At 47.1% G+C, this 57671-nt stretch carries 52 protein-coding genes and 2 other annotated features (1 of these 54 running past the window's edge); of the genes, 43 read left to right on the forward strand and 9 right to left on the reverse strand.

Annotation, left to right across the window (positions count from 1 at the left end; all coding sequences use genetic code 11):
- Positions 1-36 precede the first annotated feature (36 nt).
- Entirely contained in the window at positions 37-2214 is a 2178-nt protein-coding gene (locus ACWP87_RS00005) for a Tex family protein (protein WP_014569563.1), read from the forward strand.
- A 148-nt stretch (positions 2215-2362) separates the two neighbouring features.
- Here the strand turns inward: ACWP87_RS00005 and ACWP87_RS00010 are convergent, their stop codons facing one another.
- A complete protein-coding gene (locus ACWP87_RS00010; protein ID WP_014569564.1) occupies positions 2363-2803 on the reverse strand; it encodes a hypothetical protein in 441 nt (146 codons plus the stop codon).
- A 287-nt stretch (positions 2804-3090) separates the two neighbouring features.
- On the opposite strand from ACWP87_RS00010, the gene ACWP87_RS00015 reads away from it, so the two are divergent.
- Positions 3091-3840: a gamma-glutamyl-gamma-aminobutyrate hydrolase family protein gene (locus tag ACWP87_RS00015; RefSeq protein ID WP_014569565.1), complete on the forward strand. Its 750-nt coding sequence runs from the start codon at positions 3091-3093 to the stop codon at positions 3838-3840.
- Positions 3833-5134: an APC family permease gene (locus ACWP87_RS00020; protein ID WP_014569566.1), complete on the forward strand. Its 1302-nt coding sequence runs from the start codon at positions 3833-3835 to the stop codon at positions 5132-5134. The genes ACWP87_RS00015 and ACWP87_RS00020 overlap by 8 nt, the downstream gene beginning before the upstream one ends.
- A 125-nt stretch (positions 5135-5259) precedes the next feature.
- Here ACWP87_RS00020 and ACWP87_RS00025 read toward each other — a convergent pair whose 3' ends face one another.
- From ACWP87_RS00025 to ACWP87_RS00040, 4 genes are all read right to left on the reverse strand, one after another.
- Positions 5260-5790 carry a helix-turn-helix domain-containing protein gene (locus tag ACWP87_RS00025; protein ID WP_014569567.1) on the reverse strand — a complete coding sequence of 177 codons (531 nt, stop codon included), beginning with the start codon at positions 5788-5790 and terminating at the stop codon, positions 5260-5262.
- 102 nt (positions 5791-5892) lie between these two features.
- Complete coding sequence (locus tag ACWP87_RS00030; RefSeq protein ID WP_014569568.1) at positions 5893-9357, reverse strand: AAA domain-containing protein; 3465 nt, start codon at positions 9355-9357, stop codon at positions 5893-5895.
- A 193-nt stretch (positions 9358-9550) separates the two neighbouring features.
- Positions 9551-10162: a 30S ribosomal protein S4 gene (gene rpsD, locus ACWP87_RS00035; protein ID WP_005713812.1), complete on the reverse strand. Its 612-nt coding sequence runs from the start codon at positions 10160-10162 to the stop codon at positions 9551-9553.
- 175 nt (positions 10163-10337) lie between these two features.
- Positions 10338-10820 carry a GAF domain-containing protein gene (locus tag ACWP87_RS00040; RefSeq protein WP_014569569.1) on the reverse strand — a complete coding sequence of 161 codons (483 nt, stop codon included), beginning with the start codon at positions 10818-10820 and terminating at the stop codon, positions 10338-10340.
- Positions 10821-10994: 174 nt separating this feature from the next.
- Between ACWP87_RS00040 and ezrA the strand changes: the two genes are divergently transcribed.
- The 17 genes from ezrA to cls all read left to right on the forward strand — a co-directional run bounded on the left by ezrA (position 10995) and on the right by cls (position 31503).
- Entirely contained in the window at positions 10995-12698 is a 1704-nt protein-coding gene (gene ezrA / locus ACWP87_RS00045) for a septation ring formation regulator EzrA (protein ID WP_014569570.1), read from the forward strand.
- Positions 12699-13018: 320 nt separating this feature from the next.
- Entirely contained in the window at positions 13019-14176 is a 1158-nt protein-coding gene (locus ACWP87_RS00050) for a cysteine desulfurase family protein (RefSeq protein WP_014569571.1), read from the forward strand.
- A gap of 129 nt (positions 14177-14305) precedes the next feature.
- Positions 14306-15523 (forward strand): tRNA uracil 4-sulfurtransferase ThiI, encoded by a 1218-nt coding sequence (gene thiI / locus ACWP87_RS00055; protein WP_014569572.1) that lies wholly within the window; start codon positions 14306-14308, stop codon positions 15521-15523.
- A gap of 323 nt (positions 15524-15846) precedes the next feature.
- On the forward strand, positions 15847-16509 hold the full coding sequence (locus tag ACWP87_RS00060; protein WP_015764935.1) for a redox-sensing transcriptional repressor Rex: 663 nt from the start codon (positions 15847-15849) through the stop codon (positions 16507-16509).
- 319 nt (positions 16510-16828) lie between these two features.
- Positions 16829-17030 (forward strand) — a binding site (T-box leader).
- A gap of 131 nt (positions 17031-17161) precedes the next feature.
- Positions 17162-19804, forward strand: coding sequence for a valine--tRNA ligase (locus ACWP87_RS00065; protein WP_015764936.1), 2643 nt, complete (start codon positions 17162-17164; stop codon positions 19802-19804).
- Positions 19805-20083: 279 nt separating this feature from the next.
- Positions 20084-21370: a bifunctional folylpolyglutamate synthase/dihydrofolate synthase gene (locus ACWP87_RS00070; RefSeq protein ID WP_014569576.1), complete on the forward strand. Its 1287-nt coding sequence runs from the start codon at positions 20084-20086 to the stop codon at positions 21368-21370.
- Complete coding sequence (locus ACWP87_RS00075; protein WP_014569577.1) at positions 21367-22011, forward strand: HAD family hydrolase; 645 nt, start codon at positions 21367-21369, stop codon at positions 22009-22011. Before ACWP87_RS00070 ends, ACWP87_RS00075 begins: the two co-directional genes overlap by 4 nt.
- Before the next feature lie 105 nt (positions 22012-22116).
- On the forward strand, positions 22117-22785 hold the full coding sequence (radC, locus tag ACWP87_RS00080; RefSeq protein ID WP_005713815.1) for a RadC family protein: 669 nt from the start codon (positions 22117-22119) through the stop codon (positions 22783-22785).
- A gap of 138 nt (positions 22786-22923) precedes the next feature.
- Positions 22924-23925, forward strand: coding sequence for a rod shape-determining protein (locus ACWP87_RS00085; RefSeq protein WP_005684795.1), 1002 nt, complete (start codon positions 22924-22926; stop codon positions 23923-23925).
- A gap of 87 nt (positions 23926-24012) precedes the next feature.
- Positions 24013-24873: a rod shape-determining protein MreC gene (gene mreC, locus ACWP87_RS00090; protein ID WP_005684794.1), complete on the forward strand. Its 861-nt coding sequence runs from the start codon at positions 24013-24015 to the stop codon at positions 24871-24873.
- A gap of 1 nt (position 24874) precedes the next feature.
- Positions 24875-25405, forward strand: coding sequence for a rod shape-determining protein MreD (mreD, locus tag ACWP87_RS00095; RefSeq protein ID WP_005684793.1), 531 nt, complete (start codon positions 24875-24877; stop codon positions 25403-25405).
- Between the two features lie 14 nt (positions 25406-25419).
- Positions 25420-26076, forward strand: coding sequence for a septum site-determining protein MinC (locus ACWP87_RS00100; RefSeq protein ID WP_014569578.1), 657 nt, complete (start codon positions 25420-25422; stop codon positions 26074-26076).
- Positions 26077-26874: a septum site-determining protein MinD gene (minD, locus tag ACWP87_RS00105; RefSeq protein WP_005684791.1), complete on the forward strand. Its 798-nt coding sequence runs from the start codon at positions 26077-26079 to the stop codon at positions 26872-26874.
- 92 nt (positions 26875-26966) lie between these two features.
- Positions 26967-27193 (forward strand) — a binding site (T-box leader).
- Positions 27194-27464: 271 nt separating this feature from the next.
- Positions 27465-28121, forward strand: a complete 657-nt coding sequence (locus ACWP87_RS00110) for an amino acid ABC transporter permease (RefSeq protein ID WP_005684790.1) — start codon at positions 27465-27467, stop codon at positions 28119-28121.
- Positions 28122-28132: 11 nt separating this feature from the next.
- Entirely contained in the window at positions 28133-28771 is a 639-nt protein-coding gene (locus tag ACWP87_RS00115) for an amino acid ABC transporter ATP-binding protein (RefSeq protein ID WP_014569579.1), read from the forward strand.
- Positions 28768-29580, forward strand: a complete 813-nt coding sequence (locus ACWP87_RS00120) for an amino acid ABC transporter substrate-binding protein (protein WP_014569580.1) — start codon at positions 28768-28770, stop codon at positions 29578-29580. The genes ACWP87_RS00115 and ACWP87_RS00120 overlap by 4 nt, the downstream gene beginning before the upstream one ends.
- Positions 29581-30069: 489 nt before the next feature.
- Positions 30070-31503: a cardiolipin synthase gene (cls, locus tag ACWP87_RS00125; RefSeq protein ID WP_005688309.1), complete on the forward strand. Its 1434-nt coding sequence runs from the start codon at positions 30070-30072 to the stop codon at positions 31501-31503.
- 81 nt (positions 31504-31584) lie between these two features.
- Here cls and ACWP87_RS00130 read toward each other — a convergent pair whose 3' ends face one another.
- Positions 31585-31704, reverse strand: a complete 120-nt coding sequence (locus tag ACWP87_RS00130) for a DUF4044 domain-containing protein (RefSeq protein ID WP_005713817.1) — start codon at positions 31702-31704, stop codon at positions 31585-31587.
- Positions 31705-32094: 390 nt separating this feature from the next.
- On the opposite strand from ACWP87_RS00130, the gene ACWP87_RS00135 reads away from it, so the two are divergent.
- The 17 genes from ACWP87_RS00135 to ACWP87_RS00215 all read left to right on the forward strand — a co-directional run bounded on the left by ACWP87_RS00135 (position 32095) and on the right by ACWP87_RS00215 (position 49367).
- The gene (locus ACWP87_RS00135; RefSeq protein ID WP_005689139.1) at positions 32095-32427 is read left to right on the forward strand and encodes a hypothetical protein; all 333 of its coding nucleotides are present in this window, start codon (positions 32095-32097) and stop codon (positions 32425-32427) included.
- A gap of 175 nt (positions 32428-32602) precedes the next feature.
- Positions 32603-33034: a division/cell wall cluster transcriptional repressor MraZ gene (gene mraZ / locus ACWP87_RS00140; protein ID WP_005685573.1), complete on the forward strand. Its 432-nt coding sequence runs from the start codon at positions 32603-32605 to the stop codon at positions 33032-33034.
- A 2-nt stretch (positions 33035-33036) separates the two neighbouring features.
- Positions 33037-33978 carry a 16S rRNA (cytosine(1402)-N(4))-methyltransferase RsmH gene (rsmH, locus tag ACWP87_RS00145; protein ID WP_014569582.1) on the forward strand — a complete coding sequence of 314 codons (942 nt, stop codon included), beginning with the start codon at positions 33037-33039 and terminating at the stop codon, positions 33976-33978.
- 13 nt (positions 33979-33991) lie between these two features.
- Entirely contained in the window at positions 33992-34357 is a 366-nt protein-coding gene (gene ftsL, locus ACWP87_RS00150; RefSeq protein WP_005685575.1) for a cell division protein FtsL, read from the forward strand.
- A complete protein-coding gene (locus ACWP87_RS00155; RefSeq protein ID WP_014569584.1) occupies positions 34354-36498 on the forward strand; it encodes a penicillin-binding protein in 2145 nt (714 codons plus the stop codon). The genes ftsL and ACWP87_RS00155 overlap by 4 nt, the downstream gene beginning before the upstream one ends.
- Positions 36499-36512: 14 nt before the next feature.
- A complete protein-coding gene (gene mraY, locus ACWP87_RS00160) occupies positions 36513-37478 on the forward strand; it encodes a phospho-N-acetylmuramoyl-pentapeptide-transferase (protein ID WP_014569585.1) in 966 nt (321 codons plus the stop codon).
- Between the two features lie 28 nt (positions 37479-37506).
- Entirely contained in the window at positions 37507-38886 is a 1380-nt protein-coding gene (murD, locus tag ACWP87_RS00165; RefSeq protein ID WP_014569586.1) for a UDP-N-acetylmuramoyl-L-alanine--D-glutamate ligase, read from the forward strand.
- Positions 38887-39978 carry an undecaprenyldiphospho-muramoylpentapeptide beta-N-acetylglucosaminyltransferase gene (murG, locus tag ACWP87_RS00170; protein ID WP_014569587.1) on the forward strand — a complete coding sequence of 364 codons (1092 nt, stop codon included), beginning with the start codon at positions 38887-38889 and terminating at the stop codon, positions 39976-39978.
- A gap of 5 nt (positions 39979-39983) precedes the next feature.
- On the forward strand, positions 39984-40838 hold the full coding sequence (locus ACWP87_RS00175; RefSeq protein ID WP_014571303.1) for a cell division protein FtsQ/DivIB: 855 nt from the start codon (positions 39984-39986) through the stop codon (positions 40836-40838).
- Between the two features lie 112 nt (positions 40839-40950).
- Complete coding sequence (gene ftsA / locus ACWP87_RS00180) at positions 40951-42288, forward strand: cell division protein FtsA (RefSeq protein ID WP_014569588.1); 1338 nt, start codon at positions 40951-40953, stop codon at positions 42286-42288.
- Between the two features lie 24 nt (positions 42289-42312).
- Entirely contained in the window at positions 42313-43578 is a 1266-nt protein-coding gene (ftsZ, locus tag ACWP87_RS00185; RefSeq protein WP_005685582.1) for a cell division protein FtsZ, read from the forward strand.
- A gap of 17 nt (positions 43579-43595) precedes the next feature.
- On the forward strand, positions 43596-44051 hold the full coding sequence (locus tag ACWP87_RS00190; RefSeq protein ID WP_005685583.1) for a cell division protein SepF: 456 nt from the start codon (positions 43596-43598) through the stop codon (positions 44049-44051).
- Positions 44052-44063: 12 nt separating this feature from the next.
- A complete protein-coding gene (locus ACWP87_RS00195) occupies positions 44064-44351 on the forward strand; it encodes a YggT family protein (protein WP_014569589.1) in 288 nt (95 codons plus the stop codon).
- Between the two features lie 5 nt (positions 44352-44356).
- The gene (locus ACWP87_RS00200) at positions 44357-45136 is read left to right on the forward strand and encodes a YlmH family RNA-binding protein (protein WP_014569590.1); all 780 of its coding nucleotides are present in this window, start codon (positions 44357-44359) and stop codon (positions 45134-45136) included.
- 176 nt (positions 45137-45312) lie between these two features.
- Entirely contained in the window at positions 45313-46101 is a 789-nt protein-coding gene (locus ACWP87_RS00205; protein WP_014569591.1) for a DivIVA domain-containing protein, read from the forward strand.
- A 242-nt stretch (positions 46102-46343) separates the two neighbouring features.
- Complete coding sequence (ileS, locus tag ACWP87_RS00210; protein WP_014569592.1) at positions 46344-49130, forward strand: isoleucine--tRNA ligase; 2787 nt, start codon at positions 46344-46346, stop codon at positions 49128-49130.
- Between the two features lie 12 nt (positions 49131-49142).
- The gene (locus tag ACWP87_RS00215) at positions 49143-49367 is read left to right on the forward strand and encodes a cold shock domain-containing protein (RefSeq protein WP_005685589.1); all 225 of its coding nucleotides are present in this window, start codon (positions 49143-49145) and stop codon (positions 49365-49367) included.
- A 221-nt stretch (positions 49368-49588) separates the two neighbouring features.
- Here the strand turns inward: ACWP87_RS00215 and ACWP87_RS00220 are convergent, their stop codons facing one another.
- On the reverse strand, positions 49589-50494 hold the full coding sequence (locus ACWP87_RS00220) for a phosphate ABC transporter substrate-binding protein PstS family protein (protein WP_005685590.1): 906 nt from the start codon (positions 50492-50494) through the stop codon (positions 49589-49591).
- A gap of 175 nt (positions 50495-50669) precedes the next feature.
- Between ACWP87_RS00220 and ACWP87_RS00225 the strand changes: the two genes are divergently transcribed.
- Positions 50670-52106: an MFS transporter gene (locus tag ACWP87_RS00225; protein ID WP_005713821.1), complete on the forward strand. Its 1437-nt coding sequence runs from the start codon at positions 50670-50672 to the stop codon at positions 52104-52106.
- 128 nt (positions 52107-52234) lie between these two features.
- Here the strand turns inward: ACWP87_RS00225 and ACWP87_RS00230 are convergent, their stop codons facing one another.
- Together ACWP87_RS00230 and ACWP87_RS00235 are read right to left on the reverse strand one after the other, a co-directional pair.
- Positions 52235-53431, reverse strand: a complete 1197-nt coding sequence (locus ACWP87_RS00230) for a toxic anion resistance protein (RefSeq protein ID WP_005710088.1) — start codon at positions 53429-53431, stop codon at positions 52235-52237.
- Positions 53428-54090, reverse strand: coding sequence for a 5-bromo-4-chloroindolyl phosphate hydrolysis family protein (locus ACWP87_RS00235; RefSeq protein WP_005685595.1), 663 nt, complete (start codon positions 54088-54090; stop codon positions 53428-53430). Before ACWP87_RS00235 ends, ACWP87_RS00230 begins: the two co-directional genes overlap by 4 nt.
- A 211-nt stretch (positions 54091-54301) precedes the next feature.
- Between ACWP87_RS00235 and ACWP87_RS00240 the strand changes: the two genes are divergently transcribed.
- The 5 genes from ACWP87_RS00240 to ACWP87_RS00260 form a co-directional block, all read left to right on the forward strand.
- Positions 54302-54847: an NUDIX hydrolase gene (locus ACWP87_RS00240; RefSeq protein ID WP_029607112.1), complete on the forward strand. Its 546-nt coding sequence runs from the start codon at positions 54302-54304 to the stop codon at positions 54845-54847.
- Positions 54834-55094 (forward strand): hypothetical protein, encoded by a 261-nt coding sequence (locus ACWP87_RS00245; protein ID WP_014569593.1) that lies wholly within the window; start codon positions 54834-54836, stop codon positions 55092-55094. Before ACWP87_RS00240 ends, ACWP87_RS00245 begins: the two co-directional genes overlap by 14 nt.
- Positions 55095-55170: 76 nt before the next feature.
- Positions 55171-55881 carry a 5'-methylthioadenosine/adenosylhomocysteine nucleosidase gene (locus ACWP87_RS00250; protein ID WP_014569594.1) on the forward strand — a complete coding sequence of 237 codons (711 nt, stop codon included), beginning with the start codon at positions 55171-55173 and terminating at the stop codon, positions 55879-55881.
- An 11-nt stretch (positions 55882-55892) separates the two neighbouring features.
- Entirely contained in the window at positions 55893-57056 is a 1164-nt protein-coding gene (locus tag ACWP87_RS00255) for a cysteine desulfurase family protein (RefSeq protein ID WP_014569595.1), read from the forward strand.
- A 415-nt stretch (positions 57057-57471) separates the two neighbouring features.
- Positions 57472-57671, forward strand: the 5' portion of a protein-coding gene (locus tag ACWP87_RS00260; RefSeq protein ID WP_005708322.1) for a DUF1831 domain-containing protein. Its footprint extends 142 nt past the window's final position; only the first 200 of its 342 coding nucleotides appear in the window; its start codon is at positions 57472-57474; its stop codon lies off the right edge, out of view.

Genomic DNA, 57671 nt, shown 5'->3' on the forward strand with positions numbered 1-57671 from the left:
CTAAGCAGACTGAACAGAAATTGTGGGGAAGATATTTTGATTGAAGACCAAACCATTCAAATCGTACAACAAGACTTGACGGGAATGACGAGCCGGCAAATCAGTACGGTTTTGAATTTGATGAATGAAGGCAATACGGTTCCGTTTATTGCGCGGTATCGTAAAGAAATGACCGGGAGTCTGGATGAAGTTCAGATTCAGGCGATTGAGGAAGCCTATAAACGGGTGACGGCGCTGCAGGATCGTAAAGCTGCGGTGATCAAGAGTATTGCCGAACAAGGGGCGCTGATGCCTGAGCTGGAGCAGCAAATCCGTGCTAGTACCAAGTTGCAGGATGTTGAGGATATTTATTTACCTTATAAGCAGAAGCGTCAGACCAAGGCAACCATTGCTAAAGCGCGCGGACTTGAACCTTTTGCGCAGTGGATTCTTTCTTTCCCAGTAGGCGATTTGACGTCTGAAGCGGCTAAATTTGTGAATCCGGACAAAGAGGTTGCGACTGAGCAGGACGTATTGGACGGTGCCCATGAAATTCTTGCGGAGAAGTTTAGCGAAATGGCGCCGATCCGCAATTGGGTGCGCAATTTCACCATGCGTACCGGTACGATTAAAACGACCGTCAAAACCAAAGGCAAGGAACTGGACGAAAAAGGCGTTTATCAGCAATTTTACGACTTTGAAGAGACCGTTAAGAAAATGTCATCGACTCGGACGCTGGCCATTAATCGCGGCGAAAAAGAGAAGATTTTGACAGTTAAGGTTCAAGTTGACCCCGCTTCGGTGATGCAGTATTGCCATTTTAAATTGATTGATAATCGCCCAAGTACCGAAGCAACAGCGTTTATTGAAGCGGCATATCAGGATGCCTACAGACGCTTCATTGGCCCGGCGATTGAACGGGAAGTGCGCAATACTTTAACCGAAAGTGCTGAGGAGCAGTCGATTAAAGTCTTTGGTCAGAATCTGTACAACTTGCTGATGCAGGCACCGATTAAAGGCAAGGTGGTTCTCGGATTTGATCCGGCTTACCGCACCGGCTGCAAGCTAGCCGTGGTGGACGAAAATGGTAAGTTTTTGGACAAAGCTGTCATTTATCCGCACAAACCGGCGCCAGAGAAGAAGCGTCAGGCCGCGGCTTCGGAACTGATTGCGCTACTCGAAAAATATCATGTGACGATGATTGCGATCGGCAACGGAACAGCAGGTCGGGAATCGGAACAATTTGTGGCGGAAACGCTCAAGCAGATTAAGCGGGATATTTATTATGTCATCGTCAACGAAGCTGGGGCATCGGTATATTCAGCCAGTCAAGAGGCGCGGGATGAGTTCCCGGACCTGCATGTCGAACAGCGCAGCGCAATCAGCATTGCTCGCCGCCTGCAGGATCCACTGGCGGAATTAGTGAAGATTGATCCGGAATCGATTGGTGTGGGGCAGTATCAGCACGATTTACCCGCCAAGGCGCTGGCAAGTGAAGTCGATGCAGTCGTGGAACGCGCGGTCAATCAGGTTGGCGTTAACCTGAACACAGCTAGTTACCAACTGTTAACCCACATTTCCGGATTGTCAAAAACGATTGCGACTAACATTGTGAAATACCGCGATGAAAATGGCCGCTATAACAGCCGTGCCGAATTGAAAAAAGTGCCGCGGCTGGGGCCAAAATCATTTGAACAGTCAGTTGGTTTTCTGCGAATCATTGGCGGTAAGCAGCCACTTGATAACACCGATATTCACCCGGAAAGTTACCCTGTTGCCAAAAAGATTCTGGCTGCGGCGGGGTTATCCACGGCTGATTTAGGTGATCATGAAGTAATTGCCAAGGTTGCTAGTGTTGATGTGGCCCCATTTGTCAACGATGGTGTTGGCGTTGAGACAGTGCATGACATCATTAGCAGCCTGCAAAATCCCGGTCGCGATCTTCGTGAGAACATGGCAGCACCGCTTCTTCGGCAAGATGTCCTCACCATGGAAGACCTGAAGCCGGGCATGAAGCTGGAAGGAACTGTCCGCAATGTTGTAGATTTCGGCGCGTTTGTCGACATTGGCGTTAAGCACGACGGTTTAGTTCATGTCTCTAAAATGACCCGCAAGTTTGTCCGCGATCCTAAAACGGTTGTGGCAGTCGGTGATATTGTGACGGTCTGGATTGAATCGGTGGATCTCAATCGCGAGCGGATACAGCTGACGATGATCGCGCCGACTGTTGGTTAAGCGTAAAGACAGTTACAGGTTTAATTATCGTAAAAAGGCGTTGCCGTTAGATGCTGGGTATTAACCAATATCTAACAGCAACGCCTTTTTCTAATGGAACTTGAATTGTCGCACCGGCAATGGAAGTACACTTAAAAAATTCTAAGACTTACTTTTGCAAAAAACTTTGCCGCCATTCGTTTAATTCCGCAGAATGCAAGGGCAACCGGCCATCATGATGACGGAGCGGCCAGTAACGAGGGTCATCATAGTTCGTTTTTTTGACTGGGATTTCGCGTTGCACCCATTCATAAATAGGCTTAGTGTTCACGCGTTTCTGCAGCCGATTGATTAAATCATCAAGTAAATGAACCCGCTCGTAGGCCCAAATTAATTTCAGCGGCTGGGCAGCCTCGTGTAAATCATATCTGGCGGCATAATCTGAAATGTTCCACGATTCATAAACTCGCCGATAGCGATTACTTTTACCGCTAAGTAGATCGTCAAGTTCACCGCGCTTTATTTTTGCTCGTAAGCTACGATTGGTGCGCTGCTTCATTCCTTGATGCCAGTCTTTGACAACGGGATATTTTTTGAAACTTCGACTCATGATATGAGCACTCCTTTCAGGGTACTCACAAATCGTGGATGCGTTTCATAATGTCATCTCCTCAAACGTTTTCTTGCAAATATTGTACTGAAATTTAGGCTTAATGTCATTTGTAAGGGTCGACTTTGATGTAAAATTGCGGTTTTGCGTTCATTTTATGAAATCGGTTTCCTTCATTGGTGGCAGTCTATCAAGGATTCTGAGACGTAACCGTATATTAAAATAATGGTTGAAATTAATTATAGAAAGATTAAAATATTAGAATATCTAAAAAAGGAGCTGACAGTATGCGACCAATCATCGCACTTACCGGAGATTCAATGGTCGCGCCTTCGCCTGTCATTAATCTGAACTATGCAGACATGGCGCCAAACATGATCAAAAATGCAATTGTAAAAGTTGGCGGGGCACCGTTAATTTTGCCGTATCCTGAAGATGACGCTGCAGCAGCGTCGTTGGCAGCACAATATGTTGATGTTTTTGACGGTTTGGTTTTGCCAGGCGGACCGGATGTTGATCCGACGTTTTATCAAGAAGAACCCATTCAAGCGATGGGGCGGGCTACTTATCAAAAGGATCGGTTCGAAATTGCCTTAATTAAAGCAACTTTGAAGGCGAATAAACCGATTTTTGCGATTTGTCGGGGCATTCAGATTCTTAACGTGGCATTAGGTGGCAACCTTTATCAGGATTTGCCAAGCCAAAACCCGCAAGCCACCATTCGCCATGCCCAAGCTGCACCGGGACAGTGGCCGACCCATCACGTTGCGATTACGCCGGGCTCCCATTTAGCAGCATTGTTAGGGACGAGTAGTTATGTTAACTCCCGGCACCATCAGGCAGTTAAGGATGTTGCAGCGAGTCTTAAAGTCACTGCCAAAGCGCCGGATGGAGTCGTTGAAGCCGTTGAAAGCAAGGAGTCGAATCTGATTCTCGGCGTTCAGTGGCATCCGGAAAATATGTGGCAACAATTTCCGGAACAACTACCATTATTTGCCGATATTGTTAAACGTGCAGGAGGTGATGGCAATGAATAATGTTGTGAAGAAAGAAAAAATGGGTTATTGGAGCATGATTTTGCTGGGGATCAACGGCATTATCGGTTCCGGAATTTTTCTGTTACCCAATCAGGCTGCTAAGTTAATTGGGTCAGCTAGTATTTTTGTCTTACTTTTTGATGCTTTGTTGGTCATCAGTATTGCACTTTGTTTTGCTCAAGCCGCGACCTATTTTGATCGTGATGGTGGTCCGTACTTATATGCCAAAGATGCATTTGGCGATTTTGTCGGCTTTGAGGTCGGCTTTGTCACTTGGGCGATTCGGATTATCGCGGAGGCCACGATGGCGGTTGCTTTTACAACTGCATTAGTCGGGACTTTTCCAGCGTTAAACCAGCCTATTATTCGCGATTCGATTATTTCAATCATGGTCATCGGCTTGGCGCTCATGAATATCGCCGGTGTCCGGGTTTCAACCGTGGTCAACAATGTGATTAGCGTTTCAAAATTGGTTCCGCTAGTTTTGTTTGTTGCAATTGGCATTTTCTTCATCAAAGGCAGCAATTTCACGCCATTATTCCCAGGCGGCAGCTATAAGTCCGGTAGTTTCGGGCAAGCCGCGGTGGTCATGTTTTATGCTTTCACCGGTTTTGAAGGCTTAGTCGTTGCGGCGGGCGACATGAAAAATGCCAAGCGTAATTTACCCAAAGCCGTTGCTACCGTCATGACGGTGGTTGCACTTTTTTACATCCTGATTCAGGTTGTCAGCACCGGTATTTTGGGAAACGCGTTGGCAAGTACAGATACACCAATTCAAACCGCTTTCGCTAAAATCACCGGTGGCTTTGGCAATGCTTTGGTGGCCGCCGGGACGCTGTTATCGACTGGGGGACTGCTTGTTGCCAGTTCCTTTATCACCCCGCGGTCTGGAGTTGCCCTCGCCGAAAATCACATGATGCCGCAATTGTTGGCCAAACGTAATCGGGTCAACTCACCATATGTTGCGATCATCGTGTCCGCAACCATTACCTTACTCATTGCGTATTCCGGCACATTCGGCTACCTCGCTCAAATCAGCGCGGTTTCAAGATTTGCCCAATACATTCCAACATGTTTGGCGGTGATCGTGTTTGCCAAAACCAAGACCAAGGATAAAAGCAGTACCTTCCATCTGCCGCTTGGCCCCGTCATTCCTGCAGTAGCAATTTTAGTCAGCATCTGGCTATTGGTTCAGGTTCAGGTAAGTCAGCTGGTCATTGGCCTTGGCGCGTTGCTCGTGGCGGTACCGTTTTATTTCTTGACATACACGTACCGGCAGCATGGGAAAGCATGAAGTTTGGAAAATAAAATATATTATAAAAACCAGTTCAACTGTTATCGGTAGTCGAACTGTTTTTTGCTTTGAATAGGTTACATTTGAAAATTGAACCAAGCGTTTAATTAGGTTGGACGTTCCGCTTAATCCAGGAGCCGAACACCTAACATTCCTTTTTTATTTACTTTAGCCGTATACGCAAGGTGATAAACCGCATCACCCCGCAGCATAGCTTCTTGTATCTGTTTAAGCTCTGCTTCAGCTGCATGTCTGGTTTGATACCAACCAAGCTCAATGAGGCGAGTGGTGCCAAGCAACCCGCGCTGACTGCTCTCACCGATTAGAAGAAAAGTGGGCGCGGTTTTGCTAGGAATACCTTCAGCAATTTGAAAACCGGTATAGTTGCCTAAACGGTCATTGATTAGGGAAGTTATTGTGATGGCGCTACTTGGCCTGTTAGCAGCTGGTTTCGGTTCTGGTGGTTCATTACCAAGCAGATCAGCGTAAGAGACTCCTAGAATCATCGTGAACTGCTGAATTTTTTGAAGGTCCGGTTCAGCCAAGTTGTTTTCGTACTTTGAGATTGCCTGCCGACTAATTCCCATGGCTTCAGCTAGTTCATTTTGCGAAAGTCCACTCCTTTTGCGCAATTGCATGAGTCGTTCACCGAACATCGTCATCGCCTCCTTCTATACCTCAATTATCCGATAGATGCTTGACCTATACAAGCAATCAAGGGTTGCGAAGTGTCAACTGGGGGTTGCAGAAGGGTGTAATCAGTCTGAATCTTTAAAGTTGTCTTCGTTTTTCGCTAAATTGAAAAGTGGTAGGGAAAATTTTCGAACTAGATTCTCGTCATCAATGACGGTTGAAGTATCTCGATTGTAATAGGGGCTATTCTCATCCCTGACGGCTGAAAACCAATTAAAAGAGCCGTTTGCCAGAATATGGCCATCTACTACAACCTGTTTTGAGTGAACTCGAGACGAGGCCTCAAAAATGCTTGCGCCAGATGCTTTCAGCAATGCGATACCGCCTTCAAAGTTTGCCATCTTTTGGTTATCTGTTTGATCATACATGGCGCGATTTGGATAGATGTTGACACGTACACCTCGGCGAGTAGCTTGTTTAATAGCGCTAAGAAGTGCGATTGTGCCAGCCTCAATTGACCTTTTTGATATATAAGGTGAGCTAATGTCAATTTGCTTTTTTGCGGTTAAAAGTTGATGGTACAGCCATTTGTCATGTGTCTTGGCGTCACTAAGAACGAACTGGCGATTTGATTTGATCTCTTCTTCAGTAAAAAGCGTTACATCTTTAATTTCGTTGCTCGATTCAGAAAATAGTCTTCGGGCTAATTGTGAAGATGGCTTATTGCCCTTAGTGGTAAGTAAATCGATATTGCCGAAATATAAGAAGCTATCTTTTGCTCGTGATACCGCGACGTTCAGCATATTGATGCCCTTATCAAAGAAAAATTCAGTCTTTGCGTTGTCATAAACAGGTGAAAATAGAACTACTCTCCGTTCTGCACCTTGCATCGCATGAACCGTTCCGACAATGATTTTTTGATCATCTAATTCATATCGGGTTAAGGCTTCATTGATTTCTTTGGCTTGTCGATTGAATGGTGATAATATTGCAACTGTATCTCCAAGTTTCCAATCCTTAACATTTTTTCCTTCCAAGTTACGAAGGCTTGCTTTCCGATTTTTAAGCCATTGAGCAATGGCATCGGCTTCTCGACGGTTGTAACGGCTGCCATTTTGGATAGCCGACAGTCCGAATACATGCGCATAGCCCAGTTGTGGCAGCTGGTCTGACGAGGTGATAGTAGGGTTAGAACGTTTAGGAATTAGTTTACCTTGATAAGCTAGTGTATTGAAGTAATCAGTAATTTTGGGTAAACAACGAAAATGTTCTTGTAGTAAAAGACCGCCACCGACTATTTCGCTCTGTGTAAACACACTTTGATGTTGTGCCACACTCATAAGGTTGCCCGAGGATGTTGCAAATCCCGTCTTTTTGATAGCAGCTATTTCATCTTCTGAAAATTTGGTCAGACTTCGCATGTTGGCTTCGTCAACGGATTTCTGGACGCTCCATATCGGTTCAATTTGCTTAACGTCGCCAACTGCCAGAAAACGTTTTGCAAGTGCGAGACTTGCAATTGCCAGTTCAGGACTAACTTGACCAGCCTCATCGGCAATCAACAAATCAATGCCATTAAGGAAGGGAACATGATCTTTTCGGAAAAAGGCGTCTACCTGATAAAAGGTGCCAACAAAACAAGGTGTCAGCATTGCGCGAACTTGCCAAACTTTCCGTACTTTTTCAAATGCGGCGGTTGCTGAGTTAGTTTGATGCTGCTTCATTTCTGTTAACCAGCGAGCCTCCCAATAATGGGTAGCTAGCAAGAACGCTAAGTAACGTAAATTTGTATCCACTTGCTTATTAAGATCTGAACGTGATTGCGTATTTGTTGATGTCAATTTGATGTTATTCTGAGCGCAGGCTATCTTAAAATTCTCTTGACGTTTCTGAACATCAATTAGAGCCAGTTTTGTAGTGTTTATAGTCTTACTTAAAGCAGTATTTTCAGCTCGAACATGATCAAGGTTTCGTTGAAGATCGGTATCATCTGAAAAACCCTTCAAGTGCAAATAATCAATTTTTCTTGCGGCTTTTCTTTTAGGACCAATCAACGGAAAATAATCAAGAATGCTTGCATGTTTAGCGTCAAAGTCATACCAACCACGAAGCTGCCTTTCAGCTTCGTCAACACTTGCCTGGCTTTTGGTTAATTGGATTGTTTGCTCGGAAAGTGTTGCGGAAAGTGTTGCTGCCTGTTTGTCGAAATTAACGTCCTGACCATTGATAATGGTTCGAATGTCTTCTACAACGTTGGTTAGATAACCATGAAGCGTTTCACGACATTTTTGAAGTGAGCCACCTGAATCCGGAAAAAGTGCATGATAATTTTGAAAAAATACTTTTGTAGCCTTGCTTAGCGCGTCATCAGTAATTAGCTGGTCAAAGTATTCGTTATGATTGATGGAAATCGCAGCATATGGAAGTGTCCCGTCCGTCAAGTTTCTATTTGCTGCAAGATATAAACCATAGGTGTTATGTCCAGGTAGCCAATGTGAAATAAGTGTTGACTTTTTCACTGACATTTTTTGATAAATAGCCTTTTTGGGAAGTGAAAATGCCGCAACCTCTTCATCATTTAGTTCACCAGCTTGAAAGCTTTGAATAATATTTGTAACGGCTTGGTTGTTAACAGATGAAGCGACACAAATGGGAGGCATGGTCTCTTTAAACGCCGCTTGAACCCATTGCGTGGCCACAACACTTTGAATCAAAGTCGTCTTACCCGTGCCTGGGGGACCGCTGACAGCCAATGTTTGTCCGTTAGTTGTAGCATCAAGGTTGGCCAATGCATTTCGTTGGGTATCCGTCATGCCATGCTTGGGACTCATTTGAGCGAGGTGATTAGAGTAATGAGATCTCATGCTAGCTTGGGATAGAATCTTTTCATCTTGAACGCTGGATTCAGGATTTAAAGAATCGAAAAGAGGAAGTTGCTCTTTAGAGGCCAGAATGTCTTGATAAAGGCCTTGGATTTGAGCTGAAAATCCTAAATTTTGCTCGCCAGGAATGATATGGCAGATACCTGTTGGTTCGGCAGGTAGGACATAATTGTTCACTTTTTCTATTGATTTAAATGTGGCAAATGACAAGTTGGTCAAGTGTTGAAAGAGAGCCTCTGCTTGATGAATGTAATCAGACCACTCTAAATGATCAAGAGCACCACCATTGATTGCATCAAAATAGTCGTTGACATTTGCAATTGGTTTATAGCGTAGTGGATGGGAGGAATCTTCGCCAGCTGGGGTCATTAATTCACGTTGAATCCACGGAACCGTATATTCCTGATGAGTTAGTTGACCATCTTCATTTAACATTGCTGGAATAATGAAAGGATAAATGAAGACCTTCGCAGTTTTGATCACAATCGGCATAATGAAAACACTTAAGCCGTTTGACGACTCGGTTTTTGCAAGGCCCTTCCGCGTACGTTTGAAAAAATCTGGAAATGTAGGGCTCAAAATTTTGCCCTCAACAATTTCGCTATAGTTGGTCGAAAAGGGTTTAGTATACTTGGCGTTAACCTCGACAAGACTGCTTTGACGCAAACTTTGTAGATAGTAGTTGGCAATTTCTTTGGTTGAAATCATATTAAGTCCTCCAAATTGGTATAGGCGTTATTAGGCTATCTACCTATACAAAAGCTTGGCTACCGTTAGTATACATTTTTGGGGGAAATAAGATAGAAAATTGTCTGCAAATTCTGTGCAAAGTCTGTAAACAGTTCAAGAGCTCAAACAAAAACAGCCAACTCCGCAAAGAGTTGACTGTAGCTGTGAAGTATTAAAGTTTCTGGTTATAGTATTCAACAACCAGTGATTCGTCAACTTCTGGTTCGAGTTCGCCACGTTCTGGCAAGCGAACAAGGGAACCTTCCTTCTTATTGTCGTCAAAGGTTACGTAAGCTGGACGGGAAACTGTGTTCTCGATAGCTTCATTGACAACAGCGAGGTTTTGTGAGCGTTCGCGAAGACCGATCACTTGGCCAGGCTGTACTTCATAGGAAGGAATATCAAGGCGCTTGCCATCAACTGTGATGTGGCCGTGGTTGACAAGTTGGCGCGCTTGCGGACGGCTGGAAGCCAAGCCCAAACGGAAAACCAAGTTATCTAAACGGGTTTCAAGCAGGATCATGAAGTTATCACCATGGGTACCTTCTTTGATCTTACCAGCGCGCAGGAACAAGTTCTGGAATTGGCGTTCGTTTAAACCGTACATCCAACGCAGCTTCTGCTTTTCACGCAGTTGCTGACCGTATTCGGAAATCTTACGGCGGTTGTTGGCACCGTGATCACCGGGTGCATAAGGACGACGAGCTAATTCTTTACCAGTGCCGGAAAGGGACAAGCCGAGACGACGGCTTTGCTTCCAGCGAGGACCTGTATAACGAGACATATGAGTATTCCTCCAAGTTTTTATTTGGAGTAAAATAACGAATTGCGGCTTTAGCACACGGGCAGTCCTGCAAAGGTTCACCTTCGCAGCCGCGGTTACTACTGTCATCGGCGTGATGCCGAGGCAGGACTGGAGCCGACCATGCCGGCCGCTGCTGCATTATTTTACACGCGAGCTAGTATACCGTGTTTAGCGCAGCGGTGTCAAGGTGATTGGCGAGCGTTTGACCGAACTGTGTCAGGATCTGTTCGTCGTTTTCGCTAAAACGGTTGAGTTTCGGGGAGTCAATGTCCATGATGGCAACGGTTTCGCCATTAACGTTGATCGGCACGACGATTTCGGCGTTGCTGGCTGAATCGCAGGCGATGTGACCGGCAAATTCATGGACGTTAGCAACGCGAATCACGCTATTTTGCCGATAGCTGGTTCCAACGACGCCTTTGCCCGGTTGAATGTGCATGCAGGCAACTTTTCCTTGGAAGGGGCCGAGGTCGAGCTGCCCGGTTTTGCCATTATAAAGGTAGAAACCAGCCCAGTTGAGCTCAGGCATGCTGTCATTTAGCAGTGCACTGGCATTGGCAAGTACGGTGATGGGGTTGGTTTCGCCTGTAAGTAGGCCATCAAGTTGATCGATAATAATAGGATCAAGGGTTGTCATTTGATCAGTCCTTTTAGGAATTTATGAAAAGCAGCATCTAGGCCTTTTAACTGCGGGCTTTTTTTGCGATACTGGTAGCTAGGATGTTATCGTTTTTAACACTTAACGGCATTTTAGCCGGTAAGTAGGCAAAATGCAATTAGAAAGATAATCGGTAAAGCAGAGGGTGTAGGGATGATCTGGTTCTTCATTATTGTTGCGATTATAATTGTGGCTGCTGGCAGTGTCTGGTGGCTGCAGCATTATTTTCAAACGCGTATCAAAGACTTAGACGAAAAAGTCGAAGCGATTGATATTGGTGCGCTCTCGAGTCAGATTCGCAGCATTGAGCAACTGAAGCTGACCGGTGACAGTCTGGCAACCTTTGGCAAGTGGGAGCGGGCGTTTGATCAGTTAAACGACCACGATCTAGCTGAGCTGCAAAAGATTCTGCTTGATCTCGAAGACCAGGTTAAACGCTTCCGTTTAGATCGGGCATCGAAAATTGCGAAGGTGCTGGAAGATAAAATCGAGACGGCTCAGCGCCAATACGAACTGATTAGCCAGGCACTACAAGACATTCGGCACGACGAAGCAGATAACCGTAGTAAAATGTTGCAATTGCGAGATGATTACCAGGTTTCACGCAAGACGATTCTTGCCAAGAGCTTTGTCTTCGGTGATGCTCAGCCAGCATTAGAGCAACAATTGCAGCAATTGGCGCAGCTTTTTCAAAAAATTGACCAGATCAATAATGATGGCGATCATCAGGCGGCAAAGGCAGAAATTAAACAGTTAGCCGAGCAGATGCGGGTTTTGAAGAAGCAGGTTAAGGAATTACCACCACTGGTAAACGAGCAGGTCAACGAGTTTCCTGGACAAATTAACGAAATTCAGCACGGTTACCGGCAACTCACCACCGCCCATTATGTGTTCACCGATGATATTCCGGGGATGGTTGCGGATGTCGAGGCCAAGATGAAGGATGCCAATGCGGCTCTTAAATCGATTGATGTGGAGGCAACAGAGGCAGCCAATGCGGAAATCGAAGCTGAGATCGATAAAATGTACGCCATTATGGAAAAAGAGATGCAGGCCAAGAAACGGGTGGATGTTGCGTCCCCTGATTTGCGGCGCTTCATTGATCATGCACTGCGCCAAAATCGGGAATTGCAGGCAGAATTGGATCATCTGAATCAAAGCTACACGCTGAATCATCATGAAATCAAAACCGCTAAAAATTTAAAAATGCAGTTAGATGCGATTGACGCAAATTACACGAAGGATACCGATGCGATTGAAGCAGGCGAGGCCGTGTACTCGGACGTGATTGCGCGGTTTGATGAAACCAAAGAACAGTTAACGGCGATTGAAAAGCAACAGGTCCAGATTAACCAAGACGTGGCAGGTTTGAAAAAAGGCGAGATCATCGCTAATAAACAAGCAGAGAGTTTTGAACTCGATATGCGGAATATTAAGCATGAAATCGTCCGCCATCACTTGCCGGGGTTGCCGCAAGACTATGTGAATAAGGTTAAACATGTTACTGCCGAAATTGATCAGCTTAATCACGATTTGGATCAGGTTAAAATTAACATGGATGCGATTGCCAAGTTTCTGATTAAGATTGCCAGTGATATTGATGATTTAAAGAAAACAACCAGTGCCTTAATTGATGCGGCCGGATTAACCGAAGAATTGATGCAATATGCCAACCGCTACAAAATAACGGTTAAGCCGGTGGCGGACGCGGTTAAGCATGCGACCGAGCTGTATATGCAATTTGACTATCAGCAGGCTGCCGATACGTTGGCGACCGCGTTGGAGCAGACGGAGCAGGGCAGCTACAAGAAAGTTGAAGATGCTTATCTTGCGCGGAAGAAAGCTTCATTATATTAATTTGCGTGATTGGAAAGCCAGCCGGGGTTTGGGCTGGCTTTTGGTTTGGGGTGGAGGTTGTGATGTGTGCAGGGATCTGTAGGGGGGAATTGCAGACTTAAATGGGCAATAATCATTCAGTAGGGTATACGTCTCCGAAACGCGTTCACCGGCGCAGAGATCTGCGTGTAAGGACCTCGAACCTAAATGGCCAAAGCCCAGCCATTTAGGTTCGAGGCCACTTACACTCCGATCTCTAACCGCGCCGGTTCACGCTCTTGAAACTTACTAACTTTTTGTCTATAATTCAATCCAGTCGAATTAACGGAAGGGGCCGGCTGATGATTTATTTTGATAATAGTGCAACGACGAAGATTTCGCCTGATGCGTTGGCGACTTATAACAAGGTCAGCACGGATTTTTTTGGTAATCCCAGCAGTTTGCATGCTCTGGGAACTAAAGCAAATGAGGTTTTGCAGAGTTCGCGAGCCCAGATTGCTAAATTAATCGGTGCTAAGCCGGACGAGATTTATTTTACGAGCGGTGGAACTGAAGGCGATAACTGGGTGATTAAAGGCACTGCCATGGCTAAGCGCGAATTTGGCCGTCATCTGATTACGACCAGTATCGAGCATCCGGCTGTGATCAATACGATGAAACAGCTAGAGAAACTGGGATTTGAAGTGACTTATTTGCCGGTTGATCGGCGCGGTTTTATTCATATTGACGATTTGAAAGCGGCTATTCGCAAAGATACGATTTTGGTGTCGATTATGGCGGTTAATAATGAAATTGGCAGTATGCAGCCGATTGTTCAGGCCGCGCGGGTGTTGGATAATTATCCGAATATTCATTTTCATGTTGATGCTGTACAAGCCGTTGGTAAGGGCTTGGATGCAGCGTTGCAGGATCCGCGGATTGATTTTCTCAGTTTTTCCGGCCATAAGTTTCATGCTCCCCGCGGTACCGGCTTTATCTATGCCAAAGAGGGTCGCATGCTTGATCCGTTGCTAACCGGTGGCGGTCAGGAACATGATTGGCGCTCAGGCACGGAAAATGTTCCGGCGATTGCGGCAATGGCCAAGTCGCTGCGCTTACTTTTGGCTAATGAAGATGCTAACGTGGCTCGGCAGCAAGCAGTTCGCAAGCGGATTTTTGAACATGTCAGCCAAAAGCCCAAGGTGACGATGTTTAGTCAGTTAACACCGGATTTTGCCCCACATGTTTTATGTTTTGCCATTGCTGGTGTCCGCGGCGAAACGATTGTTCATGCGTTTGAGGATCATCAGATTTACATTTCCACAACCAGTGCCTGCTCAAGTAAGAAAGGCACGGAAAGCAGTACCTTGGCCGCCATGCATACGGACCCGAAAATTGCCACTTCCGCGATTCGGGTGAGTTTGGATGAATCTAATACTTTGGATGAAGCGGATGCGTTTAATGCAGCGTTTGATACGATTTATGCAAAGTTTGCCAAGCTTGATAAAGCGACCGTCTAAACGAGCATCAGCCATTGCCAGTGCGAGGAGTGGCAGGGTGTCAGTTATAGCGGCTGATACTGCCAACTTGTTTTTACGCATCACCGGTTTTTACTGGATCGGGTACCGCCTACATGAAAGGATTTTAAGATGCAATATTCAGAAATTATGGTTCGTTACGGCGAGCTTTCGACCAAGGGGAAAAATCGGCAAGCGTTTATCGGTCGTTTGAACGGTAACGTTACACAAGCGCTGCATGAATTCCCCAATCTCACCATTCGGCCTAAACGTGATCGGATGCACATTGAATTGAATGGCGAGCCTAGTGATCAGGTGATGGCACGACTGTCACAGGTATTCGGCATCCAGAATTTTTCACCAAGTATTGCCGTAGAAAAGGATATGGCAAAAGTCCACGAGGTTGCGTTGCAGCTGATGAATGAAACGGCACCGCACGGCATTAGCTATAAGGTTAATACGCGGCGGAGCGATCATGACTTTGCCTTGGATACCAATGCTGTGAATCTTGATTTAGGCGATTTCTTGACGGATAAGCGGCCGGACTTAGTTGTCAAGATGCATCATCCTGATATGATTTTGCGAGTTGAAGTCCGCCGTGAAGCGATTTATTTATCTACTAAAACGATTCAAGGCGCTGGCGGATTGCCGGTTGGAACAGCAGGGCGCGCGGCCTTGATGCTTAGTGGCGGGATTGATTCGCCGGTCGCAGGCTACTATGCGTTAAAACGTGGCGTGGACATTGAAATGGTGCACTTTTTCAGCCCGCCTTATACTAGTCAACAGGCGCTGAATAAAGCTAAACAACTCACGGCCAAGCTGACCCCTTATGTTGGCCGGATTTACTTTATTGAAGTGCCATTTACCGAGATTCAGGAGGCTGTCAAAGCAACGGTTCCGGAAGGTTATCTGATGACCGTGCAACGCCGAATGATGTTGCGATTGACCGAAGCGATAGCCAAACAACGTGGCGATCTGGCTATCTTTAATGGTGAGTCAGTCGGCCAGGTGGCTTCACAGACGCTGGAATCAATGGCAGCAATCAATGATGTCACCACGATGCCGATTATTCGTCCGGTTGCGACCATGGATAAGAATGAGATTATTGCCGAGGCAGAAAAGATCGACACGTATGATTTATCGATCATGCCGTTTGAAGACTGTTGTACCATTTTTGCCCCGCCGTCTCCTAAAACCAAACCAAAGACGGATCGCGCACGGTATTACGAAAGCAAACTTGATGTCGATGGTTTGATGGCGCGCGCGTTGGCCGGGATCAAGGTTCAGGAGATCAAGTCATCTGATCAGTTCCTGAATCAGGATCAGGATGTTATCGCAGAATTGCTTTAAAAATTGAATAAAAGCGGTAGTTGCTGATAAGTTATTTGCTTATCGGTAACTACCGCTTTTTTAGTTTAGCGTTAAAAGTCGGCGAATGATCTTAAAAAAGAAATAATTCACAAGATTTCGCGATATTAATAAGTTGCTGGATCGAATACCATCATGGTTGCCCGAAAAATGGTTGTCACCTGCAGAAGACGCATTGTGCTTAATTCCTGGTTTGAAAAGATCGTTAATATAAAATGGCTCAGTAAAAACAGTGGTAAAAGAGCGCGCAATTTGTTAAACTAAATATGTGAAAATGGTAACAAACACGTGCGGAGGTGTTGATGGTGGTCGTCAGTAAACAAGCGTTATCACAGGCAACGATTAAGCGAATCCCGGTTTATTATCGAACCGTCAAAGATTTGCAACAGGCGGGGGTTAAGCGGGTTCGGTCTGATCGGCTAAGTAAGCTGGTTCATATCGCGCCAGCAACCATTCGGCGGGATTTTTCCAATTTTGGCGATTTAGGGCGTAGCGGCTATGGCTATTCGGTTGATTTACTTGCGCAGGTGTTTGGCGAGTTATTAGAAGTGCACTCGGAAGAACAGATGTTACTGGTGGGGTGTGGCAACCTCGGACGGGCGTTGTTGACCAATAATTTTCGCCGGAATCCGGATCTAACCATTGTGATGGGATTCGACACGGATCCGCAGCTCATTGGGACGACAATTGCCGGGGTGCCGATTTTTGATCTCACAACTTTAGCCCAAAATATTCGCCCGGGGATGCATACTGCCATTGTCTGTGTGCCGAGTTCCGCCCAGACCAGCGTTATTAACCAACTTGAGGCTAATGGCATAACCGCTATTTTAACCTTTGCCCCTAAGCCGGTCCCGGCAAAACCGACAACCACGATTCGCTACATTGACCTGACAAGTGAGCTACAGGCGTTATTGTTTGTTGATCATCAAAAACAGGTTGCGCGACAGGTGACGGAGCCGTTGCGCTAGTGTTGCTTGGTGAGCTGGATCACGCTCGTTATAACGTGTTTACCTGCCCAGAAACTTGCATATAAGGACCTTGGCGCAAATCCGTTTTTACGCCCATAACGCGCTCCCCGGCGCAGGGACCTGCCTGTAAGGACCTTGGTCGCAAGTCCGCCTTTACGCCCATAACGCGTTCACCGGCGCAGAAGTCTGCGTGTAAGGACCTTGGACGCAATGGCCAAGCCCGGGCCATCACGACCAAGGCCACTTACACTCCGACTTCTAACCGCGCCGGTTCACGCTCACTCACATTGACCCTGTCATGATCACGGGTTATAATGCAGCTAATGCAATGATCAAGAGGGTTGCGGTCTTTTTTTTCAGCGACGGGATGGTTGGTGTGAATCTCGAAAGAAGGGCGTGATTGTAGCTTGTGAGCTGCCGTCCTGAAGTGAGTAGGGAACGGCCGGTGACAGCCGTTATCCTGAACCAAGTGGGGATTGATTCCCAATTTAGGTGGTACCGCGAGTAGACTCGTCCTAATAATCGATATTAGGGCGTTTTTTTGTGTATACGCACGGCGCGACCCAGCTTTCGGGCTGGCGTGCGGGTGATGCATCAGCGCGTGCCAATTCTAGAAACCGGATGGACGAAAAAATTTTGTGAGGTGGAGCCAGTGAGTGATGAAACGTTAGCACCAAAGTATGATCATAAAGCAGTCGAAGAAGGCCGGTATCAAGAATGGCTTGATGAAGATGTCTTCAAACCAAGTGGTGATAAGAAGGCTAAGCCGTATTCAATCGTGATTCCGCCGCCGAATGTCACCGGTAAGTTACACATGGGGCATGCATGGGATACGACGCTTCAAGACATCGTGATCCGCCAAAAGCGTATGCAGGGGTTTGATACCTTGTGGCTGCCAGGGATGGATCATGCCGGAATCGCCACGCAGGCTAAAGTTGAGGCCAAGTTGCGCAAAGAAGGCATCAGCCGCTATGACCTAGGCCGTGAAAAGTTTGTCCAAAAAGTCTGGGAATGGAAGGACGAATTTGCCAAGACCATTCATGGACAATGGGCCAAAATGGGCTTGTCACTGGATTATAGTCGGGAACGCTTTACTTTGGATAAGGGCCTGAATCAAGCGGTTCGACGGGTGTTTGTTGACCTTTATAACCAAGGCTTGATTTATCGCGGTGAATATATCGTTAACTGGGATCCGCAAGCGCGCACGGCACTATCGGATATTGAAGTCATTCATAAAGACGATAAAGGTGCTTTTTACCATGTGAAATATCCGTTCGCAGACGGTAGCGGCTACATTGAGATTGCAACGACGCGTCCGGAAACCATGATGGGTGATACTGCGGTGGCGGTTCACCCAGGTGATGAGCGGTATAAAGATATGGTGGGCAAGGAACTTATTTTGCCATTAGCCAATCGCAAAATCCCGATCATTGAAGATGCTTACGTTGACCCTGAGTTTGGGACTGGGGCGGTTAAAATCACGCCAGCCCATGACCCTAACGACTTTCAGGTGGGCAATCGTCATGATTTGAAACGAATTAACACTATGAATGACGATGGCACGATGAACGAAAATGCCGGCAAATATCAAGGAATGGATCGCTTTGAAGCCCGTAAAGCTATGGTGGCCGATTTGGATAAGGCCGGTTTGTTGCTTAAAGTTGAACCGATTGTGCATAGTGTCGGCCATAGCGAACGTACGGGCGTTCAAGTTGAAGCACGGTTGTCAACACAATGGTTTGTCAAGATGAAACCATTAGCTGAAGCGGCAATCAAAGCGCAGCAAGAGCCGGACAAGAAAGTGACATTTGTTCCTGAGCGGTTTGAACATACCTACTTGCAGTGGATGGAAAATATTCATGACTGGGTTATTTCGCGGCAGTTGTGGTGGGGCCATCAAATTCCGGCTTGGTACAACAAGCAGACCGGTGAGACCTATGTCGGGATGGAAGCGCCAAAAGACATTGAAAACTGGAAGCAGGATCCTGACGTGCTGGATACCTGGTTTTCAAGTGCATTGTGGCCATTTTCCACGATGGGGTGGCCGAATACCGATGCGCCGGATTACAAGCGTTATTACCCAACAGATACCTTAGTGACTGGCTACGATATCATTCCATTCTGGGTTGCGCGGATGATTTTCCAAGGGTTGCATTTTACTCATCAACGGCCGTTCCAGTACACCTTGATTCACGGGTTAATGCGCGATGAACAAGGCCGGAAGATGAGTAAGTCACTGGGTAATGGGATTGACCCAATGGATGTGATTGAAAAATACGGCGCCGATGCCTTGCGGTGGTTCCTGATTACTGGTAATAAACCGGGACAGGATACACGGTTTAGTTATAAACAGGTTGAAGCAGCCTGGAATTTCATCAATAAGATTTGGAACATTTCCCGATTTGTGATGATGAACTTAGGCGACTTGGATACGCCGCAACAGCCAGATCCAAGTACCTTTGATTTGTCCGATAAGTGGCTTTTTGCGCAATTGAACGAAACCATTAAACAAGTAACGGATTTGTCAGCGCGGTTTGAATTTGGTGAAATGGGTCGAACCCTGTATAACTTCACCTGGAATGTTTTCGCGGACTGGTACGTTGAAATGAGTAAGGAAGTACTTTACGGCGATGATGAGCAGGCCAAAGCAGCCAAGCGCGTCAACCTTGCTTATGCACTGGATCAAATTTTACGGCTATTGCACCCAGTGATGCCGTTTGTGACGGAAAAACTATGGTTGGCGTTACCGCATACAGGCAAATCAATTGTGACGGCGAGCTATCCGGTGGCAAACGCTGCCTTTGAAAATGCTGACGCTACCAGTGCAATGGATGCGATCATTGCGCTCATCCGCGGCGTTCGCGGTATTCGTAAAGAGGCCGGCGCTCCGCTTAAGACCAAAGTCGATATTATCGTTAAATTGACGGATCCTGCTTTGAAGCCAATCTTTGAACAGAACTTTGACTTTATCGATCGCTTCGTCAATAGTAAAGCCTTCACGGTTGGAACCGATGTGGCCGAGCCTAAAATGGCGGGCAGTGCGGTGATCACAGGCGCCACCATTTTCGTACCGCTCAATGAATTAATTGATTTGGACGAGGAAAAGGCCAAACTGACTAAAGATGCTAAGAAGCTTGAGCAAGAAATTGCCCGAATTGACAAGAAGCTCAATAACCAAGGCTTCTTATCCAAAGCACCGGAAGCGGTTGTTGCAGAACAACGCACTAAGCGCAGTGATTTTGAAGATCAGCTAACGAGCACTAAGCAACGGTTGGAACAATTACAACAAGCTTAAGTTACCAAGTGGCTTTAAGCGATTTTATGATGAAAAAACCGGTATTAGGGTTGAGTTTTAAGCCCTAGTACCGGCTTTTTTGATGGTCGTGGTTGAAGCATGCCGCAAGCAAGCAATCTGGCGCGCGGCCGTTTGTTCGATGGGTTCTGGCAGCAATAAAAACGTGAATTTGACTGGCTAAGCTCATAAGTTGGGCCCATTTTTCTGGTATGATGAAGCTATATATCGCAGCAGTATGAAAGCTGGCTGCCTAAATGATAAAAATAAGGAAAGTTAACAATGAATTACACAGAAAGCGTTGCCTATATTCATTCTTTTCCGCGCTTGGCCAAGACCGGTGACCATCGGCGGATTTTAACGTTATTACATGCACTCGGCAATCCGCAGCAACAAGGGCGGTATATTCACGTGACTGGTACTAATGGAAAAGGCTCAGCCGCTAATGCGATTGCACATGTCCTTGAGGCAAGCGGTTTGACAGTCGGGTTATATACCTCGCCGTTTATCATGCGGTTTAATGAACGGATCATGATTGACCATGAACCGATTCCGGATGCTGCGTTAGTCAAAGCGGTTGCGTTTGTCAGGACTGCACTGGAACGGCTTCAGCAGCAACAAGCTGATTTTAACGTGACGGAATTTGAATTCATTACTGCGCTGGCGTATTGGTATTTTCGTCAGCGTCAGGTTGATGTTGCGGTGATTGAAGTCGGCATTGGCGGCTACACGGATTCGACCAATGTCATCACGCCGGTTGTCAGTGTTTTGACCGAGGTGGCTTTAGATCACCAGAAGTTGCTGGGGCATACGATTACGGCAATTGCCACACATAAGGCTGGTATTATCAAACCGGGTATTCCGGTTGTAACCGGTAACTTGGTGCCGGATGCTGCTGCCGTTGTCGCAGCCAAGGTTGCGACAACAGGGAGTCAATGGTTGCGTTTTGACCGCGATTTTTCGGTTCCTAAGGCTAAGCTTCACGGTTGGGGCCAACGGTTTACTTATGAAGACCAAGATGGACGTATTAGCGATCTGGAGGTGCCGTTGGTTGGCGATTACCAGCAACGCAATATGGCAATTGCGATTCAAACGGCAAAAGTGTATGCCAAGCAGACAGGATGGCCTTTGACGCCCCAGAATATTCGCCAAGGGCTTGCTGCCAGTCATTGGCCAGCCCGACTCGAAAAGATAAGTGATACGCCTTTGATCGTCATTGACGGGGCGCACAATCCGGATGGCATCAATGGTTTGGTTACGGCGCTAAAGCAACTTTTTTCCCAACCCATTACTGTTATTGCCGGCATCTTGGCGGATAAAGACTATGCGGCGATGGCGGATAAGCTGACCGCGGCATTTTCCACGGTTTATCTGGTTCCGGTGCCAGGGACGCCGCGCGCCTTGCCTGAGGCTGGTTATGAGGCGCTGCACGAAGGTCGGTTAAAGGATTCGTGGCAGGAAGCATTGGCGGCGAGTCTTAATGATGTGCCGGATCAGCCGATTGTGATCACCGGTTCGCTGTATTTAGCCTCAGCTGTTCGTCAAACTTTATTAGGGGGAAAATCATGACCGCAACAGTCATCTTTGATCTTGACGGGACACTGGTTAACACTGAAGCACTTTACCTTAAAAGTAATGTTAAAGCCGCGGCAGTATTGGGACTGCACCGGACAGAAGCAGATTTTCGGCCATTAGTCGGATCTGCCGGACCAAGTGAAGCTAAAATCATTGCCGATTTGGTTGGGGCCGATCATGCCGCATGGTTCCAGCAATTTTCAACTCAGGATGTTTTGGACCAGATTCGCAGCGGTGCCGATTTTGTCTTACCCGGAGTTGACAAAACGTTGCAGATGCTTGATCGGATGGGTTATCGATTAGCGTTGGCAACAAGTAGTGCCAAACATTACGTTGACGTGGTGTTGGCTGCAACTGGTTGGGTGAAGCGGTTTGACCCGATTCTGACTGGCAGTGATGTGACGGCACACAAACCTGATCCGGAAATTTATCACGTGATGAAAACCAAGTTGCCTGAGACACCAGCGATTGTCGTTGAAGATACGCATGTGGGTGTGGCCGCAGCAGAAGGGGCCGGGCTCCCGGTCGTCATGATTCCAGGCATCGGTCAAGCGCCGGATCATAAGGCGACCGCGATTTTAGCTGCGATCACGGATTTGCCTGACTGGCTGCAAAATCATCCTGCTTTTGCGTAATGTCCATAATGAGTCTTCAGATGACTCAAAATGGCGGCCCCATCAGAGAAGGCTGAAGAGCATGCAGCGCCTCACTCTGAAAGCGGCATGACGGAGGGAAAGACGATGGCAGATGCGACTGAACAACCACGTGAGCGTTTATTGGCGCATGGACCACAGGCACTGACGGATGCGGAATTATTGCAATTGATTGTGCGCGCAGGCAACCAGCACTATCCGGTCCAGGAAATTGTCAGCGAGGTGTTGACCACTTATCCAGCATTACGAGGCTTAGCAGAAGGTGATGGTGATTCACTGGACCATATTCGCGGACTAGGCGCGGCTAAACGGGCCAGCATTTTGGCGGGTGTGGAGTTAGGACGGCGGGTCATGCGTCGTCAATCGGTTCGATATGGGCAGATCAAAAATAGCGAGCAACTGGGTAAAACGATGGTGTCACGCTTTGCCGGAGCTAATCAGGAATCCATGTTGATTTTATTTTTGGATGTCAAGAATCAAATCATCACAGAACAAATCGTGGCAATTGGAACGGTGGATTCAGCCTTAGCCGATCCGCGGGTGGTGTTTCGGGAAGCATTAAAACTAAGCGCCACGAATTTGATCATGGTGCACAATCATCCCAGCGGTGATCCTTCTCCGAGTCAGGCCGATCGTGATACAACAACGCGATTCCAGCTGGCGGCAGCGTTACTCGGCATGCACCTGCTTGACCACTTGATCATTGGGCGGCAGTCGTATTATTCGTTTGCGCGCGATGATCCGGAATTTAATTAATTTGCTAAAAAGTTGTAAGGTTTTCTGAAATTGGCGCAATGAGGGCAAAAACAGGCGGTTTCACATTTTGTCACAGAAAATAATATGCTATAATGCATGGAGTTAATACGAAATGAGTCAGCATAAGGAGAGAACGTCTTGTTTGGATTTGGATCAAAGAATATCGGGATCGATCTTGGCACCGCAAATACCTTAGTTTACGTCGACGGCAAGGGCATTGTGTTAAATGAACCCTCCGTGGTCGCGAAGAATACCCAGACGGAAGAAGTCATTGCCGTTGGTGAAGAAGCCCGCGACATGATCGGTCGTACCCCGACCAATATCGTGGCGATCCGACCAATGAAAGATGGGGTCATCGCTGACTACGACACAACTGCGGCCATGTTAAAATACTTCATGCAAAAAGCATTAGGTAACGGCAGCCACCCGCAAGTGATGATTTGTGTGCCAAGCGGCGTGACGGAAGTTGAAAAACGGGCCGTTATTGACGCTGCAAAAGTCGCAGGAGCACGCGATGCTTTCGTCATTGAAGAACCTTACGCTGCTGCAATCGGTGCCGGTCTGCCGGTTATGGACCCGACCGGTAGTATGGTTGTTGATATTGGCGGCGGCACCACTGATGTCGCAACGATTTCATTAGGCGGTATTGTTTCGAGTCGCTCGATTCGGGTGGCTGGTGACAAGTTTGATGAAGCCATCATCAATCATTTACGCCAGAACTTTAATTTGCTCATCGGCGAACGTACGGCTGAAGCCATGAAGATTCAAATTGGTTCGGCATCGGTTGAAAAGGCTGCCGATATCGATGGGATGACCGTGCGCGGCCGTGATTTATTGAGCGGCCTGCCAAAGACCATCGATATTTCGGCAACGGATATTGCCTCAGCTATTCATGAAAACGTGCTTGATATCATCACGGCGATTAAAGAAACACTAGAGGAAACCTCACCAGAAATCGCTGCCGATGTCATTGATCATGGGATTGTGTTGACAGGCGGCGGTGCGCTTTTGAAGCATTTACCGGATGTCATTTCCGATGAGACCAAAGTACCGGTCTTCATTGCGCAGGATCCACTAGATTGTGTGGCAATCGGCACTGGTGAATCGTTGAAGAATATTGACGTTTTAAAGAAGCGTTAACAGCCCATAAATGAAGATGGTTTGCGTGTGGCAAGAGGCTGGGATGAAGGATCCTGGCCTCTTTTCGCGAGTGTGACGGAGGAACCAATGCAGAAATTCTTTTCCAACAAAAAATTGATCGCCCTCATGATCGCATTGCTGGTCAGTCTTGGTCTGGTCGCTGGATCAATCTATGCGAGCAATAATCGCAATACGCCGCCGTTTATTCAGCGGATTGCCAATGATGTTGTTGGCATCGGCGGGCGGTTAGTCGCGTTGCCGGGAGATTTTGCCCGCAATGGATTAGATGACATCAATAATCTCATGGATACGTTTCAGGAGAATCAGCGCCTCAAGCAACAGCTGGATAATTTAGCGCAGACAAAGGTGCAGGTACAAACTTTAAAACGCGAAAATAAGCAGTTGAAGCAACAGTTGAAACTTAACGGTACTTTGACGGATTACGCGCAGATCAGTGCTGCTGTCATTTTACGAACACCAAGTGACTGGCGCAACATGGTCGTTATTAACCAAGGAAGTGCCGCCGGGGTTAAGAAGGGCATGCCGGTTATGGCAGGTTCCGGGTTGATTGGCCGTGTGGTTGAGGTCAATCGAACGAGTTCAAAAGTTGAGATGCTATCAACAGCCAATAAATCCAGTGACCGGATTGCGGCGGCCGTTGAGACTAAAGGCGAAAAAGAAGTTAACGGCATCATTACCGGATATGACGAAAAAACCGGTGATTTGATTCTCGGCGAGCTGAATACGGATACCGCGATTAAAAAAGGCGATGAGGTGGTTACCAGTGGTTTAGGTGGCATGACACCTAAAGGATTACTGATTGGCAAAGTCGCCAGCGTCAAGAAAGATGACTATGGGCTGGCCAACACCGTTTATTTGGATCCCGCCGCAAATCTAAACGATGTCACCGTTGTAACCGTCATCTCACGTACGATCAAAGGTGACTAACATGTTAAACGAAAAACATTTCACAGGACATTGGTGGATCTTTTTACTGCTGCTTTTGTTATTATTAATTGATGGCAGCCTAGCATCAGTGCTGGCACAGTGGATCATGCAGCCGAACTTTATGGGGACGCCGCAATTGACCTTGTTAGGGTTAGTCATGGTGACGTTGTTGGTGCCGCAAGAAAAGTATATAACCTGGATTGCGGCATTGATTGGGTTGTTATTCGACAGTTTCTACACGGGCATTCTAGGGATTAATGCGTTGCTGTTTGCCTTGGTCATTTATGTGGTTCGCCAGATTCGGCCGTATATCCCGCACACGCCAATTTTTGTTGGTATGGTTTATATTATTGCGTTGTTGCTCTATGGGGTTGCCAGTTATGCTGCGAATCATTTTATTGGCTACGGATCCGCCAGTGTTGTTATGCTGATAGCGAATCATTTAGGGCCGGGATTAACGGTCAATCTCATCCTTTTTGTGATTGTCTATGGTCCATTACATCGATTGTTGATGAATTTAGCGGAAGAATAATTTGGGGTGATAATGTGGACAGTGTGGTCTTAAAAGGTCGAAATGATAGTCTGGCGCTGCACCTTCAAGATACAGCGGATTTTACGCAGATTATCCAGACACTGAAAACATTACTAGGCAAATTGTACGAAGAAACGCCAACCGGTGATGTCAGCTATCGTTTGGAGACGGGCAATCGGCTTTTAACGGAAGAGCAGTTGGCGCAAATTCAGGCTGTATTTGAAGATTACCCGCGCTTTTCAATTAATGGCATCACGAGTGCTGTGGTTGATAAAGCGGTCGTTGCCGATATGGTGACGGCTAAAATGACCCATCGCATCGGTGGTGTTGTTCGATCAGGGCAAACAATTGATGTCATGGGCGATGTGCTGTTTTTAGGCGATTTACATGCCGGTGCCTCGCTGTGTGCTTCTGGCAATGTTTTTGTGATGGGTAAGGTTAGTGGCGTTATCCAGGCAGGCAGTCAAGGAGACACCCGCGCAGTTGTTGTGGGTGACTTGCAAGGTGCTAGTCAAGTTCGAATCGCCGATGTCATCGAAATTGTCGCTGACCATTATGATCCGGTTAAACCGGTTGCTTATTTGAGCGAATTACATACGATGACACATACCAAGTTGGCTGAACTAGCAAATCTTCGGCCGCGATTATTTAAGCAAATGGAGGCAATGTAGATGGGGACAGCGTTAGTAGTGACTTCCGGTAAAGGCGGCGTTGGCAAAACCACCACTTCGGCAAATATCGGCACCGCGTTGGCTTTACAAGGCAAGCGGGTCGTCTTGTTGGACCTTGATATTGGACTACGCAACTTAGACGTTGTCATGGGTTTGTCCAACCGGATTATTTACGACATTGTCGATGTTGCCACTGGCCGCGCGAAGCTACACCAAGCGTTGATCAAGGACAAACGATTTGACGATTTGCTTTATTTACTGCCAGCAGCGCAAAATGCGGAAAAAGACGCGTTAGAACCTGATCAGGTCGTTGAGATTGTTGAACAGTTGCGACCGGATTTTGATTTTATTATTTTGGACTCGCCTGCTGGAATTGAACAAGGGTTTCGGAATGCGACCGGGGCGGCTGACGGTGCGATTGTGGTCACGACCCCGGAGATATCGGCAGTGAGTGATGCGGATCGGGTCGTGGGCTTACTGGAACAACGTGATATGCCGCTCAAACCGCGACTCATTATCAACCGCATTCGCCAAAATATGTTAGCTGATGGCCGCTCGATGGATATTGACGAGATTACCAGTCATCTGGGACTTGATTTACTCGGCATCATTGTTGACGATGATGGGGTGATTGAGAGTTCAAACAAAGGTGAAGCGATTGTGATGGATCCGGATGACCTTGCTAGTAAAGGCTACCGTAATATTGCCCGCCGGTTACTAGGTGATAGCGTGCCGTTGATGGACATTCGTTTGAAAAAACAAGGCTTTTGGTCAAAATTGTTCCATCGCCATCATTAGACGGTTTACGGTGATTTTGTGCCGGCTGTTAAAGATTAATTTTCTGAAACAGTTGACTTTCGTTAAAGTTCGGTGTAATTTAGTGACAATTCATTAAAGCGTTGAGTGGAATCGATAAGCGGTCATGGTTCACAGCGAGTTCGGGTTGATGGAAACCGAATAGCCATCCGTTTATCACACATCCATGAGTGGACGATTGAACAACAGTAGGTCGTCTCGGTTGGGCTCGTTATCGCCGTGGTTGAAGCAACTACATGAGGTTGATTGTGTGAGCAATTGACAAATCTGAGGTGGAACCGCGGTTTAAGCCGTCCTCTTACAGCAAAGTGCTGTAAGAGGATTTTTTAATGGTCGCGATTTTTCCGAAATCATGTGTGGTGCTGCAACCACATGAGGCCGAGTGTGTGAACAATCGGTAAACTGAGGTGGTACCGCGCAGAAGCGTCCTCTTGCATCAAGCAAGAGGGCGCTTTTTTCATACCACGAACAAGTTGCCCAACCGCTCAACTCATCGACAGCCACAAAGCGCAATTAGAAAAGAAACGGATCTGTGCGACTCAAATATAGGCAGGTTCAAAGGAGGAAGCACCATGACTTATATTTTTCAGATTTTACCGGCATTATTATCTGGTGTGAAAATGACGTTGGGGATTTTTGCCATCACTTTAGTCGGAGCCATTCCACTGGGTCTCATTTTATCAGTCGGCTTAATTCCCAAGCCTAAATCGCTACTTGGTAAGGCAGGAAAAAGCTTGCTGGAAGGCTATGTGTGGGTATTTCGGGGCACGCCGCTGTTGTTGCAGCTGATGTTTATCTTTTACGGCCTGCCGATTATCGGTATCGTGTTTGACCGCTTCTCAGCTGCTTTAGTCGCGTTTATTTTGAATTATGCTGCTTACTTCGCAGAAATCTTCCGTGGTGGCTTTGGCGCAATTGATGAAGGTCAGTTCGAAGCAAGTACGGTCCTCAACATGACCCGCTGGCAGGCATTGCGGTTTGTGGTGATTCCTCAGGTTGTCAAGATTGTGCTACCTTCCATCGGTAATGAAGTCATCAACTTGGTTAAGGATTCTAGCCTGGTTTACGTCATTGGCTTAGGCGATTTGCTTCGAGCAGGTAACATTGCCAGTGCGCGGGATGTTACCTTGCTGCCACTGGTATTGGTCGGGGTCATCTACTTACTGCTGACGCTGATTCTGACGTTCCTACAAAAACGGATCGAAGCAGCATTTTCATATTATCGCTAGGAGGGTTAAAAATGTTAGAACTCAAGAATATCAGCAAAGCGTTTAACGGGCGGCCAGTTCTAAAGGATGTTAACGTCAAGATTGAAGATGGCAAAACGTTAGCAATTGTGGGTCCCAGTGGCGCCGGTAAAACCACCTTGTTGCGGATCATCAGTGGTTTGGAAAGTGCTGATGGCGGCACCATGATCTGGAACGGTCAGCCGACGACCGCGCAGGCTTTACGCAAACAAGGTGTGATCGGCGTGGTGTTTCAGAACTTTGAATTATTCCCGAATTTGTCGGTTATGCGCAATATTACCTTGGCGCCTACTTTGCAGGGGGTTGATCAACAAAAAGCCGATGCGACAGCCAAGAAACTTCTGAATCAACTTGAACTAAGCGATCAGGCGCAGGCGTATCCTTATTCACTGTCTGGCGGCCAAAAGCAGCGGGTGGCAATTGCACGGGCATTGGCGCTAAATCCGCAAATTCTCTTATACGATGAGCCGACTAGTGCGCTGGATCCAATGTTGCGCGATAATGTTGCCGCAATGGTTAATCAATTTAAAGCATCCGGCATGACTCAGGTGGTTGTGACCCATGACATGGACTTTGCCCAAAGTGTTGCAGACACGACTTATCACGTTGGCAAAGGCGGTGATGGTCAATGAAACGGCGAATGATAATGGCCGTCATGGTGTTTTTGACCATGGCCGGTATCGTAATCAGCGGATGTGCGCGCGAAACCGTCGACAACTCCTGGCCGCGCATTGAACGGACCAAAAAAGTTGTGATTGGGTTAGATGATACCTTTGTTCCCATGGGTTTTCGTCAAAAAAATGGGCAGTTAGCCGGCTATGACATTGATTTAGCCAAAGCGGTTTTCAAACGGTATGGCATTAAAGCGGATTTCCAGACCATCGACTGGTCGATGAAGGAAACTGAATTGAAAAATCAGACCATTGATTTAATTTGGAATGGTTATTCCGTGACCCCGGAGCGGAAAGCAAAGGTTGCTTTTTCGAATGATTATCTGATTAACCATCAAATTGTGGTTACCAAAACCAAAAGTCAGATTAACACGTTGAAGGATATGAAGGGGAAAACCTTGGGCGTGCAAACCGGATCAAGCGGGGCATTTGATTTAGATGCCCAACCCAAATTGTTAAAAAATATGATCGCCAACAAAACGCCGATCCTTTACGATACCTTCAATGATGCATTTATTGACTTGGATGCTGGGCGAATTCAAGGCATTTTAATGGATGAGGTTTACGCACGTTACTACATTGCCCACAAGCCGGATCCTGCAAGTTATCACATTATCGGCGACTCATTCCCGCCAGAGCAGTTTGCGGTTGGTATGCGCAAGTCCGATCATGTTTTAAGAGAGAAAATTAACGCGGGATTGAAGGCGTTGAAGGCAGACGGAACGATTGCTAAACTGCAGAAGAAATGGTTTGGCAAGGTCGAACAATGAGTTGTATGTTAGCGCTGATAAGGGTTCAGAGTTTAGATATCATGGCAATTTTATGTTGAAGCTGGAATCATTGTGGTTGTGTGGATACTGTCTATTGCGACAGGTAACTGCATGAAAACTTTGATTCCGGCTTTTTTGTTGGTTGTTCAACACGCCTCCCTTAACGCGTTCACCGGCGCAGGGACCTGCACATCAAGACCTTGGGCGCAATGACCAAAGTATGGCCATCACGCTTGACGCCGCTTGGGTTCTGGTTTATGTCCATAACGCGTTCACCGGCGCAGGGACCTGCACATCAAGACCTTGGGCGCAATGACCAAAGTATGGCCATCACGCCCAAGGCCACTTATGTTCCGGTTTCTAACCGGGCTGGCTCACGCTCACTGGACTTTTCCCCCTGACTTTCTGTAAAGTAGAGTATGATAATCGCATGTAGAGACTGGACGAATGGCTGAGGTGTGACATTGTCTGGTTAGGGAGGCGAAATTTATGTGGCTTGGGCTGATTGTTGGCGGTCTTTATATCATTAATGCATTTATTGCGATTGTGACGGTGTTTCGGTCCCATCGTGATATTTCTGCTGTATGGGCGTGGCTGCTTGTGCTGTTGCTGCTGCCGTTTGTTGGTTTCTTAATTTATTTTGTCTTCGGGCGTAAACTGCGGGCGGATCGCATGCAGGATTTAATGACGCAACGGCTATTGGGCATTAATGATTTGGTGGTTCAGCAACAAGAAGCGCTTGCGGCAGGGCAGCCGTTGATTGGGACGCCAGGTAGCGGTGGGGTTTCGGAGCTGGTGCGGACGTTATTGCGGGCGGACGATGCGTTGGTCACAACTCACAATGAAGTTCAGGTGCTTTCTTTGCGGGAAGCCTTTTTTAAACAGTTGTTTGAAGATATTGGCTTGGCTACCGAACATATTCATATTGAAGCCTATACGATTCAGCCTGATGCAGTGGGCCGGCAATTGCGTGATTTACTGATTGAAAAGGCGCAAGCAGGGATCACCGTGCGCGTTTTATACGATACGTTTGGTTCGCACGGTTTACCGATTAGCTTTTGGAAAGGCTTGACAGCAGCTGGTGGTCAGGTGGAGCGATTTGTGGCGACCAAACTCGGACGGTGGAATCCGCGCATCAACTTTCGCAATCATCGCAAACTGATTGTGATTGATGGGCATTTGGCATACTTGGGCGGGTTTAATCTGGGCAAAGAACATCGCGGTTTGCCAACACTGCGGGATACTCAGCTACGAATTCAAGGTAAGGCGGTTGCCGTGATTCAAGCGCGTTTCCTGATGGATTGGAATGGTACTAGCAAGAAGCAACAGGTCAAAGACGTCGATGTGCTGTTTCGTGAACCGGTTGTCACCGGAAACACAACCATGCAGATTGTCGCTGGTGGACCGGGGCAGCAGGTTGAAGCAATTAAACTTGGCTATTTAGGCTTGATTAATCAAGCCAAGCGTAGTATCTGGATCGAGTCGCCTTATTTTGTTCCCGATGACAGTTTGTTGGACGCATTGACCATTGCGGCTAATGCGGGAGTCGATGTTCGTATTATGGTGCCGAAGAAAACAAATCAGAGTCTGATGGCCAAAGCATCGCAGTTTTACCTCAATCAAGTAGTTGCCAATGGTGGTCAGGCCTTTTTATATGAAGAGGGTTTCTTACACGCTAAAACGATTGTGGTTGACGGCAAGTATGTTTCAACCGGCACCGCAAATTTCGACATCCGTTCATTTAAATTGAACTTTGAAGTTGCTGCGTTTCTTTATGATCATCATTTAGGCAAAACATTTCAAAAACTATTTCTTGCGGATATGGAACGTGCCATGCCGTATACGCAAAAGGTCATTAAGGCCAAGAAACGACCAGCACGCTTGGCCGAAGAGTTATCGCGATTGCTGGCGCCGATTTTGTGATGGGCTAACCATTCACTGATTTTTTGGTAATTAAAAAAGCCGCTGAAAAATCAGCGGCTTTGTGGTTATTTGGTGATCGGATTAGATGATTTGCAAACTTGCGAGCGCGGTGAGAACAACACCAAGCACGGTGATAATAATCATCACCCAAGCACTAATAATCGTCATTTTCTGGAATTTGCTCTTTTTCTTTTTCTGCACCGAAAACACCACCTTTAAAGTTCTGCTGGGTCTCATTGTACTGGTTTTTGGAAAAAACGGCAACTAAAACTGAGCGCGAGCCGGCGCGGTTAGAAACCGGAGTGTAAGCGGCCTCGGACGTGATGGCCCGCTTTTGGCCATTGCGTTCGAGGTCCTTACACGCAGGTTTCTGGGCTGGCGAACGCGTTATGGGCGTAAAGGGGGACTATTGGCCTTGGGTGTGATGACCGGGTTTTGGTCATGGCACCCAATACAATGTCCGTACACGCGAATTCCTACGCTGAAGAGCGTTAACTTCTGCTTGACGCCTTTCTTTCCTTTGAGTACGGTTAATTGAGAAGTATCAACAGACAGCACCTTACGTGGTTGCTGCCGCTGGAGGGAATTGTCATGGTGTTGCTTGCGTTGGGATTACCAATTTTAGTGTGGCTCTTGGTTGTTGCCGCTGTCGTCTATTTCGACTTTCATGGTGGTTCGTGGTTTTTCTTACTGACAATGGTGAACCTCTGGGCCATTTTCGAGTTAACCTTTACCAAAAGTCCGAATTTCATCTGGGTGATTCTGTTTACGGCGATGGTGATTGCCTTGATTCTGGTTGTTTGGCAGGTAATCCGCGAATATGACCTGATTATTCACCGATATTGGCGGATGTTGACGCGCATTCTCTCCCTGGCAACCACTTGTTGGTGGCTTAGCGGTATTTTTATTTATTTTATGGGCTGAGTCACCACCGACTTACCACTTGTGAAAAAATCCCGTGATCCTTGTGATCGCGGGATTTTTTGTGGCTTAAATGTTTTTTAAACAATAAAATAACTAAATTTTGCTTCAGAAGTGGTTAGATGTGGAGAAGAGTGGGGCGTTGTGGTAGACTGAAAATCGTAGGGAGGTGCAGGCCATGCTCATGGGTGAATTTGAACGCAGTATCGATGCTAAAGGGCGTCTGATTATTCCAGCCAAGTTTCGTGAGCAATTGGGTGCATCGTTTGTTTTGACCCGGGGCATGGATGGCTGCCTTTTTGGTTATCCAATCGCGGAATGGGACAAACTGCAGGCGAAATTGGCCACATTACCCTTAGCAAAAAAAGATGCCCGCACCTTCACGCGTTTTCTTTTTTCGGCCGCGACCGAATGTGAAATTGACAAGCAGGGACGGATCAATATTCCCAAGCCACTGTTCAAACATGCGGCGTTGAAAAAGGATTGCGTCCTTGTAGGGGTCAATACCCGCATTGAAGTCTGGGATGCCGAGCGCTGGCAGCAATTTGCCGACACCGCTGAAGAAGACTTTGATGACATTTCAGAAAACTTAACGGACTTTGGGTTATAGCCATGACAGAATTTAAACACGAGACAGTTCTTTTAAAAGAAGCAACAGCGGCTTTGGCCGTGAAGTCGGATGGTACATATGTGGATGCCACTTTGGGACGCGGAGGCCATACCCGCCAGATTATAAATCAGCTTACGAATGGGCGTCTGATTGCCTTTGATCAAGACGAAGCAGCCATCGCCGCGGTCAAGCGTCAGTTTGGGACGTTACCGCCGCAGCTAACGCTGGTTCACCGAAACTTTCGGGATTTAAGCGCAGCCTTGGCTGATTTGGACATTAGGCAGGTTGATGGGGTTTTGTACGATCTTGGCGTATCTTCGCCGCAATTTGACGATTCAAAGCGTGGTTTTTCTTATCGTTTCGATGCACCGCTTGATATGCGGATGGATCAGCGGCAAACGCTTGATGCCAAAACGATTGTCAATGAATGGCCGTATGCTGAATTGGTTCGGATCTTTTCGCGCTATGGTGAGGAGCATTTTTCTAAGCAGATTGCGCGTCGAATTGAGCAAGCTCGTGCCCAAGCGCCGATTACAACCACTTTCCAGCTTGTTGAGTTGATCAAGGCAGGAATTCCGGCTAAAGCAAGGCGAACAGGTGGCCATCCGGCTAAAAAAGTCTTTCAGGCTATCCGAATCGCGGTTAATGATGAATTATCCGCGCTAGAAGCTTCTTTGGAACAGGCACTCAAGCTGATTAACGTTGGGGGACGCATCAGTGTCATTACCTTCCAGTCATTAGAAGACCGGCTGGTGAAAACCATGTTTAAAGAAGTGTCAACCGTCCAAGATGTTCCGCGCGGGTTGCCGGTGGTGCCGGAAGCTGCTCAACCACATTACCAGTTAGTCAATCGTAAACCGATTTTACCGAGTGCGGCCGAGCTGGCTGAAAACCATCGTGCCCACAGCGCCAAACTCAGGGTGATCGAAAAAATTCGCAATTAGGGGGGTTCCATATATGCTTGAGAGTACAGCAAGGCCTTTAGTGCAACAACCGGCACCGAAACCGGTACATAAATCAGCTCCTGCACCCGCACCGCACACACATATTGCTTTTAGCGGGTTCGAGAAAACGATGATGTTTGCCTGTGGCGTTTTAGCAACAGTTGTTTGTGTCGTTTGTTTGTTCATGCAAAATCGCTTGAGCAACACGCAACGCCAGTATGAAGATTTACAGGCGCAAATTATGAAGCAATCGCAAGCCACGGCGAATCTCAAGCAAGAAATTGGCGAACTCTCCAACTCCGAACGACTTGATGCCTTTGCTAAGGCCCATGGATTTAAAGTCATTAACGGCAATATAAGGCGTGTTGATAATCAATGAAAATTTTCAAATCGAAACGATCAACGAATGCACATCCAGCCCGCAACCGTAAATTTTTCGGTATTGGGCTGATCGGGTTTACGCTTCTGGTACTCGGTGGGTTCGTTCTTCGTTTTTCTTTTGTTGCGACCATTGGCGAAGTGGATTCAAATAATCTGGCGAAGCAGCGGCAAAAGCAGTATCAGACCGACACCGTTTTGCAAGCGCAGCGGGGTGCTATTTTGGATCGTAGTGGTAATGTGATCGCCGAAGATTCAAATACGTATACCATTTATGCCATCCTCGATAAGCAAAACAAAAATGGCGATAAGCCTGATTATGTCACCAACAAAGCTAAAACGGCCAAAATACTGAGTCGTTATTTGGCGATTGGTGAAGATAAAGTTTTAGCACGTTTAAATCCAAGTAAGAATCTTTTCCAAGTCGAGTTTGGTCGGCCAGGGACGAAATTAAGTTTGGCGATCAAAAAACAAATCGAAGCTGAGAAATTGCCGGGGATTCATTTTCGCGAAACCCCATCGCGGCTTTATCCTAATGGTGTGTTTGCCAGTCATGTGATTGGGTTGGCACAAGCGCAGGATAATGGCGGCGGTTTGACCGGGGTGATGGGGTTAGAGAAACAATTTAATACCGTTTTAACCGGCACCAATGGCTATCGGCGAAGTGAAACAGATGCATATGGATATAAACTGCCTAATGCCAAGACCAAAGCCAAGGCCCCAGTGAATGGCGGCAGTGTCTATACAACGCTTGATAGTGGCCTTCAAGCTTATTTGGAAACTCTTATGACAGACGTTCAAACCAAATATGAACCTAAAGGCATGACGGCGGTTTTGATGAATGCCAAGACCGGACGTATTTTAGCTGCCACACAGCGTCCAACGTTTGATGCTTCGACTGGCGAAGGATTAGGCGATATGTGGCGGGATTCTTTGGTTGAGGATAATTATGAGCCGGGATCGGTAATGAAGATCATGACCTTGGCTGCTGCTATTCAAAGCGGTAAGTATCACCCCAATGAATATTTCCAGTCCGGATCGGTTAAGCTTGATGGCGGCACGGTTAACGATTGGCGGACAGGCGGCTGGGGATCCATTCCGCTGAGCAAAGCGTTTCCGTTATCGAGTAATGTCGGCATGGTTAAGATCGAACAGGAAATGGGTGCCGGCATTTGGAAGAGTTATTTGGATAAATTTAAATTTGGCCAAAAAACCGGCATTACGTTACCGGGAGAAACAAGTGGCCGGATTAGTTTTCAACGTCCATTGGATCAGGCTATCACCGCCTTTGGTCAAGGCATTGAAGTCAATGTGATGCAAATGATGCAGGCAATCAGTGCGGTGGCAAATGATGGCAAGATGCTTAAGCCGCAGATTGTATCCAAGGTGGTTAACAAGAACGGTAAAGCCACTGTTTATAAGCCGGAAGTGGTGGGTCAGCCGATCTCAAAGGAAACGGCAGCTCAGGTTATTGATGCCATGCGTCACGTGGTTAATGACGAAGACGGAACCGGGGTGGCTTATAAAATGCCGGGTGTTGACTTAGCCGTTAAAACCGGGACCGGTCAGATTGCTAGTGCTCAAGGCGGCTATTTAACCGGGGATTCCAATTACACGTTTAGCGTTGCCGGAATTGCGCCGGCCTCCAATTCAAAGTATGTCTTATACGTTGCGATGAAACAGCCACAGAAGATGACGGAACCAGCAGAATCAATCTTGGCAAGCATCTTCAAGCCGATGATGCAACGGGCTTTGGACACGACAGCGAATAGCACGGTGTCAGGTGAAACCAACACTGCTGAAGTGCCTGCTGTCACCAATGCGGCATTGGCGAGTGCACAGGATACCGTTAAAAAGGCCGGATTTGACGTAGCAACGATCGGAACCGGGAATAAAATCGTCCAACAGTTGCCAGCAAGCGGAACCAAAGCATTGCGGGATTCACGGGTGTTACTTTTGACGAATGGTGCCATGACGATGCCTGATCTCACTGGTTGGTCGAAATCCGATGTGTTAAAATTTGTACAATTGACCGGCAAGAAATTTAAGCTTGTCGGTGATGGCTTCGTTGTTCGGCAAAGTATTGCTAAAGGCACCTTATTAGGTAATGCCAGCGGGACAATCGAGTTTAAACAACAATAGAATTGGGGATAGTCATGCAACTTGCTCAAATGCTCATTCCAATGGTTTCGGCATTTGCCATTACCATTATGTTTATGCCGCTTTTTATCGGTTACATGCGGTATAAGAAAGAAGGCCAGGTGATTCGTGAAGAAGGACCAAGCTGGCACGAAAAGAAATCAGGCACCCCAACGATGGGCGGCTTGATATTCATTGCTGCGATCATCATCTCGGCTATTTGGGTCAGCATTTGGCAGCACCAACTAACGCTGAGTGTCTGGATTTCCTTATTTATTTTGGTTCTTTATGGCTTGTTAGGATTTTATGATGATTTCCAGAAATTGGTGCACCATCGTAATGAAGGCTTGAAGGCGTGGCAAAAATTAGCCGGTCAGATTTTTGGCGCTGTCATTTTTCTGATCGCTTATTTTCACGAAGGCTTTGATCATACGTTATGGGTTCCGGTTTTAGGTAATGTCAATGCCACGTGGTTTTATGTGATATTCGTTGTTTTTTGGCTCGTTGGTTTTAGTAATGCGGTTAATCTGACAGATGGTTTGGATGGCTTGGTTGCCGGACAGACGACCATTTCGTTTGCAACGTATGCAGTGATTGCGGTTCGTGAAGGCCGCGTTGACGTGTTGATTATTTGTCTGGTGACTGTCGGCGCGATGCTTGGATTTTTGATGTTCAATCATAAACCGGCCCAGATTTTCATGGGCGACCTGGGATCCTTAGCATTAGGCGGGATGCTGGCAGTTGTTGCCATTTTGCTTCATCGAGAATGGTCGTTATTATTGATCGGGATCATCTATGTGATTGAAACAGCCAGTGTGATCTTGCAGGTTGCTTCATTCAAATTAACCGGCAAGCGAATCTTCCTCATGTCGCCTATTCATCATCATTTTGAAATGAAAGGCTGGTCCGAGTGGCAGATTGACTTGACCTTCTGGCTGGTTGGACTGATCGCAAGCTGTGTTTATCTGGTATTTTTCCTATAAAATCAAGCTATAAAAAGAAGGAACGATTGTGAAAAACATTTCGGATTATCGTAATAAAAAGGTGCTTGTATTGGGACTGGCAAAAAGCGGCGTCAATGCAGCGCGCTTACTACATAAATTAGGGGCTTTGGTAACCGTCAACGATAAGAAGCAGTTCGATGACAACAAAGAGGCTCAGGAGTTGTTGGCAGACGGGATGCGCGTGATTACCGGACGCCATCCAGTTGAATTGTTAGATGAGCATTTTGAGTTGATGGTCAAAAACCCGGGTATTCCATACAGCAATCCGATGGTTCAGCGCGCGCAAGAATTGGGCCTGCCGATTATTACTGAGCCGGAGCTAGCTTTTCAGGTATCCGAAGCAGAGTGGATCGGCATTACCGGGACGAATGGCAAGACAACGACGACCACGCTGATCGGGTTAATGTTAAACCAACAGTGGCCTCACCATGCGTTTGATGCTGGGAACATCGGCATTCCGGTCAGTCAGGTGGCACAAAAAGCAGGTAAAGAAGACACTATTGTTGCTGAGCTATCTAGTTTTCAACTCTGCGGCATTAAGACCTTGCATCCCCATATCGCAGTGTTAACGAATATCTATGAGGCTCATTTGGACTGGCATGGCAACCGCGCTAATTACGTTGCGGCGAAAATGCGCATTACGATGAATCAAACGCCGGATGATTACTTTATCATGAACTGGGATCTTCCCGAAATGCACCAGTTAGCAAAGCAAAGTCAAGCCCAGATTGTCCCGTTTTCGCGCAAACAGGCCGCTGGTGCACGGGCTTCGTTAATTGATGGCTGGTTGACGTTCGATGGTGACAAGATTATGCCTGCCAGTGACCTGCAGATTCCGGGGTTGCACAATATCGAAAACGCCTTGGCTGCCATTGCCGCGGCCAAACTGAAAGGTGTGAGTGATGACGCAATTCGTGAGGTACTGCGGACTTTTTCTGGCGTTAAACACCGAATTCAATATTTGGAAACGATCAATGGGCGTCGGGTATACAATGACTCCAAGGCAACCAATGTCGAGGCGGCAACCGTAGCCTTGAATGCATTCCAGCAACCAATTGTTTGGTTGGCAGGCGGGCTTGATCGTGGTTTGCCGATGGATGCTTTAACCCCGCTCGTTAAGAAGCACGTCAAAAGCATGGTCGTATTCGGTCAAACCGCATCATTAATGGCAAAAATTGCTAAAGATGCCGGTGTCCCGGTTCAAAAAACCGAGAATGTCATGACGGCGGTTCCATTGGCCTATGAAGCCAGCCGCCCCGGCGATGTGATTTTGCTTTCGCCAGCAGCAGCAAGTTGGGATCAGTATCCTAACTTTGAAGTGCGCGGCGATGATTTCATCAAGGCGGTTCATAGCCTACAGCAAAATCTTGAAAGCGAGGGTCATTAAATGCGGCTGGTTATTTCTGGTGGCGGTACCGGCGGCCACATTTATCCGGCTTTAGCTTTGATTGAAGCCCTAAAAGCAGAAGGCAAACTTGATGATGTTTTGTACGTGGGCACGCAAAGAGGCTTGGAAAGTCGGATCGTACCGGCAACCGGCTTGAAGTTTGCAACCCTGGACTTGCAAGGCTTTAAGCGCAGCCTTTCGTTAAGCAATGTGACAACGGTCAAAAAGTTTATCGGCAGTCTCGGTCAAGCCAAAAAGTTATTGCGAGATTTTAAGCCTGATATTGTCGTGGGGACTGGCGGTTATGTTTCAGGGGCCATTTTATATGCTGCGGCACGGTTGCATATTCCCACGGTGATCCATGAGTCCAATTCGGTTGCTGGGGTGACGAATAAGTTTTTAAGCCATTTTGTCGATCGAGTGGCGATTGTCTTTCCGGAAGTTGCATCCTCATTTCCGGCTAAGAAAGTCGTTGTCACCGGTAATCCGCGGGCACAACAGGTTGCCGGCTTAAAGCCCAATGACCGGCTTAAAGATTTTGGACTGGATCCGCATAAACGAACACTTTTGATCTTTGGCGGTTCGCGCGGTGCCCCTAAAATTAATGCGGCAGCTGTTGCGGCGTTGCCTGTTTGGGCTAAGGCAGACTTTCAAGTGTTATTTGCAACTGGGCGCAGTCACTATGACGCCATTAATGCGGGCTTGCCAGCGTTACCGGCATCTATTAAGGTCGTTCCGTACATTGATGACATGCCATCGATTTTACCGGACATCGGTTTGTTGATTAGTCGCGCCGGTGCAACCACACTTGCTGAAATTACAGCACTGGGGATCCCGGCAATTCTCATTCCCAGCCCGAATGTGACCCACCACCATCAGTACCTGAATGCACAAAGCCTAACCAAAAAAGGTGCGGCATTAACCATTACCGAACCAGAATTGAATCAGAATTTTCCCCAGCGCGTTGTGACTTTGATGGAAGATGATGCAAAACGCGCTGCAATGGCACAGGCATCCAAAAGACTGGGCGTGCCTGATGCAAGTGATCAATTGATTGCGGTGATGACAACACTACTTACGAAACGTGGGTGATGACTTTGGCTTGGCTCCGAAAAAAAGAACAGCAATCTGATCCGCTGACGCCGTGGCAACAATACCAGGCACGCCAGCAGCAGACGCCGCGTCATGATCGGCGCCAAAAACCGAAGTTGGATGTTAATCTCCCGAAGATCCAGACGTTGCGGCGCCGTAAACTCGTGAAGAACCTTGTTTTGATTCTGCTCCCCCTGCTGCTATTGCTGGGGGTTTTTGGCTATTTTGCCAGCCCGCTATCCAAAGTCGGACTTGTGAGTGTTCAAGGCGTGACAACGGTTCCGGATCAGCAGGTCATCAACGCGACTAAATTATCAGACGATGACTTGATGTTGAGTGTGGCATTTCATAAAAATGCCATTGCGCAGCGGGTGCAGAAATCTTTACCAGAAATTAAAACAGCCAGCCTGACGATCAAGGGATTCAATCGTATTATTATTAAAACCAGCGAATATCAGACGGTCGGGTATGTTTATCAAAAACACGCGTACCACAAGATTCTGGTTACGGGGGAAGTGTTAGCCGCCGGAACCCAAACGCCAGTCACGACTTATCCGGTTTTTTCCGGGTTTACAGCCAAAGAGTTACCACAAATGATTACGTTACTTAAACAGTTCCCTGCTGCCATTCGGCGTGATATCTCGGAAATTGACGCCAGTCGCGGGGATGCCAATCCTAACCAGATTGCGCTCAACATGAATGACGGTTATCGCATCATTGCCGATACGCGCACCATTGCCAAGAAAATCAAGTATTATCCGGCGATTGTTTCACAGGTTAAGCAAAAAGGCGTGGTTGATTTGGAAGTGGGAGCATTTTGGCGACCGTATTCTAGTAGCGAAAAGTCGTCAAATGACTGATTTTGTAAGGATCGTTTTCTCATCAGAAAATGAGTGTGTTACACTGATGATGGCACCGTTTTAATATGAAAATTGAGTTAATTAAAAAGTTACACAAGGAGGTTCCCGATACATGGATAATCAAGGTATTTACGTTGGACTTGATATCGGAACCACCTCAATAAAAGTCATTGTTGCCGAAGCAGTACAGGGACAAATGAATGTTATTGGTGTGGGAAGTCAGCGGTCTGAAGGCGTGAGTCGTGGGGTGATCGTTGATATCGATAAGGCAGTCGCAGTGGTTCAAGCGGCCGTTGCCCAAGCTGAAGACAAGGCAAATATCAAGATCGATCGGGTTGTAGCTGGCATCCCTGCTAATATGCTGCAGATTGAACAGGTTTCGGGGATGATTGCGGTCGGCGAGGAAAACAAAGAAATTTCCGATAAAGACGTGCGCAGTGTTGCTGCGGCAGCATTAGTGCGTAATCTACCGCCTGAGCGTGAAACATTATCGCTGGTTCCAACCGAATTTATCGTTGATGGCTTTGATGACATTAAAGATCCACGTGGGATGTTGGGTGTTCGGCTGGAGATGCGCGGTATTATGCTGACAGTTCCTAAAACTGTGATTCATAATACCAAAAAGGCCATCGAAAAAGCCGGCTTGCGAGTTGGCGGCTTGGTTATTTCACCACTGGCTATTGGCCGGCTTGCGTTAACGGATGGCGAGCAGGACTTTGGCACCGTCTTGATTGATATGGGTGGCGGTCAAAGCACGGCAGCAGTGATTCATGACCGTAAGCTCAAGTTCACTTCGGTGGATCAAGAAGGCGGGGAATACATCACCAAAGACATTTCCGTGGTGTTGAATACCAGTTTTACCGATGCCGAGAAATTGAAGCGCGAGTATGGAAATGCGGATTCTCTGGCTACCAGTGAAGATGAGACTTTTCCGGTTACGGTTGTCGGCAAGCATGATCCGGCCATGATTTCGGAAAAATATCTGTCTGAAATTATCGAAGCGCGGGTTGCTCAGATATTCAAGCGACTCAAGAAGGCACTGGATGCGGTTAATGCGCTTGAGTTGCCGGGTGGGATTGTCATTACCGGCGGCACCACCGCACTGCCGGGTGTCACCGAGTTAGCCCAGGACATTTTAGAGCGACCGGTTAAACGGTTTATTCCGGAAGATATGGGCCTGCGCCATCCGTCATTTACTGAAGGGTTAGCGCTCATCAAGTACGCCGCTGAAATGACGGATATTGAAATGCTTGTTTCAAGCGTTTTGCCAACACCGTTTATGGTTGATGGGGCGCAAATGCCAACGCAACCGGCACGGCCGCAACAAGAAACCCCGGCGGCACCGGAGAATCAACGTTCTGCCAAGCGCAAACCTGATAAACAACCCGAAAAAGCAAAATCTAAGGAACCATCTCCTTTACGCCGGTTCTTTGGTAATTTCTTTGAATAAATCTCGATCCTAGGAGGAACACGAATGGATTTTCAAATGGACGCACAAAGTGAAAAAGGTGCCAACATCAAAGTAATCGGTGTCGGCGGTGCAGGCGGTAATGCCATTAATCGCATGATTGCAGAAGATGTCAAAGGCGTTGAATTTATCGCTGCCAATACCGATTTGCAAGCATTGAATGCCAGCAACGCAGAAACCAAGATCCAGCTCGGACCGAAATTGACGCGCGGCTTGGGCGCTGGTTCCAACCCGGAGATTGGGCAAAAGGCGGCTGAAGAAAGTGAAGAGGCGATTGGGGCAGCATTGCAAGGTGCCGACATGATTTTTGTGACTGCCGGGATGGGCGGCGGCTCCGGAACCGGGGCAGCGCCAATTGTGGCCAAAATTGCCAAAGATCAAGGTGCGCTGACCGTTGGGGTTGTTACCCGCCCATTTACGTTTGAAGGCCCTAAGCGTGCTAAAAACGCCACTGAGGGGATTGCTCAGTTAAAAGAGCATGTGGATACCTTGGTGATTATTGCCAACAATCGTTTATTAGAAATTGTCGACAAAAAAACGCCGATGCTGGAAGCCTTCCATGCTGCGGATAATGTTTTACGGCAAGGGGTTCAAGGTATCTCGGATCTGATTACAAGTCCAGGCTACGTTAACCTTGATTTTGCCGATGTAAAAACGGTTATGGCTAATCAAGGATCGGCGCTGATGGGGATCGGCAGTGCAACTGGTGAAAATCGCACCGTTGAAGCGACTAAAAAAGCGATTTCCAGCCCACTTCTGGAAGTTAATATCAGTGGGGCTAAGCAGGTGCTGCTTAACATTACCGGCGGCCCGGATCTCAGCTTGTTTGAGGCGCAGGATGCTTCACAAATCGTTGCGGATGCAGCTAAAGATGATGTCAATATTATCTTTGGGACTTCCATCAATGAAGAGCTCGGAGATGAAGTGGTGGTAACCGTGATCGCCACTGGTATCGAAGAAGAAGACCAGCGCCGCGAAACAACGCGCCGGCCAGCCGCTGCCAATCGTAACACTGATCAGACCCAGTCAAACGGGTCGTATCGGCCAACATTCGGCGGGCATGAACAGTCTGCCGATCAAGCCCCTAAAAATGATGATCCGTTTGGTAATTGGGATTTGCGGCGGGAACCAAGCAAGCGCCAGACCCCGAGTGCAGATGATATGAACAACGTTAAGAAGAAAGATTTTGATATTTTCGAGAATCAAACCAATGCAGACGATGCAGGAAGCGATGATCAGCCGCCATTCTTTAAACAACGGCGGCGTCAGTAGTCAGGAGGTCATGAAACATGGCGTTTGGAAAGTTAGGGGAAAAATTCAACAATTTCTTTGCCATGGATGACGAAGATGAATATCAGGACCAAGAAGACGAACAAACGCAGGCTGCACCTAAGGAACCTTCAAATCATGGCCAGTATCGTAGCAACAAAGTCGTATCAATGAATAGTCCGGTTGGTAAAACTGCCAAAATCGTTGTGTATGAACCGCGGATTTATTCAGATGCCAAAGAGATTGGTTCGCATTTACTGAACAATCGCGCGGTCGTCATTAACTTTGATCGAATTGAGGCCGATGATGCACGGCGGATTGTTGATTTCTTAACTGGGACTGTTTTTGCGATTAATGGTGAGATTAAGCGGATTGGTGAGTCGATTTTCTTAGTCACGCCAGCCAATTTTGAAATTGATGGTTCATTGGCTAGTACCATTGATTCCGATGGTTTGAATCTCTCATCGCAACCATAAACGAGGTGTCAAGTGTTTAATTTTCTTTATGCATTATTTCGAGTCGGCGATTGGGCGATTTATTTATACATGATCATGGTATTTATTTATATCCTGATTTCATGGTTTCCAAACGCTCAAGGAACCGCCATTGACCGTTTGTTAGGCCGGTGGGTTGATCCGTTTCTGAGTATCTTTCGCCGTATCATTCCTGCTATTGGTGGACTTGATCTTTCGCCAATCCTGGCGTTCTTCGTGCTTTCGCTGATTAAGTTTGGATGGTCGCGGTTGTTTCTGATACTTGTTCAAATAATTGGGTGACAAGCATGGATGCCATCTATCAACATTTTCGCAAAGATGAAGCAGCATTGATTGATCATTTTGCAGAATTAATCGAAACTGCGCGGACTGAGTATCGGGCAGTATTAACCGATTTTACCGATCCTAGGCAGCGGTTGATTGCTGCGAGCCTGATCAATGCACATGATGATATGAAGTTGGTACATTTCGGCGGGTATCCGCATGCTGAACGGCAACGGCTGATTTTTGCACCGGACTACTTTGCCGCTCAGCCAGCTGATTTTGATATTCGGCTTTTACAAGTGGTGTATCCCGAAAAGTTTGCCGAAATGCATCACAGTACGATTCAAGGAACATTGTTAAATGCCGGGCTTGATCGGGATGTTTTCGGCGATATTGTGACGGATGGGCGTACCTGGCAGTTTTTTGTTGCCGCGCATATGGAAGATTGGGTGATGAGTAATATCACCAAGATCGGGCGTGTCGGGGTTCATTTTACGGACTATCCGTTAGCCGCTGCCGTTACGCCTGAAAATGACTGGGAATCCATCAGCTTTTCAGTTAGTGCACTGAGGTTGGATGCCATCGTGGCCCACGGTTTCAATATGTCACGGCAGCGGGCCAAGATGCTAATTCAGGCGGGAAAAGTCCGGCTGAACTTTGGCGAAAACGATGCACCTGACGCTGAGGTCGCCACTTCTGATATTATTTCAGTACGTGGATTTGGACGATTGCGACTAGATGCGATACTTGGTGAAAGCAAAAAAGGTAAATTGCGTGTCTCTGCTGCCGTGATTCATAAGTAAACCGTATCGTAGGCGGTTCAATGCGCTTGGTTTATCGATAGCGGCAACTTTTTAACAGGTTGCAGCAATCAGCGCCTGATGAGGGACGTATCAATAAGCTAAAGTACGTTCATGATCACGCGTATGCCGGCCTGACAAGCGGTTGGCGCACGTTCACTAGAGGAGGAGGACTATTTATGGCTTTAAGTCCACTGGACATTCACAATAAAGAATTTAGCAGCAAGATGCGAGGTTATGACAAGGATGAGGTCAATGATTTTCTTGCGCAGATCGTTAAGGATTATAGTAGCCTGATCAAGGATAATGAGGGGCTTAAGAAGGAATTAGCGGATGCAAAAGAAAAGGTCCGTTACTTCACCGATATGAAAGAAGCCTTGAATCAGTCAATCATTGTGGCTCAAGAAAGCGCTGAAAAGGTGAAGAACAGTGCGCATCAAGAAGCCGATTTGATCAAGCAGCAGGCGCAACAAGATGCTCAGGGGATCCTCAACCGTGCTAAGGCTGATGCTGATCAGAAAGTCCACCAAGCCCAGGCGCAAACCGAGCAGACGTTGCATGATGCCGAACTTAAGCGTCAGAACATTTCTGTTCAAACAGAGGATTTGAAACGCCAGAGCCGGGTTTTCCGTCAGCGGTTACAGGTTATGCTGGAATCGCAGTTGGAAGTTGTGAAAAGTCCGGAATGGAAAGAATTACTGTCCAGTTCTCCTGAAGCTGCAGATACCACGGATCCAAGTCAAGAAGCACTTGACAATTCGCAGGCTGGTTTCGTAAACTCTAGTGGAGCAGTTTCCGGTGCTGATGCGTATACGGAGATTATTTTCCCAGATGACCAAAGTGCAACATCCGAGTCGGCAACTGCAACGCCGGCACCGGCGGATTCGGAGCGTTCCGAATCAGAAGCGTCAACAAGCGCAACCACAAGTGCCGATACCGATGTTACAACTGATCAAAATGCACAATAACGTATGAACACGCGTCATTTGCCGGTCCCCTTTGCAGCGAGTCAGGAATAGGTGTGAGCCTGATAAGTACCGCTGAATGATATCAGTTCGCAGTTGTCTCGCCGAATAACTAAGCGAGACCGGTTGATCACCGTTAAGCAATCACTGAGGGGGACTTGTTCCCTGAAGTTAGGTGGTACCACGTTTGCTCGTCCTAATATAGGGCGGGCTTTTTTCATTCAATTAACAAAGGAGCGGGACACGTGAAAATTAAAGATACGTTGAACATGGGCAAGACGACTTTTCCAATGCGAGCAGGCTTGCCTAAAAATGAACCGATTTGGCAAAAAAAGTGGGATGAAGACCACGTTTACGAGCAACGGCAGAAATTAAATGAAGGCAAGCCGACGTTTATGCTGCATGATGGCCCACCGTTTGCCAACGGAAATATTCATATGGGGCATGCGCTTAATAAAATCAGTAAGGATATTATCGTTCGGTATAAGTCGATGAATGGCTTCCGGGCACCTTATGTTCCTGGCTGGGATACGCACGGTTTGCCAATTGAACAACAGTTGGCCAAACAAGGCGTTAAACGCAAGGAAATGTCAATGACCGACTATCGCGAGTTATGCCGGCAGTTTGCGATGAAGGAAATTGATAAGCAACGGACTGATTTCAAGCGGCTTGGCGTCATGGGTGACTGGGAACATCCGTATATTACGTTACAACATGCTTATGAAGCCAGTGAAATTCGGGTCTTTGGTGCCATGGCGAAGAAAGGTTACATCTATCATGGCTTAAAGCCGGTTTATTGGTCATGGTCATCCGAATCGACGCTAGCCGAAGCTGAGATTGAGTATCATGATGACAAATCACCTTCGATTTATGTTGCCTTTCCGGTGGTTGATGGCAAAGGAATCCTGGATCAAGATACGTCACTTGTTATTTGGACAACAACGCCTTGGACCATTCCTGCCAACTACGGCATTGCAGTCAATCCGCGCTTCGATTACGTCCAGGTGCAAGTTGGCGAGCATAAGTATGTCGTTGCTGCCGAGTTGCTTGATCGGGTAGCTGAAGAAGTCGGCTGGGAACAACCTAAGATTTTAAAGACTTTTAAAGGCACTGAAATGGATAAGATGACAGCCAAGCATCCGTTGTATGATCGGACAAGTCTAGTGATGAATGCGGATCATGTTACGCTTGATGCCGGGACTGGCTTGGTTCATACTGCCCCTGGTCATGGGGAAGACGACTATAAGGTCGGAATGAAATATGGCTTGCCGGTTATTTCAGTGGTTGATGCCAAAGGGTACCTGAATGAAAATGCCCCTGGTTTTGAAGGCGTCTTCTATGATGATGCCAACAAACTCGTCACGAAAGCTTTGGACGAAAAAGGCGCCTTGCTGAAGTTGGACTTCTTCACCCATAGTTATCCGCATGATTGGCGCACCAAAAAGCCGGTTATTTTCCGCGCCACTACCCAATGGTTTGCATCAATTGAGGCCTTTCGTGATCAGATTTTGAAGGCCATTGATACTGTTGACTTTAAACCGAGTTGGGGCAAAACGCGGCTGTACAATATGATTCGTGATCGCGGCGATTGGGTCATTTCCCGCCAGCGCGCATGGGGCGTCCCATTACCGATTTTCTATGCAGAAGACGGTGAGCCGATTATTGAAGAAGCAACGATCAATCATGTAGCGGATTTGTTTGGTAAATATGGTTCCAATGTCTGGTTTGAACGCGAGGCCAAGGATCTTTTACCTGATGGGTACACCAATCCGCACAGCCCAAATGGCAAGTTCACTAAAGAAAAAGATATTATGGATGTTTGGTTTGACTCAGGTTCATCGCATCAAGCTGTTTTGGCACAACGTCCTGAATTGAGCTTCCCGGCTGACTTATATCTGGAAGGTTCCGATCAATACCGCGGCTGGTTTAACTCCAGCTTGATTACCAGTGTTGCTGCAACCGGAATCGCGCCGTATCGCGGGATTTTGTCACAAGGCTTCACGCTTGATGGCAAAGGCCGGAAGATGAGCAAGAGCTTGGGCAATACGATTGTGCCGTCAACCATTGAAAAGCAGTTTGGCGCTGAGATCATTCGGCTCTGGGTTGCAACTGTTGATTCATCATCTGATGTTCGGGTCTCAGTCGATAATTTCGCTCAGACGTCAGAAGCCTATCGTAAAATCCGCAACACGCTCCGGTTCATGGTTGCCAATACCGGCGATTTCGATCCGGAAAAAGACGTGGTTGCCTATGATCAGCTAGGTTCAGTGGATCGTTATTTGTTGGTTCGGCTTAATCAGGTCATCGCCAAAGTCAAAGAAGCGTATGATGCCTACGACTTTGCTACGGTAGAGAAAACCATCAGCAGTTTCCTGGTCAACGATTTAAGTGCCTTTTATCTCGATGTTGCCAAGGATGTGGTATACATTGAAGCTGCAAACGATCCTAAACGTCGCAGCATGCAAACGGTTATGTACACCGCATTGCTGGACTTGACCAAGTTGTTGACGCCGATCCTGCCGCATACTGCCGAAGAAGTTTGGCCGTATCTTAAGCAGAAACAAGCATACGCAGCGTTATCCGACATGCCAGATGTGACCCACTTTGCTGATGAGGATCAGCTCTTAGATATCTGGGCAGCGTTTATGGATTTTCGTTCCGAAGTTCAAAAAGCCTTGGAAGTTGCCCGTGACAACAAGGTAATTGGTAAGTCCATGGAGGCAGCGGTAACAGTTTACCCAACGGAGCCGGTACGCGACATGCTCGATGATGTTGAAGCCAATGTGATGCAATTGCTGATTACCAGTCACTTTGAAGTAGCGCCACTTGAGGCGAAGGCGCCGGAAAATGCCGAACATTTTGAGGATATGGCTGTTGTCGTTGAACATGCCAAAGGAACGGTTTGCCCACGTTGCCGGATGGTACGAACCGATATCGGCACAGATCCCAAATTGCCGGAATTATGCAGTCGGTGTGCCGCGATTGTTGAAGCTAATTATCCTGAAGCGGCAGCAAACGGATTTGATAAGTAAGCGGAGGCTATGATGCAAGGACGGGTCAAAAATTTCAACGTCGATAAAGGCTATGGGTTTATTGAAGCTGAAGGGCAGCCTGACATTTTTGTCCACTTTTCGGCGATCAATGAGTCTGGATTTAAAAGTCTGACGCCCGGTGAACAAGTCGATTTTGTCATTGTCGAAGGTCCGCGGGGTCCGCAAGCAGCAAATGTCACGATCCATCACGAACCCGACACTGAGGATCATGCATAAATTCTCGTTCAATCGTGTGACGTGATTCATTAAAAGCAATCCGAACAGTCTGTCTTTGGGTGACAAGCTAGTAATGCTTCCTAGCAAGTACGTCTGTGGCTGTCAGGATTGCTTTTTAATGTTGACGACTCAAGTTTATAGGACAATAAGAAAACCGCGATCAGTGCGTTGATCGCGGTTTTTGTATACATGCTGCTTTTTATTTGGTGATGCTGGGTAGGTTACTTGTTAACTTCTTCAATCTTACCGTCATAAGTCCGAGCAACGGTCATCTTGGTGATTGGAATATAGCCTAACTTTGGAACCAGGGTCTTTTGAACGTTCTTGGACTGGATATAGTTGATAAATGCGGCAGTCGATGCATTCGGCTTGCCTTTGGTGTACATGTGTTCGTAAGCCCAAATCTTCCAGGTGTTTGTTGTAACGTTCTTATCAGTTGGTTGTACTTTATCCAGTGCCAGCTTTTGGACGCCATCTTTAATTGCCGAGAAGGCTAGATAGCTAATAGCACCGGGAGTTGAGGAGACCATCTGATAAACGGTACCGCTAGAATCCTGTTCCTGACTGGTCTTGACTTTATCGGTCTTGATCCCGAACTGTTCGAAGGTTGCCCGGGTACCTGAACCTTGCGCACGATTGATCAGAACAATTTGCTGATCTTTGCCGCCGACGTCTTTCCAGTTCGTAATCTTGCCTTGGAAGATATCGATCAATTGCTGGGTTGAGATGTTCTTAACCCCTGCATCTTTGTTGACCACCGGCGCAATGGCAACGACCGCTACCTGGTGATCCACCAGATCATCGGCCTTCAAGTCTTTCTTTTCTTGAGCGAAAATATCCGAGTTACCGATCGTGACCGATCCGGCTGCCACTTGGCTTAAGCCGGCACCGGAACCACCGCCTTGGACAGTGATCTCCGCCTTTGGATTATCTGTCTGATATTGTTTCGCGGCCTGTTCCACCAGCGGTTGTAAGGCAGTGGATCCGACCGCTAGAATTTTGCTTTGTTTTGCCGGTGCTGAACTGGATGAACTTGAACTGCTGGCGGATTTTGACCCGCAACCCGTTAATACCAAAGTGGCAGTTAAGGCCACGGTCAAACCGACTAACAATTTCGAATGCTTCATTACTTTTCCCTCCAATACTTGAATAACTTTAGGATACGATTTGTGTGTAAAGACTTGACCACTTTGATGTAAATAATGCGTTTTGCTTTTGTAAATATGTTCAACAGTCCTTTGAAAAAGTAACCAAAGTCGGCGTATAATGACTCAGTTAGGCGTTATTAAAGGAGCGGAAAATGTGAAAAATTACATTGAGGATCAAAAAGTTCAGAAAAACCGGTGGTGGATCATCACGGCAATTGGGATGTTTACCATTATGTCGACATTGGATGGTTCAATTGTCAATATTGCGCTGCCGGTCATGAGTCGCGATTTAAACATTCCAATGAATCAAGCGGAATGGGTTGTTTCCATTTATTTGATGATGATCTGCGGCTTGTTGCTGTTCTTTGGCAAACTTGGCGATTCGATCGGTAAAATCAAAGTATTTCGAATTGGCATGGTTTTGTTTTTAATCGGCTCGCTTTTTGCTGGTTTCAATAATAGTTTGGCGTTATTACTGGCGGCGCGAATTGTGCAGGCGACCGGTGCTTCTATGACCATGGCCAATAATAACGGCATCGTGACGGAAATTTTCCCGATGAATGAACGTGGCAAGGCGCTGGGATTGATTGGTTCATTTGTTTCGATCGGCGCCATTGCCGGACCCGGAATCGGCGGCCTGATTCTTGGTCAACTGCCATGGGGTTATATTTTCTGGATTAATATTCCAATTGGGATTGTTGCACTTATTCTGGGAACAGTCGTCTTGCCAAAAGATTTGCCAAGTAAGCGGGTGCCAATCGATTGGTCAGGATTTATTAGTTTTCTGGCGTTCATTCTCACGCTTTTTATGGGGATCTTTTTGGGTCAGGAACGCGGATTTACTGACCCGCTGATTCTTGGGTTATTTGTAATCGCCGTGATTGCGTTGGCTGCATTTGTACAAATTGAACGACACAAAAATGATCCTTTGGTTAGTTTTAAATTATTCAGTAACAGCGCGTTTACACTGAGCTTGTTGTCGGCATTCTTCATTTTCGTAACCAACTTCTTTTTTAACGTGATTTCGCCGTTTTATTTGCAAAATGCGCGTGGGTTATCACCGGAAAAAGCCGGGTACTTGTTGATGATTTTTCCGATTGTGCAGGTTATTGTGGCACCTGTAGCCGGTTCAATTGCGGATCGGATCGGACCTTATCGAATTACCATGGTCGGCTTGTTGTTTATTGTTGGCAGTCAGATCGGCTATGCATTGTTTAATTTACAAACGTCTTTTGTTTTTGTCGCGTTGATGATCGGCTTGGTTGGTTTTGGTAATGGGTTGTTTCAAGCGCCAAATAATACAGTCGTGATGTCGAGTGTGGCGCCGCGAGATCTTGGAATTGCTGGCGGGATGAATGCCTTGGCACGTAATTTGGGCATGGTTGTCGGCATTTCGAGTGCGACCACGGTGCTATTTTCCTCAATGAGTCATACTGCCGGACGCAAGGTGACGACTTATCTGACGGGTCAGCCGAATGTGTTCATCGCCGGTATGCATGTGTCATTTTGGGTTGCAACTGCCTTATGCTGCCTAGCTCTGGCCTTGACGGGTTATCGGATGTGGCAGATGCGCACACAAACGCAGGCATGAATTCGGTGATGAGAACTGATAATTGCTGAATCGTACAACTATACGCAAAAAGCCCGTGATCATCGTATGATCACAGGCTTTTTTCAAAGTATTGACGCAATTATCAATGGCGACTGAGTAGATTTAACTTAGTGTGGCGTCACGTCTTTGGGATTTTGTTCGTTCATACTGCCGTGCGTGTAGTTTAATAATTGTTGCTTTAATTCGCCTTCCATTTGTACTAACTGCTTTTCGGCATTTTGGCGTTTTAGACGGCCGTCTTGTTGGATCTGCAAGGTTTGTTTCAAGGTATCGATAAGATCGTTTTGGGTTTGGGTCAATGTTTCGATATCGACAACGCCGCGTTCATTTTCTTTGGCAGTTTCAATTGAGCTGATTTTCAACATTTCGCTGTTTTTCTTGAGCAGATCATTCGTTGTTTCCGAAACCTGACGTTGGGCGGTTACCGCATTTTTTTGCCGTAAAAGCGTCAGGGCGATGGCCACCTGATTCTTCCATAGCGGAATTGCTGTGTTGACGCTGGCCTGAATTTTTTCTGCCAGTGCTTGATTGGTGTTCTGAATAAGGCGAATCTGCGGTGCTTGCTGAATTGTAATTTGGCGCGCCAACTGTAAGTCATACGCACGTTTTTCCAACCGGCTGGCAAATTGCTTGAGATCATTGACTTGTTGGATCGCCATTTGATCATTAGCGGCTTCTGCGGCTTTGGCTGCTTCGGGAATCGTTTTTTCATTTAACTCCGCGATTTTGAGATTGGCCGCTTCGATGTAAATATTCAGGGCATCAAAATAGGCTTTATTTTGGTCATAAAGTTCGTCCAAAAGTTTATTGTCATTTAACAGACCTTGTTGTGAAGTCTCAAGGCGATTGGCAATGGTGTCGATTTGCGCGCCAATCTTTTGATACTTAGCCGTAATTTCGTAGATCGAGCGCTTGACACGGCCAAAGATTTTGCGGAAAATATTATTATTTTCTGCTTTTAGCTCATCGGGGTTGGCCTCATTTAAACGTGTCATCAAGCTGGTTAAGGCATCACCGACTGCACCGGTATCCTGACTTTGGACTTTTGTCAGCATATTTTGGGAAAAGACGCCAAGCTGCTTTTGAGCATCGGCACCGTAATTAAGCACGGTTTCACCTTTTGTGACATCAATTTTACTGGCTAAATCCCGTGCTTTGGCTTCCTGTTCCGGATTCAACTTAGGTTTAGCTGTCGTCGCTTCTGGGATGTTTGGCTCGGCAGTGGCGTCTGTTGCTGTGCTGAACGGATCAGCTAATAAATCATCCGTCAAATTGGTTTGTTTATCATCGCTCACGTTGGTCACTCCGTTTCATGAGTTTTTTCGGGTTCAAGGTGTTTTTTAGCTAAGCGCACATCGCTATCGAGATCATCTAAGTCGTCTTTAATGAAGGCTTGGTAATCAGTGCGAATCTTGCCAGCCATATTCGTCATGGTTTCAAAGGCTTTATCAAGCGTTTCATAAGTGTCCGCGGTTTTAACCTCATGATGGGTAATTTGAGCATACTTTTGCATGAGATCCAACAGATTTGGCACTTGTTGATAGACGAAGGTACCCGCATCGGTCAAGCGTTGCGGTGCCTGAACTAGGGCCTCAAAATAAGCGTGGAGTAAATCGACTAAATCAGTGTTTAAGGTTAATGCCCGTAATTTGGGGACTTGTTGGGTTAAGGCTTCAATCGTGCGAATTTGCTCGGCAAGATCGGCCATCGTCTTTCTGAAAAGTTTGATTTCTTCTTCACTTAATCCAGATGCCGCATAGTGTTCCGCCATTTTGGGATCTAAACTTGGCAGACTGGCAGATTTTGGCTTGGGCCGACTCAATTCACCGATAAAGCGGGCAAATGCGAAAACGGCACCGACAAAAATGGCAATGAGCCATCGTCCGGACAAAGCACCTAATACTGCACCCATGGCGGCCCAGAGTATGATTCGCCAAGTGCGAATACGTTTGCTTGTGGCCACGAGATCACTTCCTCTTTCGTTTGAGTTTAGTTTAGCACACCCTTGTACCTTGCCTATCAGCCGTAAGTTGGATATTCGCAAATTTTTTGTTAAGAACAAGCACCAAATTGTCTGCTGGTGTAAGCTGATGACATGGCTAAAAAAACTGATCGTCAATCGGACTTAAGAGCATTGACGAATAACGACACTATTTTAACAGGAGGCGATCATGGTGGAAGAAAAACCAATTGCCCAGCAACGCTTGTTTACCGGTCACTTAGTTGCGGTTGATGAACTGACGGTTAAATTGGATAACCAGCAGACGGCTAAACGTGAGATTGTCCGGGCGCACCCAGCGGCCGGCGTGTTGGCGCTCAAAGATCAGCGCGCCTTATTCGTGAGTCAATTTCGGTCAACAGTCGGGCAGCTGACGTTGGAGATTCCCGCTGGCAAGATTGCGCCAGGCGAGATGCCATTAGCAGCTGCCCAGCGCGAATTAAATGAAGAAACCGGGATGCAGGCGCGCGACTGGCAACCGTTGGCAAGTTATTTTCAGTCACTCGGTTTTTCCGATGCAACCATGGCACTTTTTTTAGCGCGTCACGTCACAACCGCTGAGCATCATTTGGATCAGGATGCAGATGAATTTGTCCAACATCGCTGGTTAACGCTAAGTGAAGCGCAACAGGCAGTTGACGATGGCCAAATCTGTGACAGTAAAACGCTGCTCGCCTTGTTGTATTGGCAGCTGCAGGAGGGGAATTATGGCAGAGGTTAATACACGCAAAGCATACCGTGAGGAGCAGGAAAAAGCGCAACGAGCGGCTCGTGAACGTGAAGCCAAACGGATTGAGGTTGAAAAGGCCTATGCGCGGCAGAAACGGGGAAAGCCTGAAGTAACCGCAGCCCGGTTTGATGACGTCACTTTTCGTAAAGTGAATAGTCTCAAGAAACGTTTGAATTGGGCAATCGGTATTGTTGTCGGTTTGATTGTGATCGTCTTTTTGGTTTTATACTTTGTCTAACTTAGACGCTGATAAGATCAGGAAAGTTTATGATCAGATTCACGACATTAATTTAAAGAAAGAATGAGGCGATTTTTTGATTAAGGTCGGGGTTATTTGTGCGATGGAAGAAGAAATTCGGACGTTACTGGCTAAACAGACTCATCAGCAAGAAACGGTGATTGCCAGCCAGCATTACTTTGAAGGCCAAATAGATGGTGTTGATGTTATTTTGGTACAATCCGGAATTGGCAAGGTACAAGCAGCGATGACGACTGCCTTGCTGTTAGCGACTTTTAAGCCGGATGTTGTTGTCAATACTGGCAGTGCCGGTGGTATCGGTCGCGGTTTGGCGATCGGTGATGTTGTGATTTCAAGCGGTGTGGCTTATCATGATGCGGATGCGACCGCGTTTGGCTATTTGCCGGGGCAGTTGCCACAACAGCCGCAGATTTTTGAAGCCGGCATGAGTTATGTGCGCCAGATTCAAGCTGCTGCGACGGCGACCGGCTTGACGTCAAAAGTCGGCTTGATTGTTTCGGGCGATCAGTTTATTAATGGCAAAGAGGCGATTGCCCGAATTTTGAAAATTTATCCACAAGCGCTTGCCAGTGAGATGGAAGGCGCAGCGGTTGGCCAGGTTGCCAAGGAATTTCACACCCCGTTTGTTGTTATTCGGGCAATGAGCGATGTGGCTGATGAGCAGTCTGGGGTTGATTTCGACAAATTTGTGATCAAAGCAGGGGAGCAAAGTGCTGCGATGTTGTTACAGTTCTTTAGTCATTTGCAACGATCACAGCATAATTAGGAGTGATTGTAATGCAACACATTTATCTCGACAATGCTGCCACCACACCGATGGCTCCTGAAGTCATTCAGACCATGACGGATCAAATGCAACATGATTTTGGCAACGCCAGCTCGACTCACTGGTTTGGCCGGGAAGCTCACACGGTAATGGACAAAAGCCGGAAAGTTTTGGCGGACTCGATTCATGCCCAACCCGGCGAGATTGTGATCACCAGTGGGGCAACCGAAAGTAATAATACCGCTATCACCCAGACGGCACATGCGCATGCGTCATTAGGTAAACACATTATTACCACGGCGATTGAGCATCCCTCTGTGTTACAGCCGTTAAAGGCCCTTGAAAAAGAAGGTTATCGCGTTACCTATTTGCCTGTGGATGAGAACGGGCGTATCCGGTTAGCTGATTTTGATGCCGCGCTGGATGACGACACCATTTTGGTCACCATCATGATGGGTAACAATGAGGTCGGCAGTCGGATGCCGATTAGTGAAATTGGTGCACGGCTGGTTGACCATCAAGCCTGGTTCCACACCGATGCAACGCAGGCGTATGGCTTGCTTGATATTGACGTCAACGCACAACACATTGATATGCTGAGTGTTTCAGCTCACAAGATTAATGGTCCAAAAGGGATTGGCTTTTTGTATCGCGATCCGAAAGTTCAGTTCCCAGCGCTTTTAAAAGGTGGCGAACAGGAGCTCAAACGGCGTGCTGGCACCGAAAATATCGCCGGAATTGCCGGTTTCGCTTCTGCCGTAAAGTTGATTACGCCTGAGGAAAAGGCTAAGCGCCAAAGCAAATATCTCGGCTTTAAGCAACAGATTATGACCGCTCTAGATGATGCAGAGGTGCCATATGCGGTTAATGGCGATATTCGGCCGGACAATGTCAATCATGTGTTCAATTTGTGGTTAAAAGGGATTTCGACTTATGCGCTTCAAACGAATCTGGATTTAGCGGGGATTGCGGTATCTGGCGGATCAGCCTGCACAGCGGGATCACTGGAGCCATCTCATGTTTTGACGGCCATGTTTGGCGGTGATAGTCCGCGTTTGGGTGAATCAATTCGCGTTTCTTTTGGCGGGCAGACGACTGCGGATGATATCCAGGCGTTTATTGATACGCTGCTGCCGATTATTAAACGGTTAACTGCCAAACAAACGAGTCGGTAGCTTTCGGAAAAGTAGGCAGTATCATCTTGAGACTCGTTAGGGCACTGTGAAGCTAAGCGATGGAAAAGAAGACACTTTTCGGGCAATCCCGTGATGTGCTAAACTTATGGGTAGTTAAGCGTGTTCATAATGCACGTGTCTTGCGTTTTACGCTCATATTAACGCGTTCTCCAGCGCAGAAGTCTGCGTGTAAGGACCTCAGGCGTGATGGCCAAAGCCCGGCCATCACGCCTGAGGCCACTTACACTCCGACTTCTACCCGCGCCGGCTCACGCTCACATTAACGCGTTCTCCAGCGCAGAAGTCTGCGTGTAAGGACCTCAGTCGCAATGGCCAAAGCCCGGCCATCACGCCTGAGGCCACTTACACTCCGACTTCTAACCGCGCTGGTTCACGCTCAGGAGGTTTGGTAATCATGGCTTTAGCTTCAACCGGATCGGCTCAAGGGGATCCTAAGACTTATCGAATTGGGTCCAACTTAAAACGATTTACGTTAATTGATTTAGGCTTTGTTCCAACGAAGAATGGTAATTTTCAGCTTCAGCGGTCGTTGGATCCTAATTCACCGTATACAGCGGCGAATAAACTGAAGATGACGGTGGCTAAGACGCTGGA

This window comes from Lacticaseibacillus sp. 22, assembly GCF_055413445.1.

Bases quoted from the DNA above. Each gene is read 5' to 3' on its own strand.
- ACWP87_RS00155 (WP_014569584.1), top strand. From the start codon at position 34,354: ATGAAAATTTTCAAATCGAAACGATCAACGAATGCACATCCAGCCCGC.
- ftsL (WP_005685575.1), top strand. From the start codon at position 33,992: ATGCTTGAGAGTACAGCAAGGCCTTTAGTGCAACAACCGGCACCGAAA.
- rpsD (WP_005713812.1), bottom strand. From the start codon at position 10,162: ATGTCTCGTTATACAGGTCCTCGCTGGAAGCAAAGCCGTCGTCTCGGC.
- ACWP87_RS00245 (WP_014569593.1), top strand. From the start codon at position 54,834: ATGGCAGAGGTTAATACACGCAAAGCATACCGTGAGGAGCAGGAAAAA.
- murG (WP_014569587.1), top strand. From the start codon at position 38,887: ATGCGGCTGGTTATTTCTGGTGGCGGTACCGGCGGCCACATTTATCCG.
- ftsZ (WP_005685582.1), top strand. From the start codon at position 42,313: ATGGATTTTCAAATGGACGCACAAAGTGAAAAAGGTGCCAACATCAAA.
- radC (WP_005713815.1), top strand. From the start codon at position 22,117: ATGGCAGATGCGACTGAACAACCACGTGAGCGTTTATTGGCGCATGGA.
- ACWP87_RS00115 (WP_014569579.1), top strand. From the start codon at position 28,133: ATGTTAGAACTCAAGAATATCAGCAAAGCGTTTAACGGGCGGCCAGTT.
- ACWP87_RS00070 (WP_014569576.1), top strand. From the start codon at position 20,084: ATGAATTACACAGAAAGCGTTGCCTATATTCATTCTTTTCCGCGCTTG.
- ACWP87_RS00190 (WP_005685583.1), top strand. From the start codon at position 43,596: ATGGCGTTTGGAAAGTTAGGGGAAAAATTCAACAATTTCTTTGCCATG.
- ftsA (WP_014569588.1), top strand. From the start codon at position 40,951: ATGGATAATCAAGGTATTTACGTTGGACTTGATATCGGAACCACCTCA.
- ACWP87_RS00015 (WP_014569565.1), top strand. From the start codon at position 3,091: ATGCGACCAATCATCGCACTTACCGGAGATTCAATGGTCGCGCCTTCG.
- mreD (WP_005684793.1), top strand. From the start codon at position 24,875: ATGTTAAACGAAAAACATTTCACAGGACATTGGTGGATCTTTTTACTG.
- ACWP87_RS00220 (WP_005685590.1), bottom strand. From the start codon at position 50,494: ATGAAGCATTCGAAATTGTTAGTCGGTTTGACCGTGGCCTTAACTGCC.
- mreC (WP_005684794.1), top strand. From the start codon at position 24,013: ATGCAGAAATTCTTTTCCAACAAAAAATTGATCGCCCTCATGATCGCA.
- ACWP87_RS00010 (WP_014569564.1), bottom strand. From the start codon at position 2,803: ATGAGTCGAAGTTTCAAAAAATATCCCGTTGTCAAAGACTGGCATCAA.
- ACWP87_RS00215 (WP_005685589.1), top strand. From the start codon at position 49,143: ATGCAAGGACGGGTCAAAAATTTCAACGTCGATAAAGGCTATGGGTTT.
- ACWP87_RS00025 (WP_014569567.1), bottom strand. From the start codon at position 5,790: ATGTTCGGTGAACGACTCATGCAATTGCGCAAAAGGAGTGGACTTTCG.
- ACWP87_RS00135 (WP_005689139.1), top strand. From the start codon at position 32,095: ATGGTGTTGCTTGCGTTGGGATTACCAATTTTAGTGTGGCTCTTGGTT.
- ACWP87_RS00075 (WP_014569577.1), top strand. From the start codon at position 21,367: ATGACCGCAACAGTCATCTTTGATCTTGACGGGACACTGGTTAACACT.
- thiI (WP_014569572.1), top strand. From the start codon at position 14,306: ATGCAATATTCAGAAATTATGGTTCGTTACGGCGAGCTTTCGACCAAG.
- mraZ (WP_005685573.1), top strand. From the start codon at position 32,603: ATGCTCATGGGTGAATTTGAACGCAGTATCGATGCTAAAGGGCGTCTG.
- cls (WP_005688309.1), top strand. From the start codon at position 30,070: ATGTGGCTTGGGCTGATTGTTGGCGGTCTTTATATCATTAATGCATTT.
- mraY (WP_014569585.1), top strand. From the start codon at position 36,513: ATGCAACTTGCTCAAATGCTCATTCCAATGGTTTCGGCATTTGCCATT.
- ACWP87_RS00205 (WP_014569591.1), top strand. From the start codon at position 45,313: ATGGCTTTAAGTCCACTGGACATTCACAATAAAGAATTTAGCAGCAAG.
- ACWP87_RS00030 (WP_014569568.1), bottom strand. From the start codon at position 9,357: ATGATTTCAACCAAAGAAATTGCCAACTACTATCTACAAAGTTTGCGT.
- ACWP87_RS00255 (WP_014569595.1), top strand. From the start codon at position 55,893: ATGCAACACATTTATCTCGACAATGCTGCCACCACACCGATGGCTCCT.
- ACWP87_RS00020 (WP_014569566.1), top strand. From the start codon at position 3,833: ATGAATAATGTTGTGAAGAAAGAAAAAATGGGTTATTGGAGCATGATT.
- ezrA (WP_014569570.1), top strand. From the start codon at position 10,995: ATGATCTGGTTCTTCATTATTGTTGCGATTATAATTGTGGCTGCTGGC.
- ACWP87_RS00040 (WP_014569569.1), bottom strand. From the start codon at position 10,820: ATGACAACCCTTGATCCTATTATTATCGATCAACTTGATGGCCTACTT.
- ACWP87_RS00120 (WP_014569580.1), top strand. From the start codon at position 28,768: ATGAAACGGCGAATGATAATGGCCGTCATGGTGTTTTTGACCATGGCC.
- rsmH (WP_014569582.1), top strand. From the start codon at position 33,037: ATGACAGAATTTAAACACGAGACAGTTCTTTTAAAAGAAGCAACAGCG.
- ACWP87_RS00200 (WP_014569590.1), top strand. From the start codon at position 44,357: ATGGATGCCATCTATCAACATTTTCGCAAAGATGAAGCAGCATTGATT.
- minD (WP_005684791.1), top strand. From the start codon at position 26,077: ATGGGGACAGCGTTAGTAGTGACTTCCGGTAAAGGCGGCGTTGGCAAA.
- ACWP87_RS00050 (WP_014569571.1), top strand. From the start codon at position 13,019: ATGATTTATTTTGATAATAGTGCAACGACGAAGATTTCGCCTGATGCG.
- ACWP87_RS00110 (WP_005684790.1), top strand. From the start codon at position 27,465: ATGACTTATATTTTTCAGATTTTACCGGCATTATTATCTGGTGTGAAA.